Raw genomic sequence first — 55,208 nt, 5'->3', positions numbered from 1 at the left:
CCCGAGGAAGCCGACCGCCTGGAAACCGTGGAGGCGCTGATCGACACCACGCTTGCGGAACGCGACCGCGCCGGGTGAACCTCGGCGGGCCATCGCCAACCCGGGAGCCCCACCATGATCCGCCTGCCGACCCTTGCCGCCCTCGCGCTGATGCTGCCGCTCGCCGCTGCCGCGCAGGATCGCGTCGTCGCCACCCGCAACGCGCCCGAGGCCATCGGCCCCTATAGCCAGGCCATCCGCGTGGGCAACACGCTGTACCTCGCCGGCCAGATCGCGCTCGACCCGCGCACCAACCAGATGATCGCCGACCGCAGCATCGAGGCCGAGACGCGCCAGGTGCTCGACAATTTGCGCGCCGTGGTCGAGGCCGCCGGCTTCACCATGGCCGACATCGTCTCGACCACGGTGTTCATGGCGGACCTCAATGAGTTCGGGCGGATGAACGCGGTCTACGCGACCTACTTCCCGACCAACCCGCCGGCGCGCGCGACCGTGCAGGCCGCGCGCCTGCCGCGCGACGTGAAGATCGAGATCGCCGCCATCGCGGCGCGCTGAGCCTCCTGCCGCGCTCCGCGCCGTCCGTGCGGAGCGAGCCTCGGCGACCCGGCGCGGCGACGCGCCGGCGCCACAGGCCGGGCCGCCGCGGACAGGCCATGCGGATGGCGGAAGGTGCCGCGGCTGTCGCAAGCCGCGCCTGTCTTTCCCGTCCCGCGTCGTGCAAACTCGGCTGGCCCTCGTGCCGGAGGACTTCGATGCGTTGCATCCGCCTCGCTGCCCTGCTCGCCATCGCCGCGCTGCCTGCCGCGGCGCAGACGCTCACCATCGGGCTCGCCACGCCGCCCACCGCGCTCGACCCGCACTATCACGCGCACGCGCAATCCAGCGCCACCGCCGCCCATGTCTTCGAGACCCTGCACGCGCCGAACGCCGCGATGCAGCTCGAACCCGAACTCGCCACCGCCGCCGAGACCACCGACGGCATCACCTGGACCGTGCGGCTGCGCGAGGGCGTGCGCTGGCACGACGGCACGCCCTTCACGGCGGACGACGTCGCCTTCTCCCTGCACCGCGCCGGCAATGTGCCCAACAGCCCGGGCAGCTTCGGCACCTATACGCGGGAGGTGCGGCAGGTCGAGATCATCGGGCCGCACGAACTGCGCATCACCACCGCCGCGCCGGCGCCGCTGCTGATGGCGAACCTGTCAAATATCTTCATCGTCTCGCGCCGCCACGGTGAGGGTGCGAGCACCGACGACTACAATTCGGGCCGCGCCATGGTCGGCACCGGCCCCTACCGCTTCGCCCGCTGGTCCGCTGGAACCGAGGCGCACTACACCCGCAACGACACGTATTGGCGCGGGCGCGAACCCTGGGAGCGCGTCGCCTTCCGCGTCATCCCGAACAATTCCGCGCGCACCGCGGCGCTGCTGGCCGGCGATGTGGACGTGATCGCCGACATCCCCTCGGCTGATGTCGCGCGGGTGCGCGGCGACCGGCGCCTGCAGGTCTTCACCATCGCTTCGAACCGCCTGGTCTTCCTCGGCTTCGACCGAACGGACGAGGCCCTCGCCACCGGCCACATCCGCGCCAATGACGGCGCCCCGGCGCTCACGCGCAACCCGCTCGGCGACGTGCGCGTGCGCCGCGCGCTGTCCCTGGCGATCGACCGCCGCGCCCTGGTGGATCGTATCAACGAGGGCCAGGCCATCGCCACCGGCCAGTTCCTGCCCGAGGGCTTCTTCGGCCACTTCGCCGATATCCCGGTCGAGCGCACCGACCCCGATGCCGCCCGCCGCCTGCTGGCCGAAGCCGGCTATCCGAACGGCTTCCGCCTGACCATCACCACCTCCAACGACCGCATCGTGAATTCGGCGCGCATGATCCAGGCCGTGGCGCAGATGTGGACGCGCATCGGCGTCGCGACCGCGGTCGAGACCATGCCGCACGCGGTCTTCACGCCGCGGCGCAATCGCTACGAATTGCCGGTCTTCCTCTCCTCCTGGGGCAACCAGACCGGCGAGGCGCTGTACACCCTCGTGCCGCAGCTCGGCACGCGCGGGCAGGGCGGCTTGGGCAATGCGAACCGCATCCGCTATTCGAACCCGGCGCTCGACCGCCTGCTGGTCGCCGCCGGTGCCGAGGTCGCGGCCCCGCGGCGCCTGGCGCTGATCCGCGAGGCGACCGACCTCGCGCTGGCCGAGGCGGTGATGCTGCCGTTGCTGCTGCAGGTGAACAACTGGGGCGCGCGTCAGGGCATCACCATGACGCCGCGCATCGACCAGTACACCCTGGCCATGAGCATCCGCCCCGCCGATTGACCGCCCCGGATGCGCGTGGTGGCGTGCGGCCACTGCCAATCAGGGAAACGCCATCATGCCTCTCGCACCCAACCTCGCCCGACGTCGCCTTGAAGCCGGCGAACTCGCCCTCGGCTTCGGCGTGCATCATCTGCGCACGCCCGCGGTCGGCATGATCGCCGCCGGCTGCGGCTTCGACTGGCTGTTCGTCGACATGGAGCACGGCGCGATGAGCGTCGACGACGCCACGCGCATGTGCATGGCCGCGCTGTCGCAGGGCGTGACCCCCATCGTGCGCGTGTGCAAGGACGCGATCTTCGAGGGTACGCGCTGCCTCGACAACGGGGCCATGGGCATCGTGGTGCCTCATGTCGACACGGCGGACGAGGCCGCGACGGTCGTGCAGGCCTTCCGCTACCCGCCGACCGGCAGCCGGTCCTGGGGCGGCCCGCCGGCGCAATACGGCTTCATGGTCAGCGACACCGCCGCCGCGCAGCGCGAACTCAACGCCGAGATCCTGGTCTGCGTGATGATCGAGACGCCCGAGGCCGTGGCCAACGCCGACGCCATCGCCGCCGTGCCCGGTGTCGACAGCCTGATGATCGGCACCTCGGACCTCACGGCGTCCATGGGCATCGCCGGTCAGATCGGCCATCCGGATGTGCGCGCCGCCTATGCGAAGGTGGCCGCGGCCTGCAAGGCCCATGGCAAGCACATGGGCATGGGCGGCGTTTACGACGAAGTCGTGGCGCGGGACTACATCGGCCTGGGTGCGCGCTTCCTGCTGAGCGGGTCGGACCATGCCTTCCTGATGGCGGCGGGCGGCGCGCGGCAGAAATTCCTGCGCGGGCTGCAGCCCTGACCGTCGCGGCGGCCGGTGCGCTGCGCCAGCGCATCGGCCGCCGCGTCCTGCGCGGGGCAGGGCGTCCGGTTGCACGATGTAACTGAGAAGGGTTCGCAAAATCATTTGCGACAGGTTCGCATTTGCAGTAGGAAGGCCCTGCCAGTCGAACAGGGTCACAGACATGCTGCGTCGCCACCTCCTCGCCCTTCCCGCCGCGCTCGGCGCCGCCACGCTGGCGCGCCCGGCCCTGGCGCAGGACCGCACCCTCGCGCTCTATTCCTCCCGCCATTACGACACCGACCGGGCGCTGTATGACGGCTTCACCGCCGAGACCGGGATGCGGATCCGCCTGATCGAAGGCGATGCCGACCAGCTGATCGCCCGCATCCAGTCCGAGGGTGCGAATACCCCGGCCGACGTGCTGATCACGGTGGATGGCGCGCGGCTCGCCCGCGCGGTCGCCGCGGGCATCATGGCGCCGACCACGAGCCAGGTGCTGCAGGGCCGCGTGCCCGCCAGTCTGCGCGACCCCGAGGGGCATTGGTACGGCGTCTCGCGCCGCGCCCGCGTCGTGATGTTCGACAAGCAGCGCGGCCGCCCCGCGGGGCTCGACCGCTACGAGGACCTGGCGAAGCCGGAGTTCCGCGGCCAGATCCTGGTGCGCGCCGCGGCGCACCCCTACAACACGTCGCTGATGGCGAGCATCATGGTGGCCGACGGCGAACAGGCGGCCGAGGCCTGGGCGCGCGGCGTCGCGGCCAACCTCGCGCGCCCGCCGCAGGGCGGCGACACGCCGCAGTTCCAGGCCGTGGCCGCGGGCGTGGGTGGTCTCGCGATCGCCAACACCTATTACCTGGCGCGCTTCGGTGCCTCGTCGAACCCGGCCGAGAAGGCGGTGTATGACCGCATCGGCGTGATCTTCCCGAACCAGGGAGCGGGCGACCGCGGCGCGCATGTGAACGTCTCGGGCGCGGGCGTCGTGCGGTCCTCCGCGAACAAGGAGATGGCGCTGAAGTTCATCGAATACCTGACAGGCCCGCGCGCGCAGGAACTGTTCGCCAACGGCAATTTCGAATACCCGGTGGTGGCCGATGTCGCGCCGCATCCGGCGCTGGCCGCGCTCGGCACCTTCCGGGCCGACGAGGTCAATGCGCAGCGCTACGGCGCGCTGGCCCCGCAGGCGCTGCAGATCATGCAGCGCGCCGGCTGGCGCTGAGCCCGCCATGGTGGTCTGCCACTGCAACCGGCTGACCGCGGCGCAGATCACCGCCGCGATCGCCGCCGGTGCCTCTCGCCCGGCTGAAGTCTATGCCGGCTGCGGCTGCGACGCCCAATGCGGCTGCTGCTGCCGGACCATCCTCGACCTGCTGCGCAGCGGGTCCGCGGCCTCCGCACGCGCCTGACCGCGCGCGGCTTGACAGCCCCGGGCCGTCTTCGCAGGTATGGCTTGCGGAGACGGGCGGTCACGTCCGCAGGACAGGAGACGTCCCCATGCTGCGCGACCCCAAGGTCATCGAACATCTGAACACCCAGCTCACCAACGAACTCACCGCCATCAACCAGTATTTCCTGCATGCGCGGATGCTGCGGCACTGGGGCGTGACCAAGCTCGGCCGCCACGAATACGAGGAATCGATCGAGGAGATGAAGCACGCCGATGCGCTGATCGAGCGCATCCTGTTCCTCGGCGGCCATCCCAACGTGCAGCGCCTCAACCCCGTGCTGGTCGGCGAGGGTGTGCGCGAGGTTCTGGAATGCGACCAGAAGCTCGAGGAGAAGGCGATCGCCGACCTGCGCGAGGCGATCGCGTACTGCGAGACGGTGCGCGACTTCGTCACCCGCGACCTGTTCCTGACCATCCTGCGCGACGAGGAAAAGCACGCCGACTTCGTCGACACGCAGTTCGACCTGATCGCGAAGATCGGGATCGAGCGCTACACGCTGCTCAATTCGGACGCGGCCCCCGACCAGGGCCACTGAGCGCGGCGGCGGCATCGGCGAAGCGCGCGGGGTCGGCGATCACCCGCGGCACCTTGTGCTGTCCGCCCAGCTTGCCCTGCGCGCGCATCCAGTCGGCCACGGCCCCCGGTCGCAGCAGGACCACCTCGGGCCGTGCCAGTTGCGCGCCGTCGCGATGCGCCGCGTAGTCGTCGTTCTGCACGCGCAGCGCGGCATCGAGCAGTGCGGCGAGCGACGCCGGATCGCAACTGCCCGCGGCCTCGATGCACCAGCGGTGCCGCCCGGCACTGCCGTCGAATTCCGGGCCCACCACGTATTCGACCACCGTGATGCCGGCCTCCGCGGCGGCATGCATCAGCGCGGCTTCGATCTCCTCGCCGTCCAGGTGCTCGCCAAAGGCGGACAGGGTCCATGACGTGCGGCCCGTCACCAGCAGGCGCGGCGGTGCGCGGTCGATGAAGCGCACCGTATCCCCCAGCACATAGCCGAACAGTCCGGCGCAGGATGACAGGACCACGGCGTAGTCCACGCCGGTCTCGATCGTCGCGGCCCAGTGGCGGGTCGGCGCAGGCGCGTCGAGTTCGCCGACCGGCACGAATTCGAAGAAGCAGCCGCGGTCGAGGTTCAGGCGCAGCCCCTCGCCATCCCCGCGGTCAGCGATGGCGACGAAGCCCTCGCTGGCCGGATAGACCTCGCGCGTAAGGCAGCCCGCCGGCAGGAAGGGTGCGAGGCGATCGCGATAGGGCGCCCAGGCGACGCCGCCATGAATGAGCAGTTCCAGCGAGGGTAGCGGCGCCACGCCATGCTTCGCGGCCAGTCGTTCCAGCAGCACCAGCAGCCAGGACGGTGTGCCCGACAGCGTGCGGATGTCGCCCACCGGCGCCTCGGCCGCCAGCGCCGCGAGCTTCGCGTCCCAGTCCGGCATCAGCGCGATGCGCGCGGGAGGCCAGGCCCAGCCCCGGAGAAACCATGGCACCTCGACCGCCGCGATGCCCGAGAGATCGCCGGCCCGCACGCCAGGTGCGACCTGCGTGAGGTCGGTCGAACCGCCCAGGATGAACGACAGCCCGCCGAACGGCCGCGCCTGCGGGTGCTGCGCGAGATGCCAGGCCAGCACGTCGAGCGCGGCGCCGCGATTGGCGCGCACCATCCCGGCCGTGACCGGGATGTGCTTGGTGCGCCCCGATGTCGTGCCCGAGGACAGCGCGAGGTAGGGCGTACGCCCGGGCCACAGCACGTTCTCCAGCACCGGCAGGGTGGGTGCGAGATAGGCATCGTGCAGTGCCTCGTAGCGGCGCAGCGGGACGGCACGCTGGAAGTCGGCCACGGAGCGGATCGCCCCGAAGCCGTGGTCGCGCCCGAAGCGCGTGCCGGCGGCGCGCTGCACCAGGCGCAGCAGCAGCGCCTGCTGCGTGGCGGCGGGGTCCATGGCGAGCAGGCGCGCATGGCGCCGCGCGGCGAAGGCGCGCAGCAGGGGCGTGGCGTCGAAGGGCGCGCTCATTGGCGCGGCCGATTCAGACCTTCGCGCCCTGCGGCGCTGCGGTCATCGGGCGCGGTCATCGGCGCGGCCGATTCAGACCTTCGCGCCCTGCGGCGCTGCGGTCATCGGGCGCGGTCATCGGCGCGGCCGATTCAGACCTTCGCGCCTTGCGGCGCTGCGGTCATCGGGCGCGGTCATCGCGGCGCCAGGCGTGTCGCGCGCGGGAACTCCACCGCCACCGTCTCCGGCCGCAGCGGCACGCGGATGCTGCGCCGTTCCAGCCACATCGGCACCTGGTCCGCGAAGGCCGCCGAACCGAGCCACCCATCCTGCCCGCCCCACAGCGTGAACCAATTGGCGTCCGGGTCGGACATGTCGCTCACGTGCCGCGCCATGGAGCCGAAGGCGGTGTTGTGGCGCGCGGTGACCAGGCCGTGGCTGGTCTTCATCGGTGTCTCGCGCGAACCACCCACGGCGTAGTCGCCGTAGCGGAAGAAGGCCTCGCCGAGCACCGGCAGGTTCACCAGGGCATGCGCGTGCGGCAGGCGGTGCATCTCGCCCCAGGTGGACAGTCCCGCGAGATCCGTCGCCGCAACGCGCGAGGCTTCGCGCAGCACCGCCTCGCGCCGCGCCGGATCGAGCGCATCGAGGTCGCGCAGCAGGAACGCGGTGATGAAGTTCCACTGGCTTTCCGGCGCGCGACGATTGGTGGTGGCTTCGGCGCGGTCCTCGGCCGCGAGCAGCGGAACCAGGCGCGCGAGCAGCACCTCGAAGGCCACGGGCGCGCGGGACTCGGCGCGGTAGTCGCCATCCCAGCCGTGCAGGGCGGCGACCAGCGGCGCGGCCTCCGCGATGCCAGCCATCCGCGCCGCCAGCGCCGCCGCCAGCCGCCCCGCGCGCGGGGACCGCGTATCGGCCTGGATCGCCATGATGTCGGCCGGCGTGTGGCGCGGGCGCGATGCCAATAACTCGCGCAGGCGCTCGACGCGATCGCTGTCGGAGAAGAAGAAGCCCAGCACCGGCGGCGCGCGGCCGCCCAGCGGCTCGGGGCGGTTGTTCGCACTCGCCAGCACGCCGTCGCGCGGGTTCACCACATGGGGCAGGTCGGGGGTGCGCAGCAGGCGGCCCCATGGCGCGGTCGCGGCCGGGTCGCGCGCATCCAGCACGGGGTCGGCCGGGATCGCGCGGCGGTCCGGGATGGTGGTCGCGTAGAACTGTCCGATCCGCCCGTCGCGCCCCGCCCAGATCATGTTCTGTGCCGAGACGCCGAAGCGGTCGAAGGCCGCGCGGAATTCCTCGCCGTTGCGCGCGCGCGCCGCGCCGAGCAGCGCGGTGATCTCGTCGGTCGGCTCATGGCCGATCCAGCGCAGCGCGATCACGTCGCCGGGGCGGCGCGGCAGAACCGCGGCATCGGTCACGACGGGGCCATGCGGCGTGAGGCGCACCTGCCGTTCCGCGCTGAACCACAGGCGCTGGCGGATGCGCACGGTGTGGCTGCGGAATTCCTCGGCCGGCAGGCCCGACACATCGAACAGGTCCGACGACGCCGCGCGCATGTTGGTGCCGCCCCAGGCGACATCCGCGTTGCGCCCGATCGCCAGGAAGGGCAGCCCCGGCACCATCAGCCCGACCGCGTGGAACGACGGCGACCGCATGCCCGCCGCCAGCCAGACATTCGGCTGGATCAACCCCAGATGCGGGTCGGATCCGATCAGCGCGCCGCCGGTCGCGGACCGCCGTGCGGCCACCGCGACGGTGTTAGACCCCACGCGCCCCGTGCCGGCCAGGATGTCGCGGATCACGGCAAGCCGCCGTCCTTCGGGCAGCGCCGCTTCCGGTGCGGAGGACCCGGCCGCGACGGTGCGCTGCCACAGCCTGTCGAAGCCGGGCGTACCGCGCGAGGGCAGCAGCGCGAGGTATCCCAGCCAGTTCACGTCGGTGCCCGCCAGCCGCCCGATCGCGATCAGGTCGTCCTCGGTGAAAGGTTCGCGCGACAGGCCGAGAAGCCCGAATTCGGGCGGCGCGCGCCCGTTCATCACCGCGTGGTTCAGCCCGGCCGTGAAGGATCCCATCAGCGCGCGCGTCTCCTCCGGCCAGGCGGCGCGCACCGCCGGCGCGGCGCGGCCGAAATCGAGAATGCGCAGCGCGTGGTCGATGTCGGTCGCAAAGGGGCCAGCGGCTTCCGAGAGCCGGCCGCGCGCAACCAGCCGCAGCAGCGCCACCTGCGCCCCGCGCAGATGCCCATGCACCAGGCCCAGCGCATAGAACAGGTCGCGGTCGGTCTCGGCGTCCACCCACGGGACCATGTGGTCGTTCCAGCGGATGGTGACGGGGCGTTCGACCGTGGCGCCGGTGGTCGGCAGGGCGGCGATGCGCGCATCGGTACTGACGGCGCGCGGCGACAGCGCGGCGCAGGCGGACAGCAGCAGCCCGGCTGCGAGCAGCGCGGCCATCCTGGTCGGCCCGCGGGGGCGGGAGGGGAACATCGTCCGGGTCATCGCGCCCATGCTTGGGGGCGCGCCGCGGGGCCGGCAAGGCCCTCAGTCTGTGGCGAAACGTATCGTCGCGCCGCAGTCATGGGCGCGGCGCGCGGATCAGTCGCTGCGCCGCATCGCGCGCGTGAGCGCGGCCACCGGCAGCAGCCCCGCCAGCACGATCAGCAGCGCGGCGGTCGAGGCCTCCGCCAGGCGTTCGTCCGACGCAAGGTTGTAGATGCGCACCGCCAGCGTATCGAGGTCGAAGGGCCGCACGATCAGCGTCGCCGGCAATTCCTTCATGGTGTCGACGAAGACCAGCACGGCGGCGGTCAGCAGCGCCCCGCGCGCCAGCGGCAATTCGACCTCCCGCACCGCCTGGCCCGGCGTGCGCCCAAGCACCCGCGCGGCCGCGAAGAAGGACGGCTTCAGCCGCGCCAGCCCCGATTCCACCGCCGAGAGCGCCACCGCGAGGAACCGCACGAGATACGCGAAGACCAGCGCCGCCATGGTGCCCGACAGCAGCAGCCCGGTGGAGACGCCGAAGCGCTCGCGCATCCAGGCATCCAGCGCATTGTCGAAGATGCCGAAGGGTACCAGCGTGCCGACCGCGATCACCGATCCCGGCAGCGCATAGCCCAGCGCCGCGACCCGGTTCGCCAGCGAGCGCGCCGGGGAGGGATGCATGCGCACCGCCCAGGCCATCATGGCCGCGATCAGCACCGCGAGCGCCGCCGTGATGCCCGACAGCATCAGGGAATTCACCGCGAAGGGCAGGAAACGCCGCGGGTCGAGCGGGTCCCCGCTGGTCAGCGCCAGCCAGGCCAGCGCGCTGGCGGGAATGGCGAAGCCCAGCACCACCGGCATCGCGCAGGCGGCGATCGCGCCCGCCTGCTTCCAGCCGCGCAGCACCACCGGGCGCAGCGGCGGGTGGCGCGTTGTGGTGGGGTGGAAGCGCCGCCCCCCGCGCGAGATTCGCTCCAGCGCCAGCAGCAGGAACACACAGCCCAGCAGTCCGACCGCGAGCTGCGCCGCCGCACCGCGGTCATCCATGCCGAACCAGGCCTCGTAGATGCCGGTGGTGAAGGTGCGCACGCCGAAATGCTGCACCGTGCCGAAATCCGCCAGTACCTCCATCAGCACCAGCGCGATGCCGGCCGCCAGCGCGGGCCGCGCCAGCGGCAGCGCCACATGCAGGAAGGTTCGCGGCAGCCCGTGCCCGAGCGTGCGGGAGGCTTCCAGCAGGCAGACGCTCTGCTGCAGGAAGGCGCTGCGGCACATCAGGTAGACGTAGGGGTACAGTACCATCGCCAGCATCAGCGCCGCACCCGGCAGGGACCGGATCTCGGGCGCCCAGTATTGGCCGAAGCGCAGCCCGGTCAGGTCGCGGAAGCCCTGCTGCAGCGGCCCGGCCACGTCGAACAGCCAAGTGTAGACATATCCGTTGAGGTAGGCCGGCATCGCCAGCGGCAGCAGCAGCGCGACTTCCAGCAGGCGCCGGCCACGGAATTCGCAGGTCGAGACGATCCAGGCCGAGATCGCCCCCGCCGAGCCCGCCATCAGCGCCACCAGCAGCGCCAGCAGGGCGGAATTGCGCAGCATCTCGGGCAGGGTGGTGGTTGCGATATGGACGACGCTGGCCCCAGGCACCGTCATCGCGGAGAGCAGCACGGCAACGAGCGGCGCCGTGATGGCGGCCGCGACCAGCACCGAAGCCCAGGCCCAGGCCGGGGCGCGACGGCGACGGGGGGTGGGACCAGCGGGCGGGGCGGCGTCCAGGGTGATGTTGCGAGCCATTCTCAGCCGTGGATAGCACGCCCCGACGCCGGGCGGCAGGGCGGCTCAGCGCGCTGGCGCAGGCGGGACGGTGACGCCTCCGTGGAAGCCCTGGATGGTCCAGTCGTAGGCCTGCACGCCGATCCGGATCGAACCGAGCCGCGCCGCGCCCATGTCGAGAATGATCGTCATGGTCGCCGTCCACATGGACAGCAGCAGGAAGGACAGCACCCGCAACGGCTTCTGGCGCAGCCCCAGCTGGAAGCCGAGCGCGGCCATCGAGACCATCGTCATGCCGATCAGCAGCCAGAACAATTGCGGCGGGAACAGCGTCGCGAAGGCGAAGCGCTCGGCCGTCGCGAGGTCGAAGGTCGTATTCAGCGCATTCATCAGCGAGGAGGTCACCGGGTCCGGCCGTTCGCGCACGATGGCCGCGAGGTGGCCCCAGATGACCGACTGCAGCGCATTGGTCCGCCGCGTCGCGGTCTCGACCTCGGGCGCGAAACGGCCTGCCGCCACGAAGTCCCGGCGGACGTGCGTATATTCCTCGAGCAGGCGCGCGATCTCCGCGCCGCGCGGGTGACCGATCGCCTGGGCCTGCAGCCAGGCGGTGCCGATCGCGTTGGCTTCCGCCAGCGTGCCCTCGCGCCGCTCCTGGAAGCGGGCGCTCGAGAACGACAGGGTCAGGGCGAGAACGAAGGCGAGCAGCCCGAGCATGCCGCCCACCACGACGCTCACGCCTTCGCCGGGGTTCTCCTGGTGCGCCGCGCGGCGATGACCGAAGACGTAGCCGATCTCCTTGGCCGCGGCCTGGATTAAGAACAGCGCCGCCGCGAAGGCGAAGACGCTGAAGGCCGCGAGCTCCTGGATCGCTTCGGTGACCATGCGGCGAATCCCCTGGGTACCGCCGTCACGATAGGAGGGGGGCGCCGGCGGCGTCCACTGGCCGACCTGCTGGCGGCGGGGCTCCGGCTCCCCTAGACATGCGTGATGCAGACGACCTTCTCGCCGGCGCAGCTCGCCGACCCCGATACCGCCGAGAGCAACCGCATCCTGCGCACCTGCGTGCATTGCGGCATGTGCACGGCGACCTGCCCGACCTTCCTGCTGCTGGGCGACGAACTCGACAGCCCGCGCGGGCGCATCTACCTCATCAAGGACATGCTGGAAGGCGGCCAGCCCGCGACCGAGCAGGTGGTGCGGCATGTGGACCGTTGCCTGTCCTGCCTGTCCTGCATGACGACCTGCCCGTCGGGCGTGCACTACATGCACCTGGTCGACCATGCGCGGGCGTATATCGAACAGACCTACACGCGCCCCTGGCCGGAACGCGCGCTGCGGCGCGTGCTGTCCTTCGTGCTGCCGCATCCGGCGCGGTTCCGGCTGGCGCTGGTGGGGGCGTGGTTCGCACGGCCCTTCGCGCGCTTCGTGCCGGGCGCGTCGCTCACGGCGCAGCGCATGCGCGCGATGCTGCGCCTCGCCCCCGCATCGGTGCCCTCGCCATCGGCGATCGAGCGGCCGCGGGTGCATCGCGCGGAAGGCGCACGGCGTGGGCGCGTGGGCATCCTGATGGGCTGCGCGCAGCAAGTGCTGGCGCCGTCGATCAACGAGGCGACGATCCGCCTGCTCACGCGCATGGGGATCGAGGTGGTGGTGACGAAGGGGCAAGGCTGCTGCGGCGCGCTCGACCACCATATGGGCCACCATGACCCTGCGATGCGCCTGGCGCGTGCCAACATCGCCGCCTGGACGGCCGAGATCGAGGGCGAGGGGCTGGACGCGATCGTGGTGAATGCCTCGGGCTGCGGCACCACGCTGAAGGACTACGGCCACATGTTCCGCGAGGAACCGGAGGCCGCGGCTGCCGCGCGCGTGGCAAGCCTCGCGGCCGACATCACCGAGGTGCTGACCCGCTTCGGCTATGCGCCCGCGCGCGCCGCATCGGGCATCACGGTGGCCTACCATGCGGCATGCTCGCTGCAGCACGGCCAGAAGATCACCGCCGAACCCAAGGCGCTGCTGAAGATGGCCGGGTTCAACGTGCGGGAACCGGCGGAGGGGCACATCTGCTGCGGGTCGGCCGGCACCTACAACATCCTGCAGCCGGAGATCGCGGGGCAGTTGAAGGCGCGCAAGCAGGCCAACATCGCGCGCACGGGTGCCGCGGTGATTGCCTCGGGCAATATCGGCTGCCTGACGCAGTTGGGCGATGGCGCCATGCCGGCCGTGCACACGGTCGAATTGCTGGACTGGATGGCAGGCGGGCCGGAACCCGCCGCGGTCGCGCGCGCGCGCACCGCGGCGTGATCGCGCGGCGCCTGTGGCGCGGCGAATTGCCGCTCGGCGAGGCGTTCTGGACCTGGGCCGTGCTGGGCGGACTGGTGGTCAATGCCAGCACCACCCTGGGCTTCCTGTGGCTGGTGATGGCGGGGCAGGTGATGGCGGCCTTCGTGGTCGGCTACGCGCTGTCGGTGCCCTACAACCTGGTGGTGGCGGTGGGCGTGTGGCGGTCGGCCGGGCGGGCGGATGCCGACCCGCGCTGGGCGGGCGCGGCGAGGCTTGCGGTGGTGGTGGGCATGACCATCCTCAGCCTGACATGATCAATCGATGCTTGCCCCGCGGGGCCCGGCGGGCGGAACATGGCGCCATGCGCGCCGCCCTGCTTGCCCTGCCGCTGCTGCTGATGCCGGTGCTGGCGCATGCCCAGTCCCAGCCCGCGCCCAACCGCGCCCAGGAAAGCCGCCGCGCCGAGCTCGACAGCCTGTTCGAAGGGCTGAAGGCCGCGCCCGACGATGCGGTGGCCCACATGATGGAAGGGCGCATCCGCACGCTGTGGGTGGAGCAGGCCAGCCCCGCCACGGTGCTGCTGCTGCGCCGTGGCGCGCGCAATCTGGCTGCGCGCACCCATGACGAGGCGCTGGAGGATTTCGACGCGGCCATCGTGCTCAGCCCGCAGAGTGCCGAAGCCTGGCACCAGCGCGCGCAGGCCTACGCGGCGCTGGGCGACCAGGCGGCGGCGGCGCGCGACCTGCAGGAGGCGCTGCGGCTCGAGCCACGGCACTTCGGCGCGCTGCTGACGCTGTCGATGTTGCAGGAGGAAGCTGGCGACGCGCGTGCCGCCTTGCGCAGCATGGAGGCCGCGCTGGCGCTGCACCCGCGCCTGCGCGGCGGCGATGCCCGGCTGCGCGAACTGCGCCGCAAGGCGGAGGGCGACGCGACCTGAAGCCGCGCCGGCCTGCTCAGCCCTGGCGCGCGCGGGCGTGCTGCGGCAGGGCGGCGGTGATGCGCGCGAGCGCCGGGTCCTCGGCGGACAGCAGCGGCGGCGCGAAGGCCTCGGCGGCGTAGCGGCCGCCACCGCGCCCGGCGCCGAGGTCGAGGTGCAGCGCGATCACGCCATTGTCGAACAGGTGGCGGTTGCCGTCGTCGAAGTAGGATTCCGCGAGCGCGCCTTCGGCAACCAGCACGCCGTGCTGTTCGAGTTCGACATGCCAGTAGGTGATGGCGCGCTGCCATGTCTCCTGCACGATGGTGCTGCCGTTCACCAGCAGATGCGCGGGCACCAGGCGGCCATCCAGAAGGAAGGCGTGCTCGGGGCTCACGCGCAAGTCGCGCGTCGGAACGCCTGCGCCGAGCGCGCCGGCGCGCAACAGGATGGGCGCGACCTTCCGCTTGTCGCGGTGGTGCGCGATGTCGACGCGGGTGTGGCCGACCCAGCGCACGGGCTTGAGCGGGGCGCCGCGGCCAGGCGCCGCCACCAGGTCGCCGGCGCGCAGCGTCTCGACCGGCACCTCGCCGCGCGCGGAGAGGATGCGCGTGCCCGGCGTGAAGCAGGTGATGAACTCGACACTGAGGGCCCGCACCACGATCGACCGGTCGACGACATTGGTGAGGATGTAGTCGAAGCCGTTCTGGTCGGTGATCTCCCATTCATCGTTGTCCCAGCCGGCGAGGCGCAGCGTGTCGGTCCCGTCGCCCATGTCGATGAAGTCGTTGCCGTCACCTGGGCGCCAGATGACCAGGTCGTTGTCGTCGCCGGCGTCGATGATGTCGTCGCCGGTGCCGCCGGTGATGGTGTCCTCGCCGATGCCGCCGACCAGGCTGTCGCTGCCCTCCATGCCATGGATCAGGTCGTCGCCGCCGCCGCCGTCGAGCGTGTCGGCGCCGCCGATCGTCTCCTCGCCGACCTCGAACGTGTCGGCGCCCTCGGCCTCGGGCGCGGTGGTGTTGAGGTCGCCGCGTCCGCCCACGATCGTGTCGTCGCCCCCGCCGCCGGCGAGGAGGTCATGGCCTTCCTCGCCCACCACGTAGTCGTTGTCGGTGCCGCCATCGAGCGTGTCGTCGTCGGTATTGCCGAAGATGCGGTCGTCGCCGGCCTGGCCGAAGATGCTGTCGCCGACCTCGGAGCCGGCCATGAAGCCGTCGCTGAACCGCGAGCCGTAGGCGACGGTGAAGCCCTCGAGGTATTCCCACTCCTTGTCGCCGGTCGGCTCTCCGTTGATGTCGAGGCTGTCGGGCCAGTCGTCGGTCGGGTTGCCGTCCTCGTAGACGTCGCGCTGGGCCAGGTGGAACGCCACGGGACCCGCCGCGCCCGAGAAGTCGAGCGTGTTAATGCCATCGCCGCCGATCATCGAATCCCAGCCGAGGCTGGCACCATTGATCGTGTCGTCGCCGGCGCCGCCGTCGATGGTGTCGTTGCCGGCACCGCCGTCGAGGCTGTCGTTGCCGGCTGTGCCGCTGCCGTCGAGATTGTCGCCATAGATCGAGTCGTCACCGCCGCCGCCCAGGATGACGTCGTCGTCCACGCCGCCGTGCAGCGCCTCGCCGGCGCTGCCGCCGAGGATGCTGTCGTTGCCCTCGTCGCCGAACAGGGAGGCGAAGGCGTCGGCGCCGACCAGCGTGTCGTCCCCGGCCTTGCCATACAGCCCGGAGCCGAAGACCGTCCCGCTGCCAACAAGTTCGATGAGGTCGTTGCCGCCCCCGCCCTCGAGGAAGTTGCCGAACAATCCGGTGGAGTTGTCCGAGGCGCCGGCGAGCGTGACCTGGATCGTGTCATTGCCGTCGCCGCCGAAGATCCAGGCGCCACCCAGCGAGTCCGTCAGGAGGTCCCCGGCGGTGTCCGCGCCGCCGTCGATGAGGTCCTTGCCGTCGCCGCCTTCGATCGTGTCGGCGTCGTCGTTGCCGAACAGGGAATCGCCGTCAGTCCCGCCGTCGAGCGTGTCCAGCCCGGCGCCGCCGTAGAGAAGGTCGATGCCCGCCCCGCCCGACAGATAATCGGCGCCGCCATTTCCGCTGAGGCTGTCATCGCCGCCGCCGCCATCTATGCCGCCATCGACGCTGCCGTTGTCGCCGATGTCTCCGGTGTAGGTGTCGGCTTGCGGGGTGGGACCAGCGGTGGGCGAGCCGAACTGCGACCAGGACATGAGTTGGATCTCCACGGCAAGGGAGACGCGCGGCGGGACCGGCGCTGCATCGTTCCGAAAGGGGTAAAACGATGCGGTGAAGATTCATAAGCTGGAAAGTGTTGCGGGTGCGAGATGCCGCCCCGCGCGCCGGCGCAACGCGCGGATGGCCCGCCTGGCGTGGTGCGTGCGACACAGCGGCCATGGATGACGACCTCCGCTGGGCCGCGGTGCTGGCCCGCACACCCTCCGATGCCTTCCTGTATGCGGTGACGACGCAAGGGGTGTTCTGCCGACCCGGCTGCCCGTCGCGCGCGCCGCTGAGACGCAACACGCGGTTCTTCTGCGACGCCACGGCGGCGGAGGCCGCCGGCTTCCGCGCCTGCCGCCGCTGCGATCCGAAGGGAGAGCGCGCGGCGCTGCACGCCGCCGCCATCCGCGCGGCCTGCGAGATGATCGAGGCGTCCGAGACCATCCCCTCCCTGGCGGCGCTTGCCGACCGCGCGGGGTATGCCCGGCACCACTTCCTGCGGCTGTTCCGCGACATCACCGGCGTCACGCCGCGGTCGTATGCCGAGAGCGTGCGCGCGCGGCGGCTGGCGGCCTCGCTCGCGGCCGGCGAGCGCGTGGCGGATGCGGTGGCCGGGGCAGGCTTTGGCTCCGAAAGCCGGGTGTACGAAGCCCCCGGCCGTGTGCTGGGCATGACGCCGGGGGCGGCGCGCCGCGGCGGTGCGGGGGAGGTGATCCGCGTGGCGCTCGCCCAGTCCGCGCTGGGGCCGCTGATGGTGGGCGCGACTGCGCAGGGCGTCTGCTTCATCGGCTTCGGCGAGGATGGCGAGGCGCTGCGCGGCGACGTCATGGCCCGCTTCCCCCGCGCCACCATCGAGGACGCACCCGATGCGCTGGCCGAGGCGGTGCGCCAGGTGGTGGCCTATGTGGCGGAACCGCGCGCCGCGCTCGACCTGCCGCTGGACCTTCGGGGCACCGCCTTCCAGCGGCGGGTGTGGGAGGCGCTGCGGGCGATACCCCTGGGCGAGACGCGCACCTACTCCGGCCTGGCGGCGGCGATGGGCGAACCGCGGGCGACCCGGGCGGTGGCGCGGGCCTGTGCGCAGAACCCGGTCTCCCTTGCGGTGCCGTGCCACCGGGTGGTGGGCAAGGATGGCGACCTGACCGGCTACCGCTGGGGCGTGCCGCGCAAGCGGGCGCTGCTGGCGGGCGAGGCGAAGGCGCGCGGCTGAGCGGCGCCGCGGCGCTGACCGGGCATCGCCAGCGCCGCGCGCCGCCCCTATATCTTCCCGTGACGGCGCCGGCATGAGCGCCGAATCCCAGGGAGAGACACCGATGCTGCTTCGCCGCCGGACGCTTGCCGCCGCCCCGTTCCTGCTCGCCGCGCCGGGGGTTGCCCGGGCGCAGGCCTGGCGGCCCAACCGGCCCATCCGTGCCATCGTGCCCTTCACCGCCGGCGGGCCGACCGATGTGCTCACGCGCATGATGTCCGACCCGGTGCAGGCCATGCTCGGCCAGCCGCTGGTGGTGGAGAACCGCACCGGCGCGGGCGGCACCATCGGCGCCGACATGGTGGCCAAGGCCGCGCCGGATGGGCACACCATCCTGGTCAATGACAGTGCGCATGGCGTGGCCCCCGCGCTGATCGCCAGGTTGCCCTACGATCCCGTGACGGACTTCGCCGGGGTGGGCGTGCTGGTGTTTGCCTCCCTGATCCTGCTGGTGCATCCGAGCGTGCGCGCCAATTCCCTGGCCGAGCTGGTGGCGCTGATGAAGGCGCAGCCGGGGCGGCTGAACATGGCGACGACCGGGGTGGGCGGGCCGGTGCACATCGCGGCGGAGATCCTGAAGACCTCGGCGGGGGTGCAGATGGAGATGGTGCACTACCGCGGCGGGGCGCCGGCCGCACTCGCCGTGGTGGGCGGGGAGGCGCAGATGACGATCCTGTCGGCGTCGGCGAGCCTCGAGCATATCCGGGCGGGGACGATGCGGCCGCTGGCGGTGACGGTGGAGCGGCGCAGCCCGCTGCTGCCGGAGGTTCCGACCTCGGCGGAGGCGGGGCTGCCGGGCTTCGTGTTCCAGAACTGGCGGGTGTGCGCGGCGCCGGCGGCGACGCCCGCGCCGATCCTGGCCGCGCTGTCGGCGGCGTTCCAGGCGGGGCTGGCGCAGAACCGGGAGCGGCTGGCGGCGCTCGGCGAGGAACTGCGGCCGGGCTTCGATACGCCCGAGGCGGTGCGGGCCTTCCTGCGGCGCGAGGTGGACCAGTCGGTGGCGGTGCTGCGGGCGGCGGGCGTGCGGCCGGAATAGGCATCACGACCAGCCGAGGCGGGTGGCGCGGGGGATGTGCTTGATGCCCCCCGCGCGGCGATGCAGGCGGCGGAGTGTCCTGAGTAGGTCGGTGTAGAGGGCGGTGCAGCCTGCCGCGAGGGATGCGCGCGGCAGGCGGATGGCCGCGACCAGGTTTTCGGACAAATGGGGGTCGGGGAGTTTTGTGGGCGGGCCGTTCAGGGCCTGGAGGAAGCCCAGGCGGCGGATCATGGCGATGAAGGGGAGGCCCCGGAGCCGAACGGCGCGGCGGCAGGCGCGGAAGATGAGGGGGGCGATGGCGCGCAGCGGGTGGTTGGGGAGAGATTGGTGCAGGACGTGGAGAAGTTTTTCCCATAGGCCGTTGTGCGTGAGGCGGCGGAAGTAGCGGGCGATGGTGTCGGCCTTGCCGTGGTCGGCCGGGATGGCGCGCCAGGGGGCGGTGGTGCAGGCGAGGGCGAAGATGGCTTCCATGCGGGCGCGGAGGTCTCCGACCTGGCGGCCGGCGGGGGAGCGGGGGAGGAGGTGGGGGAGGAGGGCGGCGAAGGCGTCGGGGGTGAGGGGGGTGGGGGTCATGCGCGCCAGTATGCAACGCCATGGAATGAAAAGCAATATATTCCTATATCGTACTGCGAACCATGCGGCGAGCCGTCGTATGTGAGGTGATTGCGGTTCGTGGCTGCATCGCAAACCTGGCTCCCTACTTCCATTTTCGCTCGTTACCAGTTAGTTAAAGCTGAAGAAGGAACGTTACGAATAGCACAGAGCACAAACCTTCGATCAAGAAAACCTTGATGGCACTGATAAGGAGAAAGCCCGTTGACTATAGAAAGCATTCGGCAGTCCGCAAAAAATGGAAACCTGATTGTTGTTTTTGGTGCCGGAGCTAGCATAGCCCTTAATCTGAAATCAAAGATTGCACCATCTTGGCCGAGTCTCGTGAAATCTGGGCTTGATTACGCGCTTGCCCGGGCGTTGATTAATGAAGAACAGGTCCAGCGCTACTCTAGCGCCGCGACATCCGGTGACATCGATGACATGCTTGGGGCCGCGGAATTCGTTGGTCGAAAGCTAGGTGCGCCGCGCGGTGACGCATACGCGCGTTGGATGAAAAGCGTATTTGAAGGTTGCGAACCTGAGGAAGGGGGAATGTACAATGCTGTACGTGCAATATTTTTGCAAAAAATTCCTATTGCAACCCTCAATTATGACTCAATGATGGAGATGATTACTGGTGTATCTCCTGCCGATTTTTCTAGAAAAGATGAAATTCTTGCGTGGCTTCGCCGTGAGCGGGAGGCTATTTTTCATATACACGGGATTTGGAGTAATCCGAGCGACTGCATTTTTGGTATTCGTGACTATCACGATGCCATTGAGAGTGAGCTCCGTGCGCTAGTTCAGCGTTCGATGGGTGTCCTAAATCGTCTGCTATTTATCGGTTGCGGGGAAACGTTCGGCGACCCAAATTTTCATGCGCTCATTACATGGTTGCGCGAAAACGTCGGCGCTGGCGCGCCTCAACACTACGCGTTGGTCCGAAATTCCGAAGTGGGTGCTAGGCTTGCTGATCCTGTGTGGCGGGGCTTTGTTGAGCCGCTTGGGTATGGAGATGCTCATGCCGACCTGCCTGGCTACATCTTAAATTGCTTTCCGACGCAACACGCTAGCACGCCGTCGAGGTCAAGGGCGCGCGCAGGTGCTGCGGCAGCGGCAGTACGTCATTCGCAGACGATCAACGCCTACCAGCGCTTTTTGTTGCGTGATTGTGGTGAGATGACGATTGAGGGTATGCGCGCGGACATGGAGACCGCCCAGCGGAAATTTGATCTGGAAAGACTGTTCGTCCCGCTGCAACTTCAGGCTTTTGCTGCAAAAGAAGCAGTTAATGATGTCGAGCACGACATAAAATTGCAGAATAAAAAAGAACGAAACAAGGTTGAGTCTTTTTCGAGAGTATTTTTCAAAGAAAAAAAGATCGCATTGCTTGCGCTGCCGGGGGGTGGAAAGACCCTGTTGCTCAAGCGGCTTGCTGTAGCTTACAGCGATAGAGCGCGACTTACTGCCTGTCCAGATAAGCTGCCTGAAATTGATCTTGTTCCGGTGATGATCCGGTGCCGAGAATGGAAAGATCACATTCGGAAGCCTATTCCTGAGCTGCTTCGGAATTTGGCGATGATCACTGGCGACCCGAGTGTAGACGGTCTCTACGATGCTCTTGAGCGTCCTCTCAAGGCGGGTTCTGTATTGCTTTTGGTTGATGGACTAGATGAGATCCATAGCGACGCAGATCGAGCAATTTTTTCGGAAAACTTAGAGAAGTTTCTTGAGTTCTATCCAAAAATTCGATTTGTTGTCACTAGTCGAGAGGCGGGGTTCGATTTGGTTGCTCCTTGTCTGACGCGATTTTGTGTGAGGTATAGAATCGCTCCGTTAAGTGTGGAGGCTGTGAAGGAATTAAGTGGGCACTGGCATCGCCTCATGGGGGGCGATTCGCCAGAATCTCTTGCCGATGCAGCCGCCGTCGCAGATACCCTTCTGGAAAATGACGCTCTTCGGAGATTGTCTGAGAATCCTCTTCTTCTAACTATGCTATTAGTAGTCAAGCACGGAGCAGGAAGGCTTCCACCAGATCGAGTTAGCCTTTATGATAGAGCCGTCGAGGTCTTGCTTGATACATGGAATATTAAAGGGCACGACGCACTAAACGTGAAAGAGGCAGTACCGCTGCTAGCGTGTCTCGCATTTGAATTAATGCGACGGGGCGCGCAAACCGCGACGGAATTTGATATTTTAAAGATTCTTGAGGAAGCGAGAATTCGACTTCCGATGGTGGGTCGGTATGCGAAGGATAGCCCGCATGAGTTTCTGAAGCGCGTGGAGCTTCGATCTAGTTTGCTGGTTGAAGGAGGATACAGAAGCGAGGGCGGGAAGACGGTTCCATTTTATCAGTTTCGGCACCTAACTTTTCAAGAATATTTGGCAGCCGTGGCAGCTGTCGAGGGGTATACGCTAATCCCAGGTGGGAAAGCCAATCCTCTAGCTAATATCGGGGAGAACCTGATTGCCGATGAGTGGAAGGAAGTCATCCCAATGGCTGCTGTGCTCGCGCGCGCGCAGGCTGAGGAGCTTCTGAATGCGCTCACCATCGCGGCTGAGCATGAAAATAGCGAGCACCATAAGTGGCATGACAGCCTAGTTTCGTTTGAGCCAAAGCTGCCGCCAGCCACTGCTCGGTTGGCGCAAGCTATGGTCGAAGAGGCAATGTTCACACCAAAACTTTTGGCGCGCGCTACACGACATGTCGCATTTTTTGCGTCGGGCTGCCGATCGAATGATAACTGGCAAGCGCTGAGTAGGGGGCCATACGGTCCAGATTTGAGAAGAGCTGCAATCGACGTTTATCTCCAAAATGATGGGATGAAGCTGGCGGATCGCCTGAAAACTGCCGTTATGCTGGAAGCATACGTAGCTAATTCGGAAGACTGGAGAAATGCCGACGCCGAAAGTGTAATTCTTGATGGGTTGTCGCTTACACAAGAGAGGAAGCTGGTTGAAAGCATAATCAAGGTTGCGGCTGCCTTCAGTGCATATCAGACAGAAACGTTTGCTGCGAATTCAGTAAAAATATATCAAAAGCTTCAAGAGAAGCTCTTTCATAAATCCGTGAAGATTTCGAGTGCGGCCGCGTGGGCGTGGGGATACTGGCGCCATCTTCAGTCCGTTCAGAATAAAAAGCGTCCGATTCCTGATAACAGAACATTACTGCGTCTTCTGGAGCTATATGTGGGCGATGATTTTGAATTGAATGGAACAGTTAGGCCGGCTGTTCGCGAGCTGGTTGATGTGCCGCGCATCGAGCGGGGCTTGCGGCTTTCCGATCGCGCGCGCGAAAAAATTCGTGAGGAGTTTCAATTGATGCGGATGGATAAAGCTAACTTTGGAATCATACGGAATCCTGCTATTGTAAGAGTTGCTTTCATTATGCCGGAAATGTTTTCTGACAGTGAACTGAAAGAACTTCTGATTAAACACAAAAGTGCGTTGCAGAGGCGTTCGGATTTTCACGATGTTTTCTCTGCAATGGGCATAGAGCTTGAAAAAAGGCCTCGCCGCTGAGTCGGCTGGCTTTACGTCAGCCAACCAGGGCTGTGTCACCTAAACCTCGCCAAACTCGCCGTTACCTCACCACCGCCACCCGCAACGCATTCGTCGTCCCCGGCGTCCCGAACGGCACGCCCGCCGTCACCACCACCTCATCCCCCGTCTTCGCGAACCCCTCGTGCTGCGCCGCGCGGACCGCGCGCGCCACCATCTCGGTCATCGAGTGGATCTCCGAGACCTCCAGCGGATGCACCCCCCAGATCACCGCCATCCGCCGCGCCGTCACACCGGATGACGTCAGCCCCAGGATCGGGCAGCCCGGCCGTTCCCGCGCCACCCGCAGCGTGGTCGTCCCGGTCGAGGAAAACGTCGCGATCACCTCGGCGTCGATCGTCTCGGCCACCTGGCGCGCGGCGGTGCTGATGGCGCCCGCGCTGGTGCGCTCGGGCGCGGGGCGGGAGGCATCGGTCAGCCGCCGCCAATCCGGGTCCTGCTCCACCCGGGCCACGATGCGGTCCATCATGTTGACCGCTTCGTAGGGGTATTGGCCGGCCGCCGTCTCGGCACTGAGCATCACGCAATCCGCCCCGTCGAAGACCGCGGTGCCGACGTCGCTGACCTCGGCGCGGGTGGGGGATGGGGCGGTGATCATGCTCTCCAGCATCTGGGTCGCGACCACCACCGGCTTGCCCAGGGCGCGGGCGGCGCGGACGATGCGCTTCTGCACCAGGGGCACTTCCTCGGGCGGGAGTTCCACGCCGAGGTCCCCGCGCGCGACCATGACGCAGTCGGCCAGGGCCAGGATGCCGTCGAGGTTCTCGACCGCCTGGGGCTTTTCCATCTTCACCATGACCCAGGCGCGGCCGGCGGCGATGCGTTGGGTCTCGGCCACGTCCTCGGGGCGTTGGACGAAGGACAGGCCGATGTATTCGATGCCGAGCGGCAGGACGAAGTCGAGATCGGCGCGGTCCTTCTCGGTCAGCGCCGGGATGGGCAGGGCGACGTCGGGGACGTTCACACCCTTGCGGTCGGACAGCGGGCCGCCGACGACGACTTCGGTCTCGAGGTGGTCGGGGCGCACGCGGGTGACGCGCAGGCGCAGCTTGCCGTCGTCCAGCAGCAGGGAGGTGCCGATCTGCGCGGCCTGGATGATCTCGGGGTGGGGCAGGTTGACGCGGCGCACGTCGCCTGGCGTGGGGTTGAGGTCGAGCCGGAAGGGTTGGCCGGTCTGGAGTGTGACGCGGCCGGCCTGGAATTTTCCGACGCGGAGTTTCGGGCCCTGGACGTCCGCCAAAATGCCGATCGGGCGGCCGACCTTGCGTTCGACCTCGCGGATCATGGTGATGCGGGCGGCGTGGTCTTCGTGGGAGCCGTGGGAGAAGTTGAGGCGAAAGACGTCGGCGCCGGCGCGGTAGAGGCGTTCGATGACCTCGGTGGTGGCGGAGGCCGGGCCCAGGGTGGCGATGATTTTCGTGCGGCGGCGGCGGCGCAGGGCCGTGCGGGTGGCCATGCGGGGCTGTCCTTCGGGCTTGGGCGGCGGCGGGGCGGTGAGGTCGGGGCGGATCGCCTCCGGCGCCAGGCCCAGGATGCGGGCGACGTCGGAGACGCGTTCATCCGGCACGCGGCGCCATTGGGAGACGGCGGCGGTGGAGATGCCGAGCTCGGTGGCGATGCGGGTGATGGCGCCGCGGCGGGCGAAGACTTCTTCAAGGGCTGGGTCGCGCATGGCGGGCAGCTTAGACTGGATAAGGCGCGAGCCGCACGGGCAAAGTTCAGCTTAGTATATGTAAGGCGACCTAGCACAGCGCGCCGGGCGCCGCGCCTTGACCGGCAGACCCGGCAGCGCCGCGGTCGACGTGCTTGGCGCTGCCGGCTCGTGCTGCCCTTCGGCCATGCTCAGGCGACCAGGATGGCGCGGAAGTCGTTGACGTTGGTCAGCGTCGGGCCGGTGGTGACCAGGTCGCCCAGGGTGGCGAAGACGCGGTGGCTGTCGTGGCCGGCCAGCAGGGCGCGCGCATCGAGGCCGGCGGCGTGGGCCCGGGCGAGCGTGTCGGGCGTGGCGATGGCGCCGGCATTGTCGTCGGAGCCGTCGATGCCGTCGGTGTCGGCCATCAGCGCCCAGATGCCGGGGGTGCCTGCCAAAGCAAGGGCGCAGCCGAGCAGGCATTCCCCGTTGCGGCCGCCGCGGCCGGGGGTGGGGGTGCGCAGCGTCACGGTGGTCTCGCCGCCCGAGAGCAGCACGCAGGGGGCGGGCAGGGGGTGGCCGTGGGCGCGTGCCGAGAGCGCGATGCCGGCCAGCGCGGTGCCGAGGTCGCGCGCCTCGCCCTCCAGCGCGTCGCCGAGGATGAGGGGCGTGAGGCCCAGCGTGCGGGCCTGCGCCGCGGCGGCGTGCAGGGCCATCAGCGGTGTCGCGATGAAGCGGTAGTCGGGCGTGGGCAGGCGCGGGTCGCCGGGTTTGGGGGATTCGTCCAGCCCCGCCGCCAGGTGCGCGGTCACGGCCGGCGGCAGGTCCATCCGGTAATGCGCGACCAGGGCGCGGGCCTGGGCGAAGGTGGAGGGGTCGGGCACGGTGGGGCCGGAGGCGATGACGGTCGGGTCGTCGCCCGGCACGTCCGAGATGGCGAGGGTGACCACCCGCGCCGGGTGGGCCGCCGCCGCCAGCCGCCCGCCGGAGAAGGCCGAGAGGTGGCGGCGGATGCAGTTCATCTCGTGGATCGTGGCCCCCGAGGCGAGCAGCGCACGGTTCACAGCGATAAGGTCTGCCAGGCTGAGGCCCGGCGCCGGCAGGGTGGTGAGCGACGACCCGCCGCCCGAGACCAGGAACAGCACCAGGTCGCCGGGGGCGGCGGCTTCGGCCAGTGCCAGCATCCGGCGCGCGGCGGCGGCGCCGGGTTCGTCCGGGACCGGGTGCGCGGCTTCCGTCACCTCGATGCGCGTGGTGGGGTGGGCGTGGCCGTAGCGGGTGACGACCAGGCCGTGCAGCGGCACCTCGGGCCAGGCGGCTTCGACGGCGGCGGCCATGACGGCCGCGGACTTGCCCGCACCCAGCACCAGTACGCGCCCGGCGGGGCGTTCGGGCAGGTGGCGCGCCAGCACGCTGCGCGGGTCGGCGGCGGCGACCGCGGCGTCGAACAGGCGCTTCAGCGCGATCCGGGCATCGGCGTCGGTCATGGTCATGCGGTGCTGGGTCCCCCGCGCGGCAGGGTGGGGCAGCGGCGGCGCGCCAGCAAGCACCTGCGGGGTGGCTTGATCGCGCCGCGCGCGGGCGCATCTTGGGCAGGACCGAAGGAGCCATGCCCATGCCCGAGCCCATGCAGGAGGCCGACCTGTCCATCGGCACCGATCCCGCGACGCGCGAGGCGATCGAGGCCGCCGCCTTCCGCAAGCTGGTGCAGCACCTGCGCGAGCGGACCGACGTGCAGAACATCGACATGATGAACCTGGCGGGGTTCTGCCGGAACTGCCTGTCGCGCTGGGTGCAGGAGGCCGCCGCCGATCGCGGCCTGGCGCTCGAGACGCCGGCCGCGCGCGAGGCGCTGTACGGCATGCCCTACAAGGACTGGCAGGCGAAGCACCAGAAGGAAGCGAGCGCGGAACAGAAGGCCGCCTTCGCCGCCGCCAACCCCGGGCATTGAACGCATGCTGGCACCGGCGCTCGCCCCCACCCGGCCACCCATCCAGCACACGCTGGTCGCGCGAGGAGCGCGCCTGCGGCACGACCGGTTGCCAGGTGCGGGAGAGGCCCGGCGCCGGACCGAGACGGAGGGCCTTGATGGCGCGCACCCCGAAGGCTAAGCCCGCCTCCCTTCAAACGGCGGGCAGGGCGATGTCACAGGCAGCGAAGACCAGCGACGATACCGAGGTCGGCGGCATCGCAGCCGACCGGCTGCGGTCCATCATCGAGCGCGTGGAGCGGCTCGAGGAGGAGAAGAAGGCGCTGTCGTCGGACATCAAGGACATCATGGCGGAGGCGAAGTCGGCCGGCTTCGACGTGAAGGTGATCCGGCAGATCCTGCGCATCCGCAAGCAGGAACCGGCGGATGTCGAGGAGCAGGAGACGCTGCTCGACCTCTATCGTCGCGCGCTGGGGATGTGATGTTCGCGCCGCCCGACGCCATCACGGGCTGGCACGCGCATGTGTATTTCGACGCGGCATCGCGCGACGCCGCGGCGCGATTGCGCGATGGCATCGCCGCCGCGTTTCCCGACGCGGTGCTCGGGCGCTGGCACGATGTGCCCGTGGGGCCGCATCCGCAGGCGATGTACCAGGTGGCCTTCGCCCCGGCGCTGTTCCCAACGCTGGTGCCGTTCCTGGCGCTGAACCGCGAGGGGCTGGCGGTGCTGGTGCATCCCGACACCGGGCGGCAGCGGGCGGACCATGAACGCCACGCTATGTGGATGGGGGCGGTGCTGCCGCTGGATACGGCGCGGCTGCCGGATTAGCCCCGCCGCACCACCGCCACGAACCCCAGCGCGGTGGCGAACATCAGCAGCGAATAGATCGCCGCCGGCAGCGCATAGGCGGCATCGAGCCCGAGCGCGGCCACCACCGCGATCGCCAGCGTGCCGTTCTGCAGCCCGCATTCCAGTGACAGCGCGATGCGCTGTGGCCGCGCGCAGCCCAGCGCCGCTGAGCCCCAATACGCGACCGCCATCATCACCAGGTTCAGCACCAGCGCCGCCAGCCCTGCCGCGGCGAAGGAGGTCGCGATGTTCTGGCGCTCCGTCCAGATCGCCGCCGCGACGACGATCAGGAACAGCACGCCCGACAACGCCTCCGCCCGCGGCAGCCAGGCCGCCGCCAGCGCGGGCCGCGCGCCGCGCAGCGCCATGCCGAGCAGCACCGGCACCACCACGATCCCGAACATGCGCAACGCGATGCCGACCAGGGACAGGTCCGCCGCCGCGCCCGTGCCGGCGAAATGCTCCAGTGCCAGGAAGACCACGATGGGCACCGTCACCATCGCGGCCAGGCTGGTGATCGCCGTCAGCGCCACCGACAGCGCGACATCGCCGCCGGCGAAGCGCGTCAGCAGGTTCGAGGTCACGCCGCCGGGGGCCGACGCGATCATCATGAGCCCGACCGCCAGCGCCGGCGCTGGCGACCACACCATGGCGATCACGAAGGCGACCGCGGGCAGCAGCAGGATCTGCGAGATGAGCCCCGCCAGCACGTCGCGTGGCTGCTGCACGACCCGGCGGAAATCCGCCGGAGCGAGGCCAAGGCCGAGCGCGAACATGATGGCGAAGAGCGCGAGCGGCAGCAGGATCTCGGTCGTCACACCCATCGCACGGTCCCCGGCAGCGCCCTGGCCGGGCGTCTGTTCCGCGCCCCTATACACCGGCCCGCGCGCCGCGTGGCGCGTGCCTGGCCCGGCGCGGCGCCGGCCGGGCAGGGCGGCCTTCGTGGTGGCGCGCATCGCGCCCCCCCCCCCCCGCGCGCGGCCGCTGCGCGTGTGACCTGGATCGCGGCCCGTGCGCCGCAACGCGCTTCAGATGGCGGGCGGATGCTGCGCCGGGGCGGGGAGGCCAGGATGTTCCACGGCAATGTCAGCCTCGAGATCGCCGAGGGATTGAAGGTGCTGCGCCGGCGCATCGACGCGGCGCGCATCCCGGCCTCGAAGCTCGACGAGACGCTCAACATCGCGACCTGGAACATCCGCGATTTCGGCAAGAAGCGCCGGTCCCAGGCGGCGATCCACTATATCGCGGAGATCATCGGCCAGTTCGACCTCGTGGGCATCGTCGAGACGCGCGACGACCTCACCGACCTCACGCGCGTCCTGCCCATCCTCGGCCCCTACTGGGATGTGGTGTATTCGGACGCCATCCTCGACGCCGGCGGCAATCGCGAGCGGATCGTCTATGTCTTCGACGGCCGCGTCGTGGCCTTCAACGGCCTGGCCGCCGAGGCGAGCCCGCCGCGCCGCAAGTCGGGCACCGAGTACCTGCCGGCCGAGAGCTGGTGGCGCGCGCCGTATGTCGCGTCCTTCAAGTCGGGCAATTTCGACTTCGTCGCCTTCACCACGCATGTCCGCTGGGGCGACAGCACGGCCGCGCGCACGGCGGAACTGCAGGGGCTGGCGAATTGGCTCGGCGCCAAGATGGCCGAACGGCACAAGGAGGACGCCGACATCCTGGTGATGGGGGATTTCAACATCCCCTCGCTGAAAAGCCCGATGTTCGCGGCACTCACCTCGACCGGGCTGCAGCTGCCGGCGGCGCTCGCGAAGGGCAGCTTCGGCAGCAACCTGGCGCGCAACAAGCGCTACGACCAGATCCTGCACTTCGCGCGCTACCCGGAGAATTTCAGCAATGCCGGCGGCGTACTGGATTTCTTCGCCTCGGACCACCGACCGCTGTTTCCCGACCTGACGAAGGATGCCTTCACCTACCAGCTGTCGGACCACCTGCCGCTGTGGATTCAGATCCGCACGGATATCGACGGCGCGCAGCTTGATCAGCTGATCCAGCGCAAGCGCGCCGGGCGCTGACGCGCCGCCGCGGTTGACCGCCGCGCGGGCCCGTCCGACCCTCGGACGGACCAGCAGGGGAGCCACCGCCGTGGGCATTGCGTTCGATCGTCGCCGGGCGCTGGCGGCGGCGTTTGGGGTATCCGCTGCACGGCCGGCGTGGGCGCAGGGGGCGGCGGCGCCCTGGCCGAACCGGCCGATCCGCTTCGTGGTGCCCTGGCCGCCAGGCGGGCTGAACGACCTGATTGCGCGGGCCTTCAACGACCGTGTCGGTGCCGTGTTGGGCCAGACCATCGTCAACGACTTCAAGCCGGGCGCCGGCGGGCGGATCGGGGTGGCGGAGGTCGCGCGCGCGGCACCGGATGGATACGTGATCGGGATGGGCAACCTGGGGCCGCTCACGATCTTCCCGAACCTGTATCGCGACATGCCCTTCGACGTGGCGCGGGACCTGGTGCCGGTGACGATGTTCGCCGCATCCCCGCTGGTGCTGGTGACCAAGGGAGATTTCCCGGCGACAACGGTGGCGGAGCTGATCGCGCGCGCGAAGGCGCAGCCGGGGCGGCTGAACTACGGGTCGGTGGGCATCGGCACGGCGCAGCACCTGATCTTCGAGATGTTCAGGCAACGCGACGGCGTGGACATGGTGCATGTGCCCTATCGCGGGAACACCGACAGCCTGATCGCGCTGCTCGGCGGCGACGTGCAGGCGATGTTCGAAACCCTGCCGACCATCCTGCCGGCCATCCGCGACGGGCGGGTGCGGGCGCTGGCGGTCACCACGCCGACGCGCGTGCCGCAGCTGCCCGATGTGCCCACGCTGGCGGAAGCGGGGCAGCCGGGGATCGAGGTCTCGACCTGGTATGCGGTGATCGTGCCGGCGCGCACGCCGGAGGCGGTGCTGGACCGGCTGTTCGCGGTGTACACGCAGGTGGCGCAGGCGCCGGAGATGCAGCGCTTCCTGGCCGAGCAGGGGCTGGTCTACCTGCCCAATACCCGCGCCGGCTTCGCCGAGCGCATCGCCGCGGAATCAGCGCGCTGGGCGTCGCTGATCCGCGAGCGCGGCATCAGCGTTCAATAGGAGAGCGAGCGATGGACCACGCGATGGCACCGATCGGCGGGGCTTCGGCCTGGCGCGGTGGTGATGAACTCGCGGCGCGCGGCTTCTGGCCGCGGCGGTTGGGCGCGAACGAGATCGCGGCGCTGGAGGAGGCGTTGGCCGCTGTGAAGGCCGCCGGGCGCGCGCCGCCGGCGATGGCGCGGGAGCATTTTTCCATTCCGTCGCTGGCGCCGCTGCTGGCGGAGGTGACGGAGGAACTGGAGAACGGCGCGGGCGTGCTGCGGCTGTCCGGGCTGCCGGTGGAGCGGCTGTCGCGCGAGGATCTGCGCATCCTGTTCTGGGGGCTGTGCGCGAATGTCGGCACGCCGCTGTTCCAGAACACGACCGGAGAGTTCATCGGCGAGGTGAAGGACGAGACCGGGGCGGGGATTGCCGTGACGGGTGGGGGGGCCGGGCCGGTGCCATCGGCGCGGGCACGGTCTCGTTCGACCGGGCCGCTGCGGTTCCATACCGACAAATGCGATGTGCTGGCGCTGCTGTGCGCGTCGAACGGGATCGCGGGGGGTGTGTCGCGCGTGGTGTCCACCGTCGCGATCCATGACGAGATGGCGCGGCGGCGGCCGGATTTGCTCGCGGTGCTGTACGAGGATTTCTGGCGGATGCGGCCGGCGGATGAGGAAGGGGCGGGGCACAGCGACCGCGTGTTCCGGATGCCGGTGTTTGCGCGTGGGCCGGAGGGGGCCTTCACCAGCCAGTACTCGCGCACCTATGTCGAGATGGCGCATGCGGAGCCGGGGGTGCCTCCGTTGCGCGCGGAACAGGTGGAGGCGATGGATCTGCTGGCGGCGCTGGCTGAGGAACTGTGCGCGGAGGCGGCGTTCACGCCAGGGGATATCCAGCTGCTGAACCAGCACGTGACGTATCATGGGCGCACGGCCTACGCGGATGATGCGGCGGCGGGGGCGCATCGCGTATTGCTGCGGGTGTGGCTCGCGGTGCCGGGGAGCCGGGCGCTGCCGGAAGGGCACAGGGTGCAGTGGGGGGCGACGGAGGCGGGGGCGTTGCGCGGGGGTGCGGTGCTGGGGAGGAGTGCGGTGGCGGCTTGAGCGGCACGGCGGCGGATGAGGATCTGATTTTCGAGGCGGTCGTGCCGATGACGCGCGAGGCGTTGGTCGGCAGCATCATGCGGCGGGTTGGCGTCAGGCACGCCCACGCCGCCGCAATCGGCGCGATCGGGCCGATCGCTGCCTGGAAGACCGACACCGGATTTCACCTGCGGCGCTCCGGGCTCTTCAGGTTGCCTCATTGGATGACCCTGGATGCAACTGTCGATGACCTTGGCGATGCCTGCCGGGTCCACGGGCGCGTCGGATGGCATCCGGAGATGGAGCAGGAGCGTCGCAAGGCCGTCGCGTGGGTCGCGTTCTGCCTTGCGTTAGGCTTCACGGTCCTTGTGCTGGCATTGATCGACGGCCGCGGGAGGCTCGGACTTTTCGAAGAGGTGATTGGCTGGTTGATCGTCTTCGCGCTGGCTTTGATCCGGGCCATGCAAGCGTTTTACCGACAGTTCTACGCGTCCAGGCGGCGCGCGCCGGCGGATCGCGTGTTCCTGGTCGAATGGCTGGAGCGGCTGATCGATGCGCCGGTGACGGTGCGGCGGGCAGGCGGCGAGCCGTGAGCGACGGCAACGCGGCCGACGACCTGACCTTCGAGGCCACCGTCCCGATGACGCATGATGCCTTGGTCGCGCACGTGCTGCGGCGTTGCGGCACCATCTGGGGGCAGCCGAGCAGGGTCGGCCCGGTTGCGGCCTGGAAGACCGAGGCTGGGTTTCGTCTGCGCCGGGTCGGCTTGTTCCGCACACCTGGCTGGATCTCGTTGGAGGTTGAGGTCCAGGACCATGGCGGCTCCTGTCGCATCGCAGGGCGCTTCATCTTCGATGACGGCTGGCCGGCGCCGCGCATGCTGGTTGGCGTGATCGCCGGCGCGCAGGCTTGTGTGGCTGCGGTGGTCATTGTGCAGGGCCTGTGGCTCGGGGCCCTGAATCCTGGCGGGTTCCTGTTCTTCGCGTTGTTCGCAGCCGCCGGGATCGGGGGCATCGTCAGCGTGCTTCGCGCGCCCCGCCACGCGGCGGCGAACCGGGCGTTCCTGATCGAGCGGCTGGAGGGGATGATCGGCGTGCCGGTGACTGTGCGCGCGGGTGGGGCGGCACCGTGAGCGACACGACCGCGACCGATCACCTGACCTTCGAAGCCACCGTGCCCATGCCGCGCGATGCGCTGGTGGCGCTGGTGCGGCGGCGCGCGCGGCTCTGGGGCATTCTGCCGGGGTTCGGCGGCGTCGCCGCCCGCAGGACCAGGGACGGATTCCGTCTGCGCATCAGCGACTTCGGGCCCGGGTCCTCGTGGAACGTGCTGGAGGCCAAGGTCGATGATTTTGGGTCAACCTGCCGCGTTCACGGTCGCGTCGGCCGTGACCCGTCGCTGAGGCGGTCGCGGCTGTGGCGCGCTGTCGTGGTGGGGTTGATCTGTACCCTGGTCCTGCTCCCTTTTGCGCTGAACGCTTGGCGGCGCGGCCATTGGGTCAGCGGTGCGCTCGCGACTCTGTTTGCAGCGAGCTACCTGCACCTTCTCTATCGCGAGGTGTTCCCGTTCGGCGTGAGGCGGCGCGAGCCCGCCGACCGAGCCTTCCTGGTGGCGTGGCTGGAACACAAGATCGGCGTGCCGGTCAGCGTGCGCGCGGACGGCGCGGCGGGTTAGGACGCCCAAGCCGCCGGGTGCGTGCCCAAACCCACCGCCGGCAACACCCACCCCGCCGGCATGCCGGCTAGCACCGCGCTATGCCGCACCGCCGTCATGCGCCCGAAGCCGCTGGCGCTGTCCTCCACGAACCGCGCGGGGTCGGCGATGCCGGGCGCTGACAGCCCGCCCTCGACCCGCCCCAGCCGCTTGATCCATTCCCCCGTGCCCGCCAGCGAGACGCGCACCAGCCACGACCCGCCTTCCTCCGCCCGCCGCAGCAGCGCCGCCATCGCGCCGAAGGCCAGCAGGTAGCCCGAGGCATGATCCAGCGCCTGGCAGGGCAGGGGCTTCGGCTTGTCCTCGCCGGCCGCGATGCGTTCTGCATCGTTGATGCCGTTCGCGTTCTGCACCAGGGAATCGAAGCCGCGCCGCCCGGCCCACGGCCCGTGGTGCCCCCAGGCGGAGAGCGAGACGCAGACGATGCCGGGCCTCAGCGCCGCCAGCGCCTCCGGCGCGAAGCCGTGGCCCGCGATGGCGCCGGGGCGGTAGCCCTGCAGGAACACATCCGCGCCGGATGCCAACCCGCGCAGCGTGGCGCGGTCGGCCTCGTCGCGCAGGTCGAGCGACGCGCAGCGCTTGCCCCGCCCGGTATCCATCACCAGCGCGGGGATGGACGGCAGGTGTGGGGCGGTGATGTGCAGCACCTCGGCCCCATGCGCGGCCAGGGTGCGCCCCGCCACCGGCCCGGCGATGACGCGCGTCAGGTCCAGCACGCGGATGCCGTGCAAAGGCCGCGCGCCGAGCGGCGGCAGGGGCGTCGGCGGTGCATCGCCGATGCGTTCCAGCACCAGCGCGGGCAGCGCCGCGGCCGCGATGCCGGCCGGGTGCGCCGCCCATTCATCCATCGATCGCGTCATGGTGGCCACACCGCCGGCGTCGTAGATCGCGGTCTCGGCGTCCTGCGCGGTCCAGCGTTGCAGTGCGGCGCTGACGGCGGCGCGGTCGTAGTCGCACCCGAGCACGCGCAGCACCGCCTCGCGATGATGCGGCAGGTTGGTGTGCAGCCGCAGCCAGCGTCCGTCGCCGGTGCGATGCAGGCCGGCGATGCGGTCCCAGCCCTCGTGGACCGACGCGCCGTCGATGCGCAGGTGGTGTTCGGAGTGGAACTCGGTGAGCGCGTGTTCGATGTCCACCGCGACGTGCTGCGCGGGTCCGCCGCGCTCGGCGTGGATGGCCGCTGCCGCCGCGCCCGTCGCGCCGATGGAAGCGAGTGCGGCGGTGCCGATCGCGAAGGTGGATGGCTGGCACGGGTCGGTGCCGTGGAGCGCGACCTGCGGCATGGCGCGCAGGCCGGCGAGCGTCCACAGGTCGGCGAGCGCGTTGGTTGGGGTCGTTGTCATGGCATCAGCCTCGCGCCGTGGGCCTGCGGCGTCCAGCGCAGCCCGGCCCGTCGCGCCGTCGATCCGGCGCGACGGCGGGTGCGGCGCCGTGCGGTTTTCCGCGACGCCGGCGCCAGGCCGCGGGAGTACAGGCCGGACGTGCGAAGCCTGCGGCACGCGGACTGCCGGATGCGGTGCGGCGACGCTGCGGCAGCCTGGGCTTCGTCGCACAGCCGGCGGGCGCATCGGTGGCCTCGGCGCCTCGCGCCGGGATGCCCGACGACAAACCTGCACCGGGGCGCGGCCGCCCGGGCCGCCAAGGCTCCGCGCGCCTGCGGTGGCCAGGCCGCGCAGCCGCGGCGCAGGGTTTGGCGTCCCTCAGCCTGACAGCGCGTCGATCGCCTCGCGCCGCGTCTCGATCGCCACGCGCCGCTTCACCTTCATGGTTGGCGTGAGCAGGCCGTTCTCGATGGTGAAGGGGTCGGTGGGTGCGAAGTGGCGGATGCGCTCGATGGTGGGCAGCTTGCCGTTCACGCGGCGGACGGCGTCGCCGATCTTGGCCTCCATGCCGTCCGTCGGGACGATCAGGGCGACCAGCGCGGGCTTGCCCTCGCCGGCGACCAGGGCCTGGTGGATCTCCGGTTCGGCCATCAGCAGGGCCTCGATCTTGGCGGGGCTGACCATGTCGCCGCCCAGCGTCTTGATGAAGTCCCGCTTGCGGTCGGTGATGCGCAGGCGGTCGTCCTCGATCACGCCGACGTCGCCGGTGTGCAGCCAGTCGCCGGGCGCGCCTCCGATGGGCTTCAGGGCGGCGGCGGTGGCCTCGGGGTTGTTCCAGTAGCCGGTCATCACGAGCGCGCCCTGGACCAGCACCTCGCCATCCTCGGCGATGCGTAGCGCCACGCCCTTGAGCGGCGGGCCGACCGTCGTGCGGTTGTTGTCCCAGGGCAGATTCACGCTGACCACGGGGCCGGCCTCGGTCTGGCCGTAGCCCTGCAGCACGGGCAGGCCCAGCGCCATGAAGAAGCCCGACAGGTCGGGGTCGAGCCGCGCCCCGCCCGAGACCATCGCCTGCAGCCGCCCGCCGAAGCGCGCGCGTCTTCTCGCGCACCAGCTTGTCGAGCACCAGGTCCTGCAGCTTTTCGAACAACCCCAGCGGCGGGCCGTCCATCCGGCGCAGGCCGAAGGCGACGGCGCGGTCGAACAAGGCGCGCTTCCAGGGCTTTTCCTTCTCGAGCCCCGCCAGGATGCGCCCGCGCAGCACTTCGAACAGGCGGGGTACGGCGGTGATGACGGCGGGCTGGATTTCCGCCAGTTCGGCACTCAGGCGGTCGGCGCCGCGGGAATAGACCACTTCCAGGCCCAGGGACGGCAGCAGGAAGCCGCCCACCGTGTGCTCGTAGGAATGCGACAGCGGCAGGAAGGACAAATACGGCTTGCCGGACAGGCCGAGCCGTTCGGCCAGCGGCGCCACGCCGTCGCGGTTCGCCAGCAGCGCGCGGTGGGGCAGCATGACGCCCTTGGGCACGCCGCCGGTGCCGGAGGTGTAGATCAGGCAGGCAATGGCTTCCGGGCTGATCTGCTCGGTCTCGGCGGCGAGGGTGGCGGGGTCGGCGGCGGTGGCGAGTGCCTCGGACCAGGGGTGGGCGACCAGGCCGGCGGCGGCGGGCGGGTCCTCGCAGCACACCAGCAGGTCGAGGCCGTTCGCGAGGCCGGCGCCTTCCAGCACCTTCTCGGCCAGCTTGCGGGTGGACACCACCGCGGCGCGCGCACCGGAATCGCGCAGGATATGTGCGTGGTCGGCCGCCAGGTTGGTGGTGTAGGTCGGCACCGTGATCGCGCCGATCGCCATGATGGCGGTGTCGGCGATGGGGAATTCGGGGCGGTTTTCGCTGACCAGCAGCACGCGGTCGCCGGGTGCGACGCCCTTGGCGCGCAGGAAGGCCGCGCATGCTGCGACCTGCACCGCGAAGTCGCCCCACGTCACCGACCGCCAGGCGCCGCCCTGCCAGTGGCGGAACAGCGGGCGGTCAGCCCATTCGGCCGCGCGCGTCAGCATCATGGCCGGCAGGCTCGGCCAGCGGCCCGGCGTGTATGGCATGGAGTCTCCCCGGTCTTGCGCCCAGCCTGCATGGTGCGGTGATGCGGGCGCTTGGCCAAGTCCCGGCATGGCCTATATGGGGAACGTGACCAAGCCCCATCTTCCCACCGCCCTTCGTGCTCCCCTCGATGCCGCAGCCGCGCCTGGCGCGCTGCCGGTGTGGGACCTCTCGGACCTCTATGCCGCGCCGGATGATCCGCGCATCGGCGCCGACCTCGACCGGATCGAGGCGCAGGCGCGGGCGTACGAATCGCGGCTGGCCGGCAAGCTCGCGTCGCTGTCCGGCGATGCGCTGGCGCAGGCGATCTCGGAATACGAGGCGATGTGGGAAGGGCTCGGGCGCGTCACCTCCTATGCCGGGCTGGTGTTCAGCGGGGACGCGCAGGACGCGGCGAATGGCCGCTTCTACCAGACCATGCAGGAGCGGGTGACGACCATCTCCTCCCACCTGCTGTTTTTCACGCTTGAGATGAACCGGCTGGAGGATGCCGCGCTCGAGAAGAAGCTCGGCGGGTCGGCGGCGCTCGCGCATTGGCGGCCCTGGCTGCGCGACCTGCGGGTGTTCCGCCCGCACCAGCTCTCCGACGAGGCCGAGAAGCTGCTCCACGAAAAGGAGGTGGCCGGCCGGTCCGCCTGGGTACGGCTGTTCGACGAGACCATCGCGACCATGCGCGTGCCGGTGGGCGGGGAGGAGCTGACCGTCTCGGCCGCGCTGAACCGCTTGTCGGACCGCGACCGCGCGGTGCGCGCGCAGGCGGCCGAAGGTGTCTCGGCGGCGTTTGGCGATCGCGTGCGGCTGTTCACGCTGATCACGAACACGCTGCTGAAGGACAAGGAGATCGAGGACACCTGGCGCCACTACCCGCGCCCCGGGTCGTACCGGAACCGGTCGAACATGGTCGAGGACGAGGTGGTGGACGCGCTGGTGGCCGCCGTGCGCCAGTCCTTCCCGCGCCTGTCGCACCGCTACTACGGCATGAAGGCGAAGTGGCTCGGCCTGCCGAAGCTGCAGCACTGGGACCGCAACGCGCCGCTGCCCGACGAGGATGACCGCTTGGTGCCCTGGCCGGAGGCGGTGGAACGGGTGGTGAAGTCCTATGCCGCCTTCAGCCCGGAACTGGCGCAGGTCGGGCAGCGCTTCTTCGACAAGCCCTGGATCGATGCCGCGCTGCGGCCCGGCAAGGCGTCCGGCGCCTTCGCGCACCCCACGGTGCCGAGCGCGCACCCGTATCTGCTGCTGAACTACCACGGCAAGCCGCGCGACGTGATGACGCTGGCGCATGAGCTCGGCCATGGCGTGCACCAGATCCTGGCAGGTGCGCAGGGCTACCTGATGTCCTCCACGCCGCTGACGCTGGCCGAGACGGCGAGCGTGTTCGGCGAGATGCTGACCTTCCGCGCCGTGCTCGATGCCGAATCCGACCCGCGCCGCCGCCGCGCGATGCTGGCCGGCAAGGTCGAGGACATGCTGAACACGGTGGTCCGCCAGATCGCCTTCTACCGCTTCGAGACGCTGCTGCACGACGAGCGCCGCAAGGGTGAGCTGTCCCATGAGCGCATCGGCGAGCTGTGGATGCAGGTGCAGGTGGAAAGCCTGGGCCCGGCCTTCGAGTTCACGCCGGACTATGGCGTGTACTGGGCGTACATCCCGCATTTTGTGCACTCGCCCTTCTATGTCTATGCCTATGCCTTCGGGGATTGCCTGGTGAATGCGCTGTATGGCGTGTACCGCGAGGGCGGCGTGCCGGGGTTCGAGGGCAAGTACCTGGACATGCTGCGCGCGGGTGGCACCAAGCGGCACAAGGAACTGCTCGCGCCCTTCGGGCTGAACGCCGCCGACCCGGCCTTCTGGATGAAGGGGCTGGATGTGATCTCGGGCTTCATCGATGAGCTGGAGCGCACCGATGGCTGACCGCGAGGGCAGCACCATCTTCGGGGAGGCGCGGCGGATGCTGCGCACCTCCGGCGCTGTCGGCGGCATCGCCGCGCGCTATGCCGGCCAGCGCTTCCTGGGCATGAAGTCCGACAAGGCGGCGCATGCGGAGGACCTGAAGGCCATCCTGGGCGGTCTGAAGGGCCCGATGATGAAGGTGGCGCAGTTCCTGTCCACCGTCCCGGACGCGTTGCCGCCGGAATACGCCAAGGAACTGGCGACACTGCAGGCCAATGCGCCGCCGATGGGCTGGCCCTTCGTGAAGCGCCGCATGGGCAGCGAACTTGGACCGGATTGGGAACGCCGCTTCGCGTCCTTCGAGCGCGAGGCCGCCGCCGCCGCCTCGCTCGGCCAGGTGCATCGCGCCGTGCTGCATGACGGCACGCGCGTGGCCTGCAAGCTGCAATACCCGGACATGGCGAGCGTCGTCGAAGCCGATTTGCGCCAGCTGAAGATGGCGCTGGCGGTGTTCCGCCGCATGGACAGCACGCTCGAGAACGAGGACGCCTTCGTCGAGCTGTCCGACCGCCTGCGCGAGGAGCTGGACTACAAGCGCGAGGCCGCGCAGCAGCGGCTCTATGCCAAGATGCTGACCGGCGTGCCCGGCGTGCGCGTGCCCACGCCGGTCGAGGAATTGACCACGAACCGGCTGCTGACCATGACCTGGCTCGATGGCCGCGCCATCCAGGCGCGCATCGACGAGGACCCGCCGGAGGAGGAACGCGCCGCCTATGCGCGCGCGCTGTTCCGCGCCTGGTACGTGCCGCTGTACGGCTATGGCGTGATCCATGGCGACCCGCATCTGGGCAACTACCAGGTGCGGTCGGACATGCCGGAGAATGGCGGCTGGGGGATCAACCTGCTCGATTTCGGGGTGGTACGGATCTTCCCGCCATCCTTCATCGGCGGCGTGATCATGCTGTTCGAGGCAATCCGCGACGAGGATTTCGACAAGGCGGCCGAGGCGTATCGCGTCTGGGGGTTCAAGAACCTGTCGCGCGAGACGATCGAGGTGCTGAACATCTGGGCGAAGTTCCTGTACGAGCCGCTGCTTGATGACCGGGTGCGGCCGATCCAGGTGAACGACGACCCGATGCATGGCCGCAAGATCGCCGAGCAGGTGCATGCGGGGCTGAAGCGGACGGGCGGGGTGCGGGTGCCGCGGGAGTTCCCGCTGATGGACCGCGCGGCGATCGGGCTGGGGTCGGTGTTCCTGCGGCTGGGGGCCAGGCTGAACTGGCACCAGCTATTCCAGGAGCTGATCCAGGGGTTCGACGTGCAGGTGCTGGCGCAGAAGCAGGCGGTGGCGCTGGCGGAGGCGGGGCTGCCGGATCCGCATCCGGTGACGGCGGGCTAGCCGGCCTGACTGCGATCGTGGCCCCCGTGCCACGCGCGCGGCACCTTCCACCGCCCCGGCTTGACCAACCCTTGAAATCACCGCGCCGCACCCCTGCTTGACGCGGCCGGGCACGCGACGTGCTTGGCATGGGGATCGGTGCTGGACAGTCCGGCGCCGGGCTTGTAGGTGCGCCGCTTCATTTGGCGCGTGGGGGGTATCTCCGGATGCGTGTGGCGGTCCTGAAGGAAACGCGGAGCGGGGAAACCCGCGTGGCCGCGACGCCCGAGACGGTAAAGAAATACGTCGGCATGGGGCTCGATGTGGCGGTGGAGTCCGGCGCGGGCCTGGCCTCCGGCTTCATCGACAGCGCCTATGCCGAGGCGGGGGCGACCATCGCCGCCGATGCCGCGGCGGCGCTGGCCGGGGCGGGCATCGTGCTGGCGGTGCGCGCGCCCGAGGCCGAATTGCCGCGCGGGGCGCTGCTGTTGGGCACGCTCGGCGCCGATGCGGCGGCCGCGGCGGCCTATGCTGCGGCGGGCGTGGATGCCTGTTCCATGGAATTGCTGCCGCGCATCACCCGCGCGCAGTCGATGGACGTGCTGTCCTCCCAGGCCAACCTGGCGGGGTATCGCGCGGTGATCGAGGGCGCGGGGGCCTATGACCGCGGCTTTCCCATGATGATGACAGCGGCCGGCACCGTGCCCGCCGCCAATGTCTTCGTCATGGGCGCGGGGGTTGCCGGGCTGCAGGCCATCGCCACCGCGCGGCGCCTGGGCGGGCGCGTCTCGGCCACCGACGTGCGCCCGGCCGCGAAGGAGGAGATCAAGTCGCTCGGCGCGACCTTCGTCGGATACGAGGACGAGGAGAGCAAGGCCGCGCAGACCGCGGGCGGCTACGCGAAGCAGCTTTCCGCCGAGTTCTACGCCAAGCAGGCCGAGGTCGTGGCCGCGCATATCGCCAAGCAGGACGTGGTGGTGTGCACCGCGCTGGTGCAGGGCCGCCGCGCGCCCACGCTGGTCACCGCCGCGATGGTCGAATCGATGAAGCCGGGTTCGGTCATCGTGGACATCGCCGCCGATGCGGGCGGCAACTGCGCGCTGACCCAGCCGGGCGAAATGGTTGTCACGCCGAACGGCGTGAAGATCCTGGGCTTCACCAACTGGCCCGGGCGTTTGCCGGCGGCAGCATCGGCGCTGTACGCGCGCAACCTGCTCACCTTCCTGTCCACCTTCTGGGACAAGGACGCGAAGGCGCCGAAGCTGCCCGAGGATGATGACATCGTGAAGGGTGTCGCCCTCACCCGCGGCGGCGCCGTGGTCCATCCGCTGATGCAGCCGGCTTCGTAAGGGGACGCACCGATGACTCCGACCCATGTCGCGAACGAGGCGCAGACCATTGCCGAGCGCGCCGTCGCACTTGCCGACACCGCGCGGCGGATGGCCGAGGCCGCGGCGCCGGCCGCCGACGCCATCTCGCCCTTCCTGTACCTCCTGACCATTTTCCTGCTGGCCTGCTTCGTGGGCTACCACGTGGTGTGGAACGTCACCCCGGCGCTGCATTCGCCGCTGATGGGCGTGACCAACGCGATCTCCTCGGTGATCGTGGTGGGCGCGATCCTCGCGGCCGGCATGGCCGAGAGCGGGGCGGCGCGTATCTTCGGCTTCCTGGGCGTGACGCTGGCGGCGGTGAACATCGCCGGTGGCTTCATGGTGACCAGGCGCATGCTCGCGATGTTCAAGAAGAAGGGGAGCTGAGGCGATGGGCACGACGCTCTCGACCATTGCCTATCTCGCGGCATCGGTCCTGTTCATCCTGGCCCTGCGTGGGCTGAGCCACCCCGAGACCAGCCGGCAGGGCAACCTGTACGGCATGATCGGGATGGGCATCGCGATCTTCGCGACCATCTTCAAGGGCGGCATCGACTTCGGCGGCTTCATGCTGATCGTGGCGGGCCTCGCCATCGGTGGCGGCATCGGCACCGTGGTGGCGCAGCGCATCCAGATGACGTCGCTGCCGCAGCTGGTCGCAGCCTTCCACTCGCTGGTCGGCATGGCGGCGGTGTTCGTGGCAGCGGCGGCGTTCTATTCGCCGGAATCCTTCGGCATCGGCGTGGCCGGCAACATCAAGGCGGTGTCGCTGATCGAGATGTCGCTGGGGCTTGCGATTGGTGCCATCACCTTCTCGGGCTCGGTCATCGCGTTCCTGAAGCTCGATGGGCGGATGTCGGGCGCGCCGATCACCTTCGAGAACCAGCACAAGCTGAACGCCATCCTGGGTGGGGTGCTGCTGCTGCTGGTCATCCTGTTCGTGGCCACCGGCTGGTCGGTGCTGTTCTGGGCCATCGCGTTCCTGTCCTTCGCGCTGGGCTTCCTGCTGATCATCCCGATCGGCGGGGCGGACATGCCGGTCGTGGTGTCCATGCTGAACAGCTATTCGGGCTGGGCGGCGGCGGGCATCGGCTTCACCATCGGCAACCTGCTGCTGATCGTGACCGGCGCGCTGGTCGGCGCCTCGGGTGCCATCCTGTCCTACATCATGTGCAAGGGCATGAACCGCAGCATCATCAACGTGCTGCTGGGCGGCTTCGGGTCCGAGGGCGGCACCGTCGGTGCCGGCGCGGGCAATGCCGACCGCCCGCCGGTCAAGGCCGGGTCGCCGGAAGACGCGGCCTACATGATGAAGAACGCGCAGAAGATCATCGTGGTGCCGGGCTACGGCATGGCGGTGGCGCAGGCCCAGCAGGTGCTGCGCGAAATGGCCGACCTGCTGAAGAAGGAAGGCGTGGACGTCTCCTACGCCATCCATCCGGTGGCCGGGCGCATGCCGGGCCACATGAACGTGCTGCTGGCCGAGGCGAACGTGCCCTATGACGAGGTGCACGAGCTCGAGGAGATCAACCCCGAATTCGCCGATGCCGACGTGGCCTTCGTGATCGGGGCGAACGACGTGACCAACCCGGCCGCCAAGACCGACAAGTCGTCGGCCATCTATGGCATGCCGATCCTGGACGTGGAGAAGGCCAAGACGGTCTTCTTCATCAAGCGCGGCATGGCGTCGGGCTACGCCGGCGTGGACAACGAGCTGTTCTTCCGTCCGAACACGATGATGCTGTTCGGCGATGCGAAGAAGGTCACGCAGGAGATCGTGCAGGCGCTCCAGCGCTGAGGCACGGATGGGGGCGCGGGGCCATGTCCGGTGCCGCGCCCCACGCCACGACCTGAATTCACGTCAGCGAACGCCCTCGGCCGCGGCCGAGTGCATCAGCGCCTCGCGCAGGCGCATCACGAGGCGCGGGGCCGCCTCGGGGTCGGCGGGCGCGGCTTCGAAGCCGTCGGGGTCGTCGACGAAGCCCATGGTCCAGGCATCGAAGGCGCGGGCGGTCACCTCGGCCACTTCGAGGACGGCCACGGCCGTGTGGCGTTCGTCCATCTGGATACGTTCGAAGATCTCCTCGACCGCGGCGGGCGGGCCTTCCAGCACCTGGGCGAAGTGCTTGTTGCTGAGCATCATCGCGCCCGTCACGCGCATCGCGGCGTTGTTGCGCCGCGCGGTGGCCAGGATGGCATCGAGGTCGTCGCGCGAGGTGGTCAGCGCGCGGCTGACATAGGTGACGCGGCGCAGCACCTGAGGTGCGTCGGTCATGGGCGGGTCTCCTGGAGGTGCAGCCGCGCGGCGGCCTCGCGCAGCCTTTCGATCGTCTCGGGGATGGCGCCGGCGGCGACCGGGCGGGCGATCAGGAAGCCCTGTGCATCGGCACAGCCGTGCAGTACCAGGCGCTGCATCTGCTCCTCGGTCTCGACCCCCTCGGCGGTGGTGCGCAGGCCGAGCGAGGCGCCGAGTGCCACCACCGCCTGCACAATGGCCGCGCTGTCGGCACGCTCCCCGATGCCGGCGATGAAGCTGCGGTCGATCTTGACGCGATCGAGTGGGAAGTCGCGCAACTGCGTCAGCGACGAATAGCCGGTGCCGAAATCGTCCAGCGAGATGCGCACGCCCATCGCGCGCAGCCGCTGGCAGGTGGCGATGGCGCGCGTGACGTCGTGCAGCAGCGAGGTCTCGGTCACCTCGATCTCGAGCCGATGGGCGGCAAGGCCGCTCTCCGCCAGGGCGGATCGCACCACGCCCACGATGTCGCCGCGGGCGAATTGGGGCGCGGCCACGTTGACCGCCACATGCAGGTCGGCCGGCCACGTCGTGGCCTCGCGGCAGGCGGTGCGCAGCACCCATTCACCGATCGGCACGATCAGGCCGATCTCCTCCGCCAGCGCGACGAAATCCCCGGGCGGCACCAGGCCGCGCGAGGGGTGGTTCCAGCGCAGCAGCGCCTCGAACCCCGTGAGCGCGCCGGTCGCGACCGCCACCTGCGGCTGGTAGTGCAGTTCGAGTTGACCGAGGCCGATCGCCGCGCGCAATTCGCCTTCCAGCACGCGGCGCGCATCGGCGCGCGAGCGCAGCGCGGGCACGAAGCGGCGTACCGTGCCGCGGCCCTCCGCCTTGGCCTGGTACAGCGCGAGGTCCGCCGCGCGCAGCAATGACGCGGCATCGGTGCCGTCCGCGGGGTAGTGCGCCACGCCGACCGAACAGCCGATCACGGCACTCTGGCCATCGAGCAGGAAGGGGCGGGCGAGCATGTCGGTCAGGCGTTCGCCCAGCGCCGCGGCGGCATCGGGCTGCGGCGTGTCGGGCAGCAGCAGGGCGAATTCATCCCCGCCGATCCGCCCGGCGATGTCGGTGCCGCGGATGCAGGCGCGGATGCGCCGGCCGACCCCGCGCAGCAGCGCATCGCCGTAGTGGTGGCCGAGCGTGTCGTTCACCGCCTTGAAGCGGTCGAGGTCGAGCGCCAGCACGGCGAACGGCGTCCCGTCCTGCGCGGCGTCATGCAGGTGGGCTTCCAGGCTGGCGAGGAAGCCCTCGCGCCGCAGCAGCCCGGTCAGCCCGTCGGTCGGGCCGGCGGCTTCGATTCCGAGGGCGTTTGGCAGCGGCGCGGCATGGGTCATGGGCGGCCGCGACTATCGCCGCGGCACCTTAACCGGAGGCGAATCTCAGCCCTGGTTGGCCCGCAGCGCGGCACGCAATTCCGCCCCGCCGGACACCCAGCCGAAGAAGGTCTCGACGTTGAATTCGGTGGCCGCTTGCGCGCCGGGGCCGGCCGCCATGGTCGCATCCGCCAGCATCACGGGGAAGAATTCGCGGTGATAGGCGTCGCGGATGGTGCTCTCGACACACACGTTGGTGGCAACGCCGCAGACCAGCAGCGTGCGGATGCGCCGCGCCGCCAGCACCTGGTCGAGCGCGGTGCCCGCGAAGCCGGAATAGCGCGCCTTGGGCACGACGATGTCGCCGGCATGGGGCGTGAGCTCGGGGACGATGTCGTAATCCCAGGTGCCGTGCGTGATGAGCTTGCCGGCATAGGCGTCGTTCGCCCGCATGAACTTCAGCGCGTTCGACTTGTGCCACACCGGGGCGGTCGGCGGCGCCTCGCGCTGGTCGGGGCTGAAACCGTTCTGCAGGTAGACGACCGGGATGCCCGCGGCGCGGCAGGCATCGGCGATGCGCGCGGTCTCGGCGATGACGGGCGCCGCGCCGGAGACGTCGAAGCCCACCAGGTCGATGTAGCCGCCCTTCGACAGGTAGGCGTTCTGCATGTCGACGATGACCAGGGCGGTCTCCTCGATCACGACGTCGAGCGGTTCGGGCCGGCAGGGCAGGGTGATGGTGCGGGGCATGGCGGTGTCCTTGCAGTGTCGTGATGCGGACGGGCGTGACGTGAACCGGCGCGCGGCGATGCGGTCGGTTTGGCAATGCGCGTGCCATCCGTCGTTGCGGCCCCTGCGCCGGCGCGCCAGCATGGGGCCGGATCACAGCGGGGGATATCCGTGGACGGGCAGCAACCAGCCGCGGGCATGCCCGCGTGAGCGCCGAATCGCACGGGCCGGACCTGGTCAGCGTGGTGGCGCTGCTCGGTGCCGCGGTGGTGGCGGTGCCGCTGTTCAAGCGGCTCGGGCTCGGATCCGTGCTGGGCTACCTGGTGGCCGGGCTGGTCATCGGGCCCTTCGGCATCGGGCTGTTCACCGACGCGCAGGCGATCCTGCATGTCGCCGAGCTTGGCGTGGTGATGTTCCTGTTCATCATCGGGCTCGAGATGGAGCCCTCGCGCCTGTGGGGGATGCGCCAGCAGATCTTCGGCCTGGGTGTCGCGCAGGTGGGCGTGTGCATGGCGCTGCTGGGCGGTATCGCGTGGCTCGCGGGTTATCCGCCGGTGGTGGCCTTCGTGGCGGGCACCGGCTTCGTGCTGACCTCGACCGCGATCGTGATGCAGATGCTCGAGGAACGGCGCATGGTCGGCACGCGGGCGGGGCAGCGCATCATCGCGGTGCTGCTGCTCGAGGACCTGGCGATCGTGCCGCTGCTGGCGCTGGTGGCCTTCCTTGCGCCCGGCGCAGGTGTGACCAGCGCCTTCGAACGCTGGCAGGCGGTCGGCATCGGCCTCGCGTCCATCGCCGCGCTAGTGGCGGCGGGGCTGTACCTGCTGAACCCGATGTTCCGCCTGCTGGCCGAGGCCCGCGCGCGCGAGGTGATGACGGCGGCCGCGCTGCTGGTGGTGCTGGGATCGGCGCTGGCGATGCAGTTGGGTGGCCTGTCGATGGCGATGGGCGCCTTCCTGGCCGGGGTGCTGCTGTCCGAGAGCGCCTTCCGGCACCAGCTGGAAGCCGATGTCGAGCCCTTCCGGGGGCTGCTGCTGGGGCTGTTCTTCCTGGCCGTGGGCATGTCGCTCGACCTCGCGGTGATCGGGGCGAACTGGGTGCTGGTCGCAGGCGGCGTGGTGGCCTGCATGGTGGTGAAGGCGGTGGCGATCTATGCGGTCGCGCGCGCCGGGCGGGCCGACCACCGGGAGGCGCTGGAGCGCGCGGTGCTGATGGCGCAGGGCGGGGAGTTCGCCTTCGTGCTGTACGCCGCGGCCGCGGCGGTGGGCATCATCGACGGGCCGACCAATGCGGTGCTGACGGCGACCGTCATTGTCTCGATGGTGCTGACACCCGTCATGATCATCCTGCACGACCGGATGGTGCCCGCGGCGGAGCCGTCGCTGGATGGCGTGGAGGCACCCAGCCACAACGAGGCGCGCGTGCTGATCATCGGCTTCGGGCGCTTCGGGCAGATCGCCGGCGGGTCGATGCTGACGCGCAACTTCACCATCTCGGTCATCGATATCGACCCCGAGATGGTGCGCGAGGCGAATGCCTACGGCTTCAAGGTGCATTACGGGGACGGCACGCGGCTTGATATCCTGCACGCGGCGGGGGCGGGGCGTGCCGAGATCATCCTGTGCTGCGTCGACGACCGGGACGCGGCGCTGCGCATCATCCACCTGCTGAAGTCGGAGTTCCGCGGCATTCCCGTGCTGGCGCGCGCCTTCGACCGCGAGCACGCGATGCGGCTGCTGGCCGCCGGCGCCGACGAGGTGGTGCGCGAGACCTTCGAATCCGCGCTTTCGATCGGGCGGTCGGCGCTGATCCGCACCGGCACCCCGGATGCCGAGGCCGACGAGGTGATCGCGACGCTGCGCCGGCGCGATGCCGAGCGCTTCGCGCTCGAGGCGTCGCAGGGGATGGAGGCGGGGCGGCGGCTGCTGCTGTCGCACCGCAAGGACTGGCTGGGCGACGGCGCGGAGGCGGCGCGGGATCCGGCGCCGCAGCAGGGCGGGGGCTGACGCGCCGGGCAGCAAAAAGCCGCGGAACACGCCTGGCGTGCCGCGGCCGTCAGCTCCGCGCCGGGGCGCGGGGTGGGTGGCTCAGAAGCCTTCGCGCTCGAGGCGCTTGCGCTCAACCTTGCGGGCGCGACGGACGGCCTCGGCGGCCTCGCGCGCACGGCGCTCGGACGGCTTTTCGTAGTGGCGGCGAAGCTTCATCTCGCGGAAAACGCCTTCCCGCTGGAGCTTCTTCTTCAGGGCCTTGAGGGCCTGGTCGATATTGTTGTCCCGAACGACGACTTGCACGCGGCGCAACCTCCTGCGCGTTGGATGTGGAAGGCAAACAAGCACGGCCGGTTGCCCGGTCCGTGCGGATCGGCGCCGCCATAGCACGGATTCGCGCCGGGCCGGAAGCCCTCCCGCAATCGCGCGGCGCCCTATATTCACCCATGCGCCACTTTTCCGAGTGCGACCGACCGCCATGGCCATCCTGAAGATCGCCCGCATGGGCCACCCCATCCTGCTGGCCCGCGCGGCCGAGGTGACGGATCCGACCGCCCCCGAGATCCACCGCCTGGTGGCCGACATGGCCGAGACCATGGAGGATGCGGGCGGGATCGGCCTGGCCGCGCCGCAGGTGCATGTGGGGCTGCGGCTGTTCGTCTGGCGGACCGGGGCCGGCGGTGTCTCGGCGTTGATCAACCCGGTGCTGGAACCGGTGGGCGAGGAGACCGAGGCAGCCTTCGAGGGCTGCCTGTCCATCCCTGGCCTGCGTGGTGCGGTACGCCGGCCGGCGCGCATCCGGTTCCGCGGCGTCGACATCGCGGGCAAACCGGTCGAGGGGGAGGCGGCGGGGATCGTCGCGCGCGTCATGCAGCATGAGGCGGACCACCTGGATGGCCTGCTGTATCCCATGCGCATGCAGGACTTCACGCAATTCGGCTTCACCGAGGAACTGGCGCGCGCCGCCGCCGCGCAGCGCGCCGAACAGGAGAAGGCACCATGACCGACCTGCCCGAGTCCGATGCCGTCATCGAGGCGTTGCTGCCGCTGGTGCCCGCGATGGGCTGGACGCCGCGAGCCATCGCCGCGGCCTTGCGCGCCGCGGGGCTGCCCGAAGAAGAGGCCGCCTTCCTGTTCCCGCGCGGCCCGGTCAGCGCGATCGAGGCCTGGCTGGCGCTGGCCGACCGGCAAATGGCCGAGGCGGCGGGGGATCTGTCGGGCCTGCGCACGCCTGACCGAATCCGCACCCTGATCGCGACGCGCCTGCGCCAGGCGGGGCCGCACCGGGAGGCGGTGCGCCAGGCGCTGGCGCTGCAGTCGCTGCCCTGGAACGTGCCGTCGGCGCTGCGGACGGCGGCGCGCACGGCGAATGCGATCTGGTATGCGGCGGGCGATAGCTCGGCGGATTTCTCCTGGTACACGCGCCGCGTGAGCCTGAGCGCGGTGTATGGCGCCACGCTGGCCTTCTGGCTGCGCGACGAATCGGACGATATCGGCCCGACGCTCGACTTCCTGGACCGCCGGCTGGCGGGGCTGGCGCGGATCGGCCGGCTGCGGCGCGGGTGCGGACGCAAGCGGGCGGCGTGAGGGCGGGGTCGGGCCGGCGCCGGGCGCGGCCTTCGTAGGTCGGGCGCCGGAGCGCCACCGCGGCGGGTCATGCGGTGCCGAATACCGACGTCGCTTGGAAGCTATGCCCGTGCGCTGCGTGGACCGTGCGGCGGTGCGTCGCACCAAGGGTGCGCCAGTCTATCGCGCCGAGGGCGAGCCCGTGTATCGCGCTGCGAGTGCGGCAGTGCGTCGCGCGCAGAGCGCGCCCTTCGCCTCTGGGAGGGCCCGGAGGCCGGTGCCGGGCGTGTCAAGCGGGTACCAGGGGCGGGCGGCCGCGCCGTGTTACACGGGCGTCTGCACGGCGTGCCGCAAGGCTTTGGTTCCCCTGGCGATTGAATACGTTTTTTTGGGTTTCCCCGTATCCGGCCGCGGAGTATCAGCGAACCCAGGAATCGTGTACCGCGCGCCGAGTCGGGGCGGGGTGCGCGTTCATCCATCCGCAAGGGAGCGCCAGGCGCCCATGACCAAGACCCGCACCTTCCTCGCCGCGCTCTGCGGCATCGCCATTGCCGGCCCGGCGCTGGCAAATACCTGCCTACGGCCCGAGGAGCGCGCCGTGTTCGAGCTGCGCGCCCTGCGGTCCTACCTGATGGTCAGCGCGCTGCAGTGCCAGAAGGGCGAGAGCTACAACCAGTTCGTGCGGCGCTTCGGCGGCGATCTGACGGCGGCCGACCGCGCGGCGCAGGCGCATTTCACGCGCGTGCATGGCGGGCAGGGGCGCACGCGCCTCGATGTCTACAACACCACCATGGCGAACGAGCATTCCGAGGACGCGATCCGCTCGGGGTCGTTCTTCTGCCGCGATGCGGACCCGCTGTTCCAGCGCGTGCTGGCGACGCCGGCGCCGCAGCTCGCTGCCCTGGCAGCCGAGCGCAACATTCCGCAGACCTACGGTGATGATTGCGGCGCGACGCCCGCCGCGGCGGCACGCCCCGCCCGTACCGCAGCGCGCAGCAGCACCACGCGCCGCTGATCCGCGGCACGGTCGATCGGGGAGGGGGCGGTGCGCAGGCGCCGCCCCTTTTTCGTGGGCGCTGCGCGCGTGAAGCGCGCGTGCCCTTCGATGGTCAGCGGAAGGCCGATCGTACGGCAGCCATCACGCCGCGCGGCCCTTGAACGTCAGGCGAAACGCGGATCGTGCGCCGGCACGATCCGCCAGCGCACGGCGCGATCGCGCCCGGAAAATCAGTCGATGCCGGCGCGCCGGTAAACAGGGCTCGAGCCAAGCGCCTGGCATTTGAGGGCGCGAAAAGCGCCCGTCAGCCGCCAGTCGTCATCGCACTAGGATTTCGACGCGGCGGTTTTGCGGTTCGCGCACGTCGTCGGCGGTCGGCACCAGGGGCTGGGTCTCGCCGAGGGCGGTGATGGCAATGTCCTCGCGCGCGATGCCGCGGCGGACGAGTTCGGCGGCGACCGTCTCGGCCCGGCGGCGCGACAGCGCCTGGTTGAACTGCACCGTGCCGGAGCGGTCGGCATGGCCAGCGACCTCGATCCGGGTGCTGCGCTGGCTGCGAGCGTGCTGCACGGCCTCGTTGATGATTTGGCGCGCGCGTTCCGTCAGGTCGGCGCGGTTCCAGTCGAAAAACACCAGGAAACTGCGGCTGGCCTGGGGGACCGCGGCGGGGGCGGGCGCGGATGGCGCGGCGCCGCGCCCCAGCGTGTAGCGCAGGCCCAGCATCAGGGAGTGGTTGTAGACATCGGGTTCGACGGAGCCACTGGCCACGGCGGCGCCGGTCAGCGGATTGTCGAAGCGTGCCTGCAGCCGGGGCTGCAGTGTGCCCAGGAAGCGGTATTCGGCGGTCACGGCCAGCCCAGGGGCAAACTCCACGGGGAAGGCCAGGCCGGCGATGCCCTGGTAGGCGAAGCGGCCGTCGCGGTCGTCCACGGTCATGCGCAGGGCGCCGTTCTGGCTGATGCCTCGCACACCGGCCCATTCGGTCACGACATAGCCGGCACCGACGCCGACATAGGGGATGACCGGGCCGAATACGCCGAGGTCGAGCAGCACATTGCCCATGACGCCCCAGCTTTCCTGACGACCGCCAGGCGCGCCGATGCTGGCCCAGCCGGCCACGCCGGAGGCGCTGTCGGTCTCGTTGGAGCGGTAGTTGCCTTCGAGTTCGAGGCGCAGGCCGTTGCCGAATCCCCAGCCCAGGGAGAGCACGCCTGCGATGCCGGGGGAGAAACCCACCGTGCCGCTGCCGCCATAGCCCGCGCGGCCGAGTGCCGCGGTGCCGGCCTGGTCGAGATTGAGGTCGGTGTCCGGCACGAGGTTCCAGCCGAAGCCGCCGGCCACGTAGGGCCCGGGGGCGAACTGCGCCGCCGCGGGGGCGGCGGAGGCCATGGCGCCCAGCAGGGCAGTGCCTGCAAGACCCAGGCGGCGAGGGGAACCGGCGGGGGACATCGGAATTCGTCTATAGCGATTCTTTGGTTTGCAAAGTGTGCAGGAGGGCGGTGGTTGCTGCAATGCGAAAGCCATCCCCCTGACGCAGAAAGGGGCGCCCTGAGGCGCCCCTTTCCATGTTCTGTCGCGTGGTGTCCCGCGATTAGCGGAGCACGATCTCCACGCGGCGGTTCTGCGGCTCGCGGGTGTTGTCCGGGGTCGGGACCAGCAGCTGGCTCTCGCCGACGCCGCGCGCGGTGATCTCGTTGCGCGGGATGCCCAGGCGGACCAGCTCGGCAGCCACCGCGTTGGCGCGGCGGACCGACAGGCCCTGGTTGTAGACCGGCGAGCCCGAGGTGTCGGTGTGACCCGTCACTTCGATGCGCGTCACGCGCTGCGTGCGCGCGGCCTGCGCCGCTTCCGCGATGATCTGGCGCGCGCGCGCGGTCAGGTCGGCGCGGTTCCAGTCGAAGAACACCAGGAAGGTGCGCGCCGGCGCCGGCGCCACCGCGGCCGGGGCCACCGGCGCAGCCGTGCGGCCGAAGTTGTAGCGCACGCCGAACATGATGGAGTGGTTGTAGTTGTCGGCGCTGTAGGAGAACGCCTCGCGGTCGGCGATGCGCGTGTTGCCGACCTGCACCACGCCGTTCGCGCGGCCGTCGAGTTCAACCTGCGCGGTGCCCAGGAAGCGGTACTCGGCGGTCAGGGCCAGGCCGGGGACGCTGTCGATCGGCAGCGCGATACCCAGGATCGCCTGGTAGGCGAAGGTGCCGCTGTCGCCGCCGAAGCTCAGGCGCGCGTTCGTACCGTTCGCGGCGCGCTGCCCGAAGCTGATGTCATCCCAGTCGTTGATGACGTAGCCGACGCCGGCGCCGACATACGGCATCACGGGGCCGAGGCGGAAGTCGTACAGCGCGTTGAACATCACGCCGTAGCTGGCCGCGGTGCCGCCAGTGCGCGGCAGCGAGCCGACGCCCGAGGCCTTGATGTTGTCGACGTCGTTCTGGCGGTAGCTGCCCTCGAGTTCGAGGCGCAGGCCGTTGCCGAAGCCGTAGCCGACGCTGAGCACGCCGGCGAAGCCCCACTCGAAGCCGACGTCGAGCGAGCGGCCCGCGACGGTGTCCGAGCTGCCCATCAGGTAGTTGAAGCCGGCGCCAGCACCCACGTAGATGCCCTGCACCCGCGGATCCCAGCTCTGCGCCTGCGCGGTCGCAGCCATCGGCAGCGACAGCAGCGTCGCGGCAAGAAGCGCCTTCTTCAGGCTCATTGGAATTCTCCTGCTCGAGGCCCCGCGGGGCCGAATGTCATGCCTGGTGCGCAACCGCACCGGAACGTCACCCTTCTAGCATCCGCGGCGGGGCGCGCTACCGTCCATCACGCCCGGATGGCCGCCTGCCGGGCGGGTTGTGCCGGCACTGTTGCCCTGCAGCCACGGGGGGCGGTGGCAATTCGGTCACAAGCCCGCCAGCGCGTCCGAGTCGGGCAGGGATGCAAGGCTGCCGCGCGCGAGCAGGCGCGTCGCATGGCCCATCTTGCGGCCGGGCCGGGCGCTCGCCTTGCCATAGAGGTGCCCCACGACGCCCCGAGTCGCGACCAGACGGGGCCAGGCCGCCATGCCCTCGGGGCCGATCAGGTTGCGCATCACCGCATCGTGGTGGCGGGCGGGGTCGGCGAGCGGCAGGCCGGCGACCGCGCGGATGTGCTGTTCGAACTGCGATGCGGCGCAGGCATCCATGGTCCAGTGGCCGGAATTGTGCGGGCGCGGCGCGATCTCGTTGGCCAGCAGGCTGCCATCGGGCAGCAGGAACATCTCGAGCGCGACGATGCCGACGAGGTCGAGCCCGTCGGCGACGGCGGCGACATGGGCGCGCGCGGCGGCCGCGACGGAGTCGGGAATGCGGGCGGGCGCGAAAGACAGGTCGAGGATGTGGTGCGCGTGGCGGTTCTCGGCCGGGTCGAAGGTGGCGATGGTGCCGTCGGCGGCGCGCGCCGCGATGGCGGAGATCTCCATCGCGAAGGGCACGAAGGCTTCCAGCACGAGCGGCCGGGGTGCGAGGCGGGCGAAGGCCGGGGCGAGATCTTCGGCGCTGCGCAGCACGGCCTGGCCGCGGCCGTCATAGCCCATGCGGGTGGTCTTGAGCACGGCGGGCAGGCCGAGGTCGGCCGCGGCGGCGGCGAGGTCCGATTCGGTCTCGACCGCGCGCCAGGGCGCCACGGGCACGCCGATGCGGCCCAGGAAGGCCTTTTCCGCCACCCGGTCCTGGCAGGTGGCCAGCGCAGCAAGGCCCGGGCGGCAGGGCACCAGGCCGGCCAGGGCTTCCAGCGCCGCGGCGGGGACGTTTTCGAATTCGAAGGTCACGACGGCGACGGAGGCGGCGAAGCGGGCGAGCGCGTCGCGGTCCTCGTAGGGTGCGACGGTGCGGCGCGCGGCGACCTGCATGCCGGGCGAATCGGGCTCGGGCGCATAGACGTGGCAGGCGTAGCCTAGGCGCGCGGCGGCGAGCGCCGACATGCGGCCGAGCTGCCCGCCGCCGAGGATGCCGATGACGGCGTTGGGCGGCAGGGGGGCGGTCATGCCGGGTCGTCCGGGACGGAGGCGGTCTGGGCGGCGCGCCAGGCGGCCAGGCGTTCGGCCAGCGCGGGGTCGGCGATGGCGAGGATGGCGGCGGCCAGGAGCGCGGCATTGACCGCGCCGGCACGGCCGATGGCGAGCGTGCCGACGGGGATGCCGGCCGGCATCTGGACGATCGACAGCAGGCTGTCCATGCCCTTGAGCGCATGCGATTCGACCGGCACGCCGAGCACCGGCAGCGCGGTCATGGAGGCCGCCATGCCCGGCAAGTGGGCGGCCCCGCCGGCGCCGGCGATGATGACGCGCAGCCCGCGCCCGGCGGCGGAGGCCGCGTAGTCGAACAGGCGCTGCGGGGTGCGGTGGGCTGAGACCACGCGGGCTTCCTGCGGGACGCCCAGGCGGTCGAGCGTCTCGGCGGCGTGGCGCATGGTCTCCCAGTCGGAGCGACTGCCCATGATGATGCCGACCAGAGGGCCGGGGCCGGGGGAGGATGTCATTCGTACCTGCCAGGAACGGACGCCGGGGCGTGACGGGGAAGCGCGGGCGCGACGCGCCGCCGGTGCGGCAGGGTCGCGCCGCGGGACATAGAACGGTTCGCGCGCCAGCGCGAAGGGGGCGCGCGGCCGTGGGCTGCGGACAGGCCCCGCGAGGGCCGGGTCATGCGCCGCGGTGGAGCGCCCGAGCCGGACTTCGTGCCGCGGGCGCCGGCGGGTCCAACGTCGCCGCGCAGGGCAATGCCCGCGGACGTTGGGCCGCGGGCGACCAGTCGGTGGATGACATCGACCGCAACCTGATGGCTGGACCGTGATTCGACATCGCGGATCGCTGCTAGCGCGACGGCGTGCCGGCCACGTCCCGCGGCGCCACGTGCAACAGGGCGTAGCCGAGCACCCCGGCCACCAGCGACCCGCCCAGGATGCCGAGCTTCGCCTGCGCCTGGAGCAGCGCATCCTCGGGGAAGGCCAGCAGCGTGATGAACAGGCTCATGGTGAAGCCCACGCCGCAGAGCAGCGCGATACCCGTCAGTTGCAGCCGCCCTGCATAGGCGGGCATGTCCGCCAGCCCGAGCCGGATCGCGAGCAGCGAGAAGCCCAGCACGCCGACCAGCTTGCCCACCACGAGACCGAGCCCGACGCCGAGTGTCACCGGCGCCACCAGCGCCTCGGCCGACAGGCCGAGGATCGGCACGCCGGCATTGGCCAGGCCGAAGACCGGCACGATGAGAAAGCCGACCGGGATGTGCAGCGCGTGCTCGAGCCGGTGCAGGGGGCTCGCGGCCT

At 70.1% G+C, this 55,208-nt stretch carries 51 protein-coding genes and 1 pseudogene (2 of these 52 only partly in view); 31 read left to right on the top strand and 21 right to left on the bottom strand.

Features of this window, described 5'->3' with window-relative positions; genetic code table 11:
- The 7 genes from MWM08_RS14280 to bfr all read left to right on the top strand — a co-directional run.
- Positions 1 to 78, top strand: partial view of a cisplatin damage response ATP-dependent DNA ligase gene (locus tag MWM08_RS14280; protein WP_244407101.1) — the end only. The gene continues 1,530 nt to the left of window position 1, outside the view; 78 of the gene's 1,608 nt are visible here — the last part of the coding sequence; its start codon lies beyond the left edge, outside the window; the stop codon is at positions 76 to 78.
- Positions 79 to 114: 36 nt separating this feature from the next.
- Positions 115 to 555, top strand: coding sequence for a Rid family detoxifying hydrolase (locus tag MWM08_RS14275; protein WP_341482818.1), 441 nt, complete (start codon positions 115 to 117; stop codon positions 553 to 555).
- 197 nt (positions 556 to 752) lie between these two features.
- Complete coding sequence (locus tag MWM08_RS14270) at positions 753 to 2,318, top strand: ABC transporter substrate-binding protein (RefSeq protein ID WP_244407100.1); 1,566 nt, start codon at positions 753 to 755, stop codon at positions 2,316 to 2,318.
- 55 nt (positions 2,319 to 2,373) lie between these two features.
- Positions 2,374 to 3,159 carry an HpcH/HpaI aldolase family protein gene (locus MWM08_RS14265; protein ID WP_244407099.1) on the top strand — a complete coding sequence of 262 codons (786 nt, stop codon included), beginning with the start codon at positions 2,374 to 2,376 and terminating at the stop codon, positions 3,157 to 3,159.
- A gap of 163 nt (positions 3,160 to 3,322) precedes the next feature.
- Complete coding sequence (locus tag MWM08_RS14260) at positions 3,323 to 4,357, top strand: extracellular solute-binding protein (protein WP_244407098.1); 1,035 nt, start codon at positions 3,323 to 3,325, stop codon at positions 4,355 to 4,357.
- Positions 4,358 to 4,364: 7 nt separating this feature from the next.
- The gene (locus tag MWM08_RS14255; RefSeq protein ID WP_244407097.1) at positions 4,365 to 4,544 is read left to right on the top strand and encodes a (2Fe-2S)-binding protein; all 180 of its coding nucleotides are present in this window, start codon (positions 4,365 to 4,367) and stop codon (positions 4,542 to 4,544) included.
- An 88-nt stretch (positions 4,545 to 4,632) separates the two neighbouring features.
- Positions 4,633 to 5,121 carry a bacterioferritin gene (bfr, locus tag MWM08_RS14250; protein ID WP_244407096.1) on the top strand — a complete coding sequence of 163 codons (489 nt, stop codon included), beginning with the start codon at positions 4,633 to 4,635 and terminating at the stop codon, positions 5,119 to 5,121.
- On the opposite strand, the gene MWM08_RS14245 is transcribed toward bfr, so the two are convergent.
- The 4 genes from MWM08_RS14245 to MWM08_RS14230 all read right to left on the bottom strand — a co-directional run bounded on the left by MWM08_RS14245 (position 5,087) and on the right by MWM08_RS14230 (position 11,715).
- Positions 5,087 to 6,601: a GH3 family acyl-acid amido synthetase gene (locus MWM08_RS14245; protein WP_244407095.1), complete on the bottom strand. Its 1,515-nt coding sequence runs from the start codon at positions 6,599 to 6,601 to the stop codon at positions 5,087 to 5,089. The two genes, bfr and MWM08_RS14245, sit on opposite strands and share 35 nt — an antisense overlap.
- Before the next feature lie 173 nt (positions 6,602 to 6,774).
- The gene (locus MWM08_RS14240) at positions 6,775 to 9,066 is read right to left on the bottom strand and encodes a penicillin acylase family protein (protein ID WP_244407094.1); all 2,292 of its coding nucleotides are present in this window, start codon (positions 9,064 to 9,066) and stop codon (positions 6,775 to 6,777) included.
- 108 nt (positions 9,067 to 9,174) lie between these two features.
- Entirely contained in the window at positions 9,175 to 10,851 is a 1,677-nt protein-coding gene (locus MWM08_RS14235) for an ABC transporter permease (RefSeq protein ID WP_244407093.1), read from the bottom strand.
- 45 nt (positions 10,852 to 10,896) lie between these two features.
- A complete protein-coding gene (locus MWM08_RS14230; RefSeq protein ID WP_244407092.1) occupies positions 10,897 to 11,715 on the bottom strand; it encodes a hypothetical protein in 819 nt (272 codons plus the stop codon).
- A 105-nt stretch (positions 11,716 to 11,820) separates the two neighbouring features.
- On the opposite strand from MWM08_RS14230, the gene glcF reads away from it, so the two are divergent.
- The 3 genes from glcF to MWM08_RS14215 are packed head-to-tail and all read left to right on the top strand — an operon-like array spanning position 11,821 to position 14,053.
- Positions 11,821 to 13,137 carry a glycolate oxidase subunit GlcF gene (glcF, locus tag MWM08_RS14225; RefSeq protein ID WP_244407091.1) on the top strand — a complete coding sequence of 439 codons (1,317 nt, stop codon included), beginning with the start codon at positions 11,821 to 11,823 and terminating at the stop codon, positions 13,135 to 13,137.
- The gene (locus tag MWM08_RS14220; RefSeq protein WP_244407090.1) at positions 13,134 to 13,430 is read left to right on the top strand and encodes a hypothetical protein; all 297 of its coding nucleotides are present in this window, start codon (positions 13,134 to 13,136) and stop codon (positions 13,428 to 13,430) included. The genes glcF and MWM08_RS14220 overlap by 4 nt, the downstream gene beginning before the upstream one ends.
- 47 nt (positions 13,431 to 13,477) lie before the next feature.
- Positions 13,478 to 14,053, top strand: a complete 576-nt coding sequence (locus tag MWM08_RS14215; protein ID WP_244407089.1) for a tetratricopeptide repeat protein — start codon at positions 13,478 to 13,480, stop codon at positions 14,051 to 14,053.
- 16 nt (positions 14,054 to 14,069) lie between these two features.
- On the opposite strand, the gene MWM08_RS14210 is transcribed toward MWM08_RS14215, so the two are convergent.
- Complete coding sequence (locus tag MWM08_RS14210; protein ID WP_244407088.1) at positions 14,070 to 16,250, bottom strand: Hint domain-containing protein; 2,181 nt, start codon at positions 16,248 to 16,250, stop codon at positions 14,070 to 14,072.
- Between the two features lie 182 nt (positions 16,251 to 16,432).
- Between MWM08_RS14210 and ada the strand changes: the two genes are divergently transcribed.
- On the top strand, positions 16,433 to 17,470 hold the full coding sequence (ada, locus tag MWM08_RS14205; RefSeq protein ID WP_244407087.1) for a bifunctional DNA-binding transcriptional regulator/O6-methylguanine-DNA methyltransferase Ada: 1,038 nt from the start codon (positions 16,433 to 16,435) through the stop codon (positions 17,468 to 17,470).
- 103 nt (positions 17,471 to 17,573) lie between these two features.
- On the top strand, positions 17,574 to 18,545 hold the full coding sequence (locus MWM08_RS14200; RefSeq protein ID WP_244407086.1) for a Bug family tripartite tricarboxylate transporter substrate binding protein: 972 nt from the start codon (positions 17,574 to 17,576) through the stop codon (positions 18,543 to 18,545).
- Between the two features lie 3 nt (positions 18,546 to 18,548).
- Here the strand turns inward: MWM08_RS14200 and MWM08_RS14195 are convergent, their stop codons facing one another.
- Complete coding sequence (locus MWM08_RS14195; protein WP_244407085.1) at positions 18,549 to 19,118, bottom strand: transposase; 570 nt, start codon at positions 19,116 to 19,118, stop codon at positions 18,549 to 18,551.
- 243 nt (positions 19,119 to 19,361) lie between these two features.
- Between MWM08_RS14195 and MWM08_RS14190 the strand changes: the two genes are divergently transcribed.
- Positions 19,362 to 22,661, top strand: a complete 3,300-nt coding sequence (locus MWM08_RS14190; protein ID WP_244407084.1) for an SIR2 family protein — start codon at positions 19,362 to 19,364, stop codon at positions 22,659 to 22,661.
- 61 nt (positions 22,662 to 22,722) lie between these two features.
- On the opposite strand, the gene pyk is transcribed toward MWM08_RS14190, so the two are convergent.
- Together pyk and MWM08_RS14180 are read right to left on the bottom strand one after the other, a co-directional pair.
- Positions 22,723 to 24,156 carry a pyruvate kinase gene (pyk, locus tag MWM08_RS14185; RefSeq protein ID WP_244459965.1) on the bottom strand — a complete coding sequence of 478 codons (1,434 nt, stop codon included), beginning with the start codon at positions 24,154 to 24,156 and terminating at the stop codon, positions 22,723 to 22,725.
- A 386-nt stretch (positions 24,157 to 24,542) separates the two neighbouring features.
- Complete coding sequence (locus MWM08_RS14180) at positions 24,543 to 25,823, bottom strand: glycerate kinase type-2 family protein (protein ID WP_244407083.1); 1,281 nt, start codon at positions 25,821 to 25,823, stop codon at positions 24,543 to 24,545.
- Positions 25,824 to 25,945: 122 nt separating this feature from the next.
- On the opposite strand from MWM08_RS14180, the gene MWM08_RS14175 reads away from it, so the two are divergent.
- The 3 genes from MWM08_RS14175 (at position 25,946) to MWM08_RS14165 (ending at position 27,089) form a co-directional block, all read left to right on the top strand.
- The gene (locus MWM08_RS14175; protein ID WP_244407082.1) at positions 25,946 to 26,281 is read left to right on the top strand and encodes a DUF1244 domain-containing protein; all 336 of its coding nucleotides are present in this window, start codon (positions 25,946 to 25,948) and stop codon (positions 26,279 to 26,281) included.
- Positions 26,282 to 26,472: 191 nt separating this feature from the next.
- Positions 26,473 to 26,742 carry a DUF2312 domain-containing protein gene (locus tag MWM08_RS14170; protein ID WP_230167737.1) on the top strand — a complete coding sequence of 90 codons (270 nt, stop codon included), beginning with the start codon at positions 26,473 to 26,475 and terminating at the stop codon, positions 26,740 to 26,742.
- Complete coding sequence (locus tag MWM08_RS14165) at positions 26,742 to 27,089, top strand: DOPA 4,5-dioxygenase family protein (RefSeq protein ID WP_244407081.1); 348 nt, start codon at positions 26,742 to 26,744, stop codon at positions 27,087 to 27,089. The genes MWM08_RS14170 and MWM08_RS14165 overlap by 1 nt, the downstream gene beginning before the upstream one ends.
- On the opposite strand, the gene MWM08_RS14160 is transcribed toward MWM08_RS14165, so the two are convergent.
- On the bottom strand, positions 27,086 to 28,066 hold the full coding sequence (locus MWM08_RS14160; RefSeq protein ID WP_244407080.1) for a bile acid:sodium symporter family protein: 981 nt from the start codon (positions 28,064 to 28,066) through the stop codon (positions 27,086 to 27,088). The two genes, MWM08_RS14165 and MWM08_RS14160, sit on opposite strands and share 4 nt — an antisense overlap.
- A gap of 114 nt (positions 28,067 to 28,180) precedes the next feature.
- Here MWM08_RS14160 and MWM08_RS14155 point away from each other — a divergent pair, with 114 nt between their 5' ends.
- From MWM08_RS14155 to MWM08_RS14130, 6 genes are all read left to right on the top strand, one after another.
- Positions 28,181 to 29,140 carry an endonuclease/exonuclease/phosphatase family protein gene (locus MWM08_RS14155; RefSeq protein ID WP_244407079.1) on the top strand — a complete coding sequence of 320 codons (960 nt, stop codon included), beginning with the start codon at positions 28,181 to 28,183 and terminating at the stop codon, positions 29,138 to 29,140.
- Positions 29,141 to 29,210: 70 nt separating this feature from the next.
- Positions 29,211 to 30,200 carry a Bug family tripartite tricarboxylate transporter substrate binding protein gene (locus tag MWM08_RS14150; RefSeq protein ID WP_244407078.1) on the top strand — a complete coding sequence of 330 codons (990 nt, stop codon included), beginning with the start codon at positions 29,211 to 29,213 and terminating at the stop codon, positions 30,198 to 30,200.
- Positions 30,201 to 30,211: 11 nt separating this feature from the next.
- The gene (locus MWM08_RS14145) at positions 30,212 to 31,285 is read left to right on the top strand and encodes a TauD/TfdA family dioxygenase (protein WP_279323201.1); all 1,074 of its coding nucleotides are present in this window, start codon (positions 30,212 to 30,214) and stop codon (positions 31,283 to 31,285) included.
- Positions 31,282 to 31,857 carry a hypothetical protein gene (locus tag MWM08_RS14140; RefSeq protein WP_244407077.1) on the top strand — a complete coding sequence of 192 codons (576 nt, stop codon included), beginning with the start codon at positions 31,282 to 31,284 and terminating at the stop codon, positions 31,855 to 31,857. The genes MWM08_RS14145 and MWM08_RS14140 overlap by 4 nt, the downstream gene beginning before the upstream one ends.
- Complete coding sequence (locus MWM08_RS14135; RefSeq protein ID WP_244407076.1) at positions 31,854 to 32,396, top strand: hypothetical protein; 543 nt, start codon at positions 31,854 to 31,856, stop codon at positions 32,394 to 32,396. The genes MWM08_RS14140 and MWM08_RS14135 overlap by 4 nt, the downstream gene beginning before the upstream one ends.
- Complete coding sequence (locus MWM08_RS14130; protein ID WP_244407075.1) at positions 32,393 to 32,938, top strand: hypothetical protein; 546 nt, start codon at positions 32,393 to 32,395, stop codon at positions 32,936 to 32,938. The genes MWM08_RS14135 and MWM08_RS14130 overlap by 4 nt, the downstream gene beginning before the upstream one ends.
- Here MWM08_RS14130 and MWM08_RS14125 read toward each other — a convergent pair.
- The 3 genes and pseudogenes from MWM08_RS14125 to MWM08_RS26315 all read right to left on the bottom strand — a co-directional run.
- Positions 32,935 to 34,320, bottom strand: a complete 1,386-nt coding sequence (locus MWM08_RS14125) for a CoA transferase (protein WP_244407074.1) — start codon at positions 34,318 to 34,320, stop codon at positions 32,935 to 32,937. The genes MWM08_RS14130 and MWM08_RS14125 overlap by 4 nt on opposite strands.
- Positions 34,321 to 34,677: 357 nt before the next feature.
- Complete coding sequence (locus tag MWM08_RS26320) at positions 34,678 to 35,367, bottom strand: AMP-binding protein (RefSeq protein ID WP_255751345.1); 690 nt, start codon at positions 35,365 to 35,367, stop codon at positions 34,678 to 34,680.
- A 223-nt stretch (positions 35,368 to 35,590) separates the two neighbouring features.
- A pseudogene (locus MWM08_RS26315) lies at positions 35,591 to 36,358 on the bottom strand (AMP-binding protein); the annotation flags it as partial.
- Between the two features lie 118 nt (positions 36,359 to 36,476).
- Here MWM08_RS26315 and MWM08_RS14115 point away from each other — a divergent pair.
- The 5 genes from MWM08_RS14115 to MWM08_RS14095 all read left to right on the top strand — a co-directional run bounded on the left by MWM08_RS14115 (position 36,477) and on the right by MWM08_RS14095 (position 42,837).
- Complete coding sequence (locus MWM08_RS14115) at positions 36,477 to 38,312, top strand: M3 family oligoendopeptidase (RefSeq protein ID WP_423815975.1); 1,836 nt, start codon at positions 36,477 to 36,479, stop codon at positions 38,310 to 38,312.
- Positions 38,305 to 39,690 carry an ABC1 kinase family protein gene (locus tag MWM08_RS14110; RefSeq protein WP_244407072.1) on the top strand — a complete coding sequence of 462 codons (1,386 nt, stop codon included), beginning with the start codon at positions 38,305 to 38,307 and terminating at the stop codon, positions 39,688 to 39,690. The genes MWM08_RS14115 and MWM08_RS14110 overlap by 8 nt, the downstream gene beginning before the upstream one ends.
- Positions 39,691 to 39,896: 206 nt before the next feature.
- Complete coding sequence (locus tag MWM08_RS14105; RefSeq protein WP_244407071.1) at positions 39,897 to 41,018, top strand: Re/Si-specific NAD(P)(+) transhydrogenase subunit alpha; 1,122 nt, start codon at positions 39,897 to 39,899, stop codon at positions 41,016 to 41,018.
- Positions 41,019 to 41,030: 12 nt separating this feature from the next.
- Positions 41,031 to 41,426, top strand: a complete 396-nt coding sequence (locus tag MWM08_RS14100) for an NAD(P) transhydrogenase subunit alpha part 2 (RefSeq protein ID WP_244407070.1) — start codon at positions 41,031 to 41,033, stop codon at positions 41,424 to 41,426.
- 4 nt (positions 41,427 to 41,430) lie between these two features.
- Positions 41,431 to 42,837, top strand: coding sequence for an NAD(P)(+) transhydrogenase (Re/Si-specific) subunit beta (locus MWM08_RS14095; RefSeq protein WP_244407069.1), 1,407 nt, complete (start codon positions 41,431 to 41,433; stop codon positions 42,835 to 42,837).
- A gap of 63 nt (positions 42,838 to 42,900) precedes the next feature.
- On the opposite strand, the gene MWM08_RS14090 is transcribed toward MWM08_RS14095, so the two are convergent.
- From MWM08_RS14090 to MWM08_RS14080, 3 genes are read right to left on the bottom strand one after another with little or no spacing between them, the layout of a single operon-like run.
- Positions 42,901 to 43,314, bottom strand: coding sequence for a BLUF domain-containing protein (locus tag MWM08_RS14090; protein WP_244407068.1), 414 nt, complete (start codon positions 43,312 to 43,314; stop codon positions 42,901 to 42,903).
- Complete coding sequence (locus MWM08_RS14085) at positions 43,311 to 44,669, bottom strand: putative bifunctional diguanylate cyclase/phosphodiesterase (RefSeq protein WP_244407067.1); 1,359 nt, start codon at positions 44,667 to 44,669, stop codon at positions 43,311 to 43,313. Before MWM08_RS14085 ends, MWM08_RS14090 begins: the two co-directional genes overlap by 4 nt.
- 45 nt (positions 44,670 to 44,714) lie before the next feature.
- Entirely contained in the window at positions 44,715 to 45,398 is a 684-nt protein-coding gene (locus tag MWM08_RS14080; protein WP_244407066.1) for an isochorismatase family protein, read from the bottom strand.
- Between the two features lie 185 nt (positions 45,399 to 45,583).
- Here MWM08_RS14080 and MWM08_RS14075 point away from each other — a divergent pair, with 185 nt between their 5' ends.
- Positions 45,584 to 47,383: a monovalent cation:proton antiporter-2 (CPA2) family protein gene (locus MWM08_RS14075; protein WP_244407065.1), complete on the top strand. Its 1,800-nt coding sequence runs from the start codon at positions 45,584 to 45,586 to the stop codon at positions 47,381 to 47,383.
- Between the two features lie 81 nt (positions 47,384 to 47,464).
- Here MWM08_RS14075 and rpsU read toward each other — a convergent pair whose 3' ends face one another.
- Positions 47,465 to 47,668 (bottom strand): 30S ribosomal protein S21, encoded by a 204-nt coding sequence (gene rpsU / locus MWM08_RS14070; protein ID WP_007006360.1) that lies wholly within the window; start codon positions 47,666 to 47,668, stop codon positions 47,465 to 47,467.
- Between the two features lie 175 nt (positions 47,669 to 47,843).
- Here rpsU and def point away from each other — a divergent pair, with 175 nt between their 5' ends.
- From def to MWM08_RS14055, 3 genes are all read left to right on the top strand, one after another.
- Positions 47,844 to 48,368, top strand: a complete 525-nt coding sequence (def, locus tag MWM08_RS14065; protein WP_244407064.1) for a peptide deformylase — start codon at positions 47,844 to 47,846, stop codon at positions 48,366 to 48,368.
- Positions 48,365 to 48,952, top strand: coding sequence for a COQ9 family protein (locus tag MWM08_RS14060; RefSeq protein ID WP_244407063.1), 588 nt, complete (start codon positions 48,365 to 48,367; stop codon positions 48,950 to 48,952). The genes def and MWM08_RS14060 overlap by 4 nt, the downstream gene beginning before the upstream one ends.
- Before the next feature lie 481 nt (positions 48,953 to 49,433).
- Positions 49,434 to 49,946 (top strand): hypothetical protein, encoded by a 513-nt coding sequence (locus MWM08_RS14055; protein WP_244407062.1) that lies wholly within the window; start codon positions 49,434 to 49,436, stop codon positions 49,944 to 49,946.
- A gap of 300 nt (positions 49,947 to 50,246) precedes the next feature.
- Here MWM08_RS14055 and MWM08_RS14050 read toward each other — a convergent pair whose 3' ends face one another.
- The 5 genes from MWM08_RS14050 to nhaA all read right to left on the bottom strand — a co-directional run.
- Positions 50,247 to 51,377 (bottom strand): OmpA family protein, encoded by a 1,131-nt coding sequence (locus tag MWM08_RS14050; RefSeq protein ID WP_255751344.1) that lies wholly within the window; start codon positions 51,375 to 51,377, stop codon positions 50,247 to 50,249.
- Between the two features lie 142 nt (positions 51,378 to 51,519).
- Positions 51,520 to 52,623 carry an OmpA family protein gene (locus tag MWM08_RS14045; protein ID WP_244407060.1) on the bottom strand — a complete coding sequence of 368 codons (1,104 nt, stop codon included), beginning with the start codon at positions 52,621 to 52,623 and terminating at the stop codon, positions 51,520 to 51,522.
- A gap of 186 nt (positions 52,624 to 52,809) precedes the next feature.
- The gene (locus MWM08_RS14040; protein WP_244407059.1) at positions 52,810 to 53,931 is read right to left on the bottom strand and encodes a 5-(carboxyamino)imidazole ribonucleotide synthase; all 1,122 of its coding nucleotides are present in this window, start codon (positions 53,929 to 53,931) and stop codon (positions 52,810 to 52,812) included.
- On the bottom strand, positions 53,928 to 54,425 hold the full coding sequence (purE, locus tag MWM08_RS14035; RefSeq protein ID WP_244407058.1) for a 5-(carboxyamino)imidazole ribonucleotide mutase: 498 nt from the start codon (positions 54,423 to 54,425) through the stop codon (positions 53,928 to 53,930). The genes MWM08_RS14040 and purE overlap by 4 nt, the downstream gene beginning before the upstream one ends.
- Before the next feature lie 331 nt (positions 54,426 to 54,756).
- On the bottom strand, positions 54,757 to 55,208 hold the end of the coding sequence (nhaA, locus tag MWM08_RS14030) for a Na+/H+ antiporter NhaA (RefSeq protein ID WP_244407057.1). Its footprint extends 736 nt past the window's final position; the window shows 452 of its 1,188 coding nt (coding positions 737–1,188); its start codon lies beyond the right edge, outside the window; its stop codon occupies positions 54,757 to 54,759.

It is taken from the genome of Roseomonas fluvialis (genome assembly GCF_022846615.1).
Lineage (GTDB): Bacteria > Pseudomonadota > Alphaproteobacteria > Acetobacterales > Acetobacteraceae > Neoroseomonas > Neoroseomonas fluvialis.
The sequence above is the reverse complement of the archived record's forward strand: the minus strand, read 5'-3'. Positions and strand labels throughout refer to the sequence as shown.

What these genes read in the sequence shown, in the direction of transcription:
- MWM08_RS14080 (WP_244407066.1), bottom strand. Translation starts at nt 45,398, where the DNA reads ATGCCCCGCACCATCACCCTGCCCTGCCGGCCCGAACCGCTCGACGTC.
- bfr (WP_244407096.1), top strand. Translation starts at nt 4,633, where the DNA reads ATGCTGCGCGACCCCAAGGTCATCGAACATCTGAACACCCAGCTCACC.
- MWM08_RS14245 (WP_244407095.1), bottom strand. Translation starts at nt 6,601, where the DNA reads ATGAGCGCGCCCTTCGACGCCACGCCCCTGCTGCGCGCCTTCGCCGCG.
- MWM08_RS14175 (WP_244407082.1), top strand. Translation starts at nt 25,946, where the DNA reads ATGCCCGAGCCCATGCAGGAGGCCGACCTGTCCATCGGCACCGATCCC.
- ada (WP_244407087.1), top strand. Translation starts at nt 16,433, where the DNA reads ATGGATGACGACCTCCGCTGGGCCGCGGTGCTGGCCCGCACACCCTCC.
- MWM08_RS14200 (WP_244407086.1), top strand. Translation starts at nt 17,574, where the DNA reads ATGCTGCTTCGCCGCCGGACGCTTGCCGCCGCCCCGTTCCTGCTCGCC.
- MWM08_RS14155 (WP_244407079.1), top strand. Translation starts at nt 28,181, where the DNA reads ATGTTCCACGGCAATGTCAGCCTCGAGATCGCCGAGGGATTGAAGGTG.
- MWM08_RS14110 (WP_244407072.1), top strand. Translation starts at nt 38,305, where the DNA reads ATGGCTGACCGCGAGGGCAGCACCATCTTCGGGGAGGCGCGGCGGATG.
- MWM08_RS14265 (WP_244407099.1), top strand. Translation starts at nt 2,374, where the DNA reads ATGCCTCTCGCACCCAACCTCGCCCGACGTCGCCTTGAAGCCGGCGAA.
- purE (WP_244407058.1), bottom strand. Translation starts at nt 54,425, where the DNA reads ATGACATCCTCCCCCGGCCCCGGCCCTCTGGTCGGCATCATCATGGGC.
- MWM08_RS14165 (WP_244407081.1), top strand. Translation starts at nt 26,742, where the DNA reads ATGTTCGCGCCGCCCGACGCCATCACGGGCTGGCACGCGCATGTGTAT.
- MWM08_RS14230 (WP_244407092.1), bottom strand. Translation starts at nt 11,715, where the DNA reads ATGGTCACCGAAGCGATCCAGGAGCTCGCGGCCTTCAGCGTCTTCGCC.
- MWM08_RS14215 (WP_244407089.1), top strand. Translation starts at nt 13,478, where the DNA reads ATGCGCGCCGCCCTGCTTGCCCTGCCGCTGCTGCTGATGCCGGTGCTG.
- MWM08_RS14210 (WP_244407088.1), bottom strand. Translation starts at nt 16,250, where the DNA reads ATGTCCTGGTCGCAGTTCGGCTCGCCCACCGCTGGTCCCACCCCGCAA.
- def (WP_244407064.1), top strand. Translation starts at nt 47,844, where the DNA reads ATGGCCATCCTGAAGATCGCCCGCATGGGCCACCCCATCCTGCTGGCC.
- MWM08_RS14195 (WP_244407085.1), bottom strand. Translation starts at nt 19,118, where the DNA reads ATGACCCCCACCCCCCTCACCCCCGACGCCTTCGCCGCCCTCCTCCCC.
- MWM08_RS14255 (WP_244407097.1), top strand. Translation starts at nt 4,365, where the DNA reads ATGGTGGTCTGCCACTGCAACCGGCTGACCGCGGCGCAGATCACCGCC.
- MWM08_RS14055 (WP_244407062.1), top strand. Translation starts at nt 49,434, where the DNA reads ATGACCAAGACCCGCACCTTCCTCGCCGCGCTCTGCGGCATCGCCATT.
- MWM08_RS14085 (WP_244407067.1), bottom strand. Translation starts at nt 44,669, where the DNA reads ATGACCCATGCCGCGCCGCTGCCAAACGCCCTCGGAATCGAAGCCGCC.
- glcF (WP_244407091.1), top strand. Translation starts at nt 11,821, where the DNA reads ATGCAGACGACCTTCTCGCCGGCGCAGCTCGCCGACCCCGATACCGCC.
- MWM08_RS14145 (WP_279323201.1), top strand. Translation starts at nt 30,212, where the DNA reads ATGGACCACGCGATGGCACCGATCGGCGGGGCTTCGGCCTGGCGCGGT.
- MWM08_RS14240 (WP_244407094.1), bottom strand. Translation starts at nt 9,066, where the DNA reads ATGTTCCCCTCCCGCCCCCGCGGGCCGACCAGGATGGCCGCGCTGCTC.
- MWM08_RS14170 (WP_230167737.1), top strand. Translation starts at nt 26,473, where the DNA reads ATGTCACAGGCAGCGAAGACCAGCGACGATACCGAGGTCGGCGGCATC.
- MWM08_RS14160 (WP_244407080.1), bottom strand. Translation starts at nt 28,066, where the DNA reads ATGCGCGCCACCACGAAGGCCGCCCTGCCCGGCCGGCGCCGCGCCGGG.
- MWM08_RS14125 (WP_244407074.1), bottom strand. Translation starts at nt 34,320, where the DNA reads ATGACAACGACCCCAACCAACGCGCTCGCCGACCTGTGGACGCTCGCC.
- MWM08_RS14115 (WP_423815975.1), top strand. Translation starts at nt 36,477, where the DNA reads ATGGGGAACGTGACCAAGCCCCATCTTCCCACCGCCCTTCGTGCTCCC.
- MWM08_RS14050 (WP_255751344.1), bottom strand. Translation starts at nt 51,377, where the DNA reads ATGTCCCCCGCCGGTTCCCCTCGCCGCCTGGGTCTTGCAGGCACTGCC.
- pyk (WP_244459965.1), bottom strand. Translation starts at nt 24,156, where the DNA reads ATGGCCACCCGCACGGCCCTGCGCCGCCGCCGCCGCACGAAAATCATC.
- MWM08_RS14045 (WP_244407060.1), bottom strand. Translation starts at nt 52,623, where the DNA reads ATGAGCCTGAAGAAGGCGCTTCTTGCCGCGACGCTGCTGTCGCTGCCG.
- MWM08_RS14260 (WP_244407098.1), top strand. Translation starts at nt 3,323, where the DNA reads ATGCTGCGTCGCCACCTCCTCGCCCTTCCCGCCGCGCTCGGCGCCGCC.
- MWM08_RS14275 (WP_341482818.1), top strand. Translation starts at nt 115, where the DNA reads ATGATCCGCCTGCCGACCCTTGCCGCCCTCGCGCTGATGCTGCCGCTC.
- MWM08_RS14060 (WP_244407063.1), top strand. Translation starts at nt 48,365, where the DNA reads ATGACCGACCTGCCCGAGTCCGATGCCGTCATCGAGGCGTTGCTGCCG.
- MWM08_RS14270 (WP_244407100.1), top strand. Translation starts at nt 753, where the DNA reads ATGCGTTGCATCCGCCTCGCTGCCCTGCTCGCCATCGCCGCGCTGCCT.
- MWM08_RS14095 (WP_244407069.1), top strand. Translation starts at nt 41,431, where the DNA reads ATGGGCACGACGCTCTCGACCATTGCCTATCTCGCGGCATCGGTCCTG.
- MWM08_RS14105 (WP_244407071.1), top strand. Translation starts at nt 39,897, where the DNA reads ATGCGTGTGGCGGTCCTGAAGGAAACGCGGAGCGGGGAAACCCGCGTG.
- MWM08_RS14235 (WP_244407093.1), bottom strand. Translation starts at nt 10,851, where the DNA reads ATGGCTCGCAACATCACCCTGGACGCCGCCCCGCCCGCTGGTCCCACC.
- MWM08_RS14040 (WP_244407059.1), bottom strand. Translation starts at nt 53,931, where the DNA reads ATGACCGCCCCCCTGCCGCCCAACGCCGTCATCGGCATCCTCGGCGGC.
- MWM08_RS14090 (WP_244407068.1), bottom strand. Translation starts at nt 43,314, where the DNA reads ATGACCGACGCACCTCAGGTGCTGCGCCGCGTCACCTATGTCAGCCGC.
- MWM08_RS26320 (WP_255751345.1), bottom strand. Translation starts at nt 35,367, where the DNA reads ATGGTCTCGGGCGGGGCGCGGCTCGACCCCGACCTGTCGGGCTTCTTC.
- MWM08_RS14100 (WP_244407070.1), top strand. Translation starts at nt 41,031, where the DNA reads ATGACTCCGACCCATGTCGCGAACGAGGCGCAGACCATTGCCGAGCGC.
- MWM08_RS14180 (WP_244407083.1), bottom strand. Translation starts at nt 25,823, where the DNA reads ATGACCATGACCGACGCCGATGCCCGGATCGCGCTGAAGCGCCTGTTC.